Raw genomic sequence first — 51,278 nt, 5'->3', positions numbered from 1 at the left:
CAGGCAACATCTTCTACCGCATGTGCAGGATGATCGGGCTGCTGCTGGCCGGGTCGGTGTGCCCACGCAGCTTGCCCACTGCCTGTGCATCCACCGCGCCGCCCGCATTGCCCCAGGTGCTGCGCACGAAGCTCAATACATCGGCAATCTCCTGATCCGACAGCTGCTCGCGAAACGCCGGCATGCGGTAGGCATCCGGCACCCCGGCGGCAACGATGCGTTGCGAGCCATTGAGGGTGATGTTGATCGCCGAGGCGTTTTCCCGGGCCAATGCCGAGGTGGCGCCGGCCAACGGTGGCATCCACTCGACCTGGCCCTTGCCGTCCAGGCCGTGGCAACTGGCACAGCGGGTGACAAAGGTGTGGGCGCCCGGGGTGTCCAGGCGCGTGGCCGCGGAAACGGCCTGGTACTGCCAGGGCGTACCATCACGCTGTGGGTCACCGGGCAGCGACTTGAGGTAGTGGGCGATGGCGCCCAGGTCTTCATCGTTCATGAATTGCGTGGAGTTGTTGAACGCTTCGGTCATCGACCCATACACCACCGCATGCCGGTTGCGCCCGGTCTTGAGGAACTGGACGATCTCGGCCTCGCTCCAGCGGCCGAGCCCGGTGTTGTGGTCGCTGCGCAAACTGGGTGCGTACCAGCCATCGAGCAGGGCACCGGCGAGGAACGGCGTACCGGCTTCATCCAGGGCCTTCTCATTGAAGGCCAGGCCCCGTGGCGTGTGGCAGCTGCCGCAGTGGCCAGGCCCCTGGACGATATAGGCGCCGCGGTTCCACAGCGCGTCCTGCCCAGGCTTGGCCGCGTAAGGCGTGTCGGCGGCGAACACGCCGTTCCACAAGGCGATGGGCCAGCGCAGGTTCAGCGGCCAGGGGATATCGCTGGGGATGTTCGCCTGTTGAGCCGGCTGCACACCTTTCATGAAGAAGGCGTACAGCGCCTTTACATCGTCGTCGCTGAGCTTGGCGTACGAAGGGTAGGGCATGGCCGGGTACAATCGCCGGCCACCCGGCGCGACGCCATGGCGCACGGCTCGGTCGAAGTCGGCCAGGCTGTACTGGCCGATACCGGTTTCGCGGTCAGGGGTCACGTTGGTGGCGTGGATCGTCCCCAGCGGCGTGGCCATTGCCAGGCCGCCGGCAAACGGTTTGCCGTCGGGCAGGCTGTGGCAGGCCACGCAGTCGCTGAGCCGGGCGACATATTCGCCGCGGCTGACCAGCGCGGGGTCAACACGTTCGGTGGTGAAAGGCGAGGCGGGCTCGCGGGTGACGTACCAGGCCAGCAGGCCGGCCGCGACCAGGCACGGCACGGCCAGCCAGCCCGCGGTTCGGGCGAAACGGCTGTGGGTCATGGGGCAGTCCTTGTCCGGTCAGCTGAAGGTGTGGCGGCTCAGCGGCAGGCTGCGCACCCGCTGGCCGGTGAGCTGCGCCACGGCGTTGGCCACGGCAGGCGCCACCGCCGGCAACGGCGGCTCGCCGATACCGCCCATCTTCGCCCCGCTCTCGACAATGCGCACATGCACCCGGGCCATGCGCGAGGGCGGCAGGATCGGGTACAGGTCGTAGTTACGCGCGCGGGGTTTGCCGTCGATGAACACCGCTTCTTCCACCAGCGTCTGCGACAGGCCCAGGGCCACCGCACCGTTGACCTGATGCTCGATGATCGCCGGGTTGACGATGCTGCCGGGGTCGATCGCCTGCCAGATGTCATGCACCTTGACCTGGCCGTTCTCGATCGACACCTCGGCGATTGCTGCGGCTTCGGAGCCGAATGGCGAGGCCATGGCAATGCCGCGGGCGCGCTTGCTGCCGTCTTCTGCCGTGAACGGCCCGCGCTTCCAGCCGCCGGACAGCTCGGCCACCGCGTGCAGCAGGTTGGTCAGGCGCTGATTGCCACGCAGCAGGTGCAGGCGCAGTTCGTAAGGGTCCTTGCCGCCTTTGTCGGCCAGCTCGTCAAGGAACGATTCATAGAAGAAGTCGTTCAGCGAATTGCCTACCGAGCGCCAGTAGCCAAGCATGGCCGGGCCCTTGACGTAGATCTGCGCGATGCGTTTGTTGGCAATGGCGTAGGACTTGCCCGACAGCCCTTCGAGGGCCGTGGGGTCGATCTTGTCGCCTTGCTTGCCGGCGAGGGCCTCGGTCGGGCCTTCGGTGGCGCTCACGGCTTCGATGGCCACCGGCAGGCCGTCGGCATCCAGCCCGGCGCGGAACTTGACCACGGCGACCGGGCGCAGCACGTCGCGCAGGAACTCTTCCTCGCGGCTCCAGATCAGCTTGACCGGCCGGCCGACGGCCTTGGCCAGGGCGATGGCCTGCGGGTACGGGTTGGCCGAGTCATACAGGAAATGGCGGCCAAAGAAGCCGCCCAGCAGGGGCGAGTGCAGGGTGATCTGCGCCGCATCCAGGCCGGTGCGCTTGGCGATGTCGTCGCGGAACATGTCTGGCGCCTGGTTGGGCAGCCAGACATCCAGGGTGCCGTCCGGGTTGAAGCGGGCGAGGGCAGACGGCGGCTCCAGCTGGGCATGGTTGAGGTACTGGTTGTGGTAGCTGGCCTCGACCTGGGTCTTGGCATTGGCCAGGGCGCTGGCAATGTCGCCTTCGTTTTCCTCGTCGCGGGCCGGCCCTTCAACGCTGGCCAGGTGCTCGCGCCAGCCGTCACTGGAAAAGTCTGCCGGCATCGGCCGCACCTTGCTGTCGGCGCCTGGCTCTTTCCAGTCCACCTGGATGGCCTCCACTGCACGCTTGGCGTGCCACCAGCGTTCGGCGACCGCGGCCACGGCGCCCGGCAACTGATGCACCGAGTGCACGCCTTTCATGGCCTTGACCTGTTCCTCGTTGCGCAGGCTGCCCACGGTCATGCCCAGGCGTGGCGCGTGCTGCACGGCGGCGTGGAGCATGCCGTCGAGCTTGATGTCGATGCAGTACTGGGCCCTGCCGGTAGATTTGTCGTAGGCATCCAGGCGCCGCACCGGCTTGCCGATCCAGCGGAACTGGCTGGGGTCGCGCAGCTTGATGCTGGCCGGGTCCGGCACCGGCAGGTCCATGGCCCGGCTGGCCAGTTCGCCATAGGCCAGCGAGCGGCCGGAGGCGGCGTGAATGACCTTGCCAGGCTCGCTGGACAGCTCGCCGACCGGTACGCCCCACTGCTCGGCCGCAGCCTGCAGCAGCATGGCCCGGGCCAGGCCGCCGAGGCGACGCATGGTCGGGTAGCTCATGCGCACCGACATGCTGCCACCGGTGATGCGCAGGCCGTTTTCCATCACCACGTAGGCTTCCCCGGGTGGTGCGCTTTCTACCAGGAAGTTGGCCGGGTCGACGTCGAGTTCTTCACCGACGATCTGGGCCATGGCCGTGAAGGGGCCTTGGCCACCCTCCATGAACGGGCTGAGCAGGCGCACCTTGCCATCCGGGCGGATTTCCAGGAACGCCGGCACCTGGGTGCCGCGCTCCGGGGTGGCTGCCGCCGCTGCCTGCACGCGGCTCGCGCCCATCGGCAAGCCGAAACCCAGCACCAGGGCACCGACCGCGGTGCCGGCCAGGAAGCGCCGGCGCGACAGGTTGACGGTTTCGCCCAGCTGCAGCCTGAGCAGTTCTGCGGGGGTATCGACGGGCGTGTTCATCAGGCCTGCTCCCCTCGGGCCAGTGCATGCACGGCGGCATGGATGGCGTTGTAGGTGCCGCAGCGGCAGAGGTTGACCATTGCCGCGCCGATCTGCTCATCGCTGGGCTTGGGGGTGTGCTTGAGCAGCGCCGTGGCCGCCATCACCTGGCCGGACTGGCAGTAGCCGCACTGCGCGACCTGGTGTTCGACCCAGGCCGCCACCACGCGCTTGCCTACCGGGTCGGCCTCCACCGCTTCGATGGTGGTCACCTCGCGCCCGACCACACCGGCCACGGGGGTGACACAGGCACGCACGACGTTGCCATCCACCAGCACCGAGCAGGCGCCGCACTGGGCCAGGCCACAGCCATACTTGGTGCCAGTCATGCCCAGGTCGTCACGCAATACCCACAGCAGCGGCGTGTCGGCATCGGCGTCGACCTGATAGGTCTTCTGGTTGATATGAAGTTCCATGGCTCACCTGCTGATCATCGGTTGATGGCGTTTACTGTCTGGTGGGGAATACGTTGTTCCCCAATCCAGAAACGCTAGCACAGTGGTACGACCACGGGTCTGGTGGCGGGCGCAGGTTCAGAGGATCAGGCAAGCAATTCGGTGGAATGCACAACATGTCATGCTGATGCCGACTCTGAGGGAACTACTGTCTTGCTCAAATGTTAAAAGCCGGCGCGGCTCCCACAAGTACAGCGCATGCCTGGACACTGGTGATAATCCTGTGGCCTTTCGCGACCCCACAGAAGACCCCGCACAGATGTGGAGAGGACTTCCAGGGCGAAAACCCGGATAATGCCGGCCAATTTCGTTTTGCACGCTTAAATCACGGTAATTCCCGCATGGAAATCAAGGTCAATTTTCTCGACAACCTTCGTCTTGAAGCCAAGTTCGACGACTTCACGGTGATCGCCGACCAGCCGATCCGCTACAAGGGCGATGGTTCGGCCCCTGGCCCGTTCGACTATTTCCTGGCCTCGTCGGCCCTGTGCGCGGCGTACTTCGTCAAGCTGTACTGCCAGACCCGCGATATCCCCACCGAGAATATCCGCCTGTCGCAGAACAACATCGTCGACCCGGAGAACCGTTACAACCAGATCTTCAAGATCCAGGTCGAGCTGCCCGAGGACATTTCCGAGAAGGACCGCCAGGGCATCCTGCGCTCCATCGACCGCTGCACCGTGAAGAAAGTGGTGCAGACCGGCCCCGAGTTCATCATCGAAGAAGTCGACAACCTCGACGCCGATGCCCAGGGCCTGCTGATGCCGGTGGCCGACACCACCACCTACATCCCCGGCAAGGACCTGCCGCTGGAGCAGACCATCGCCAACATGTCCGGCATCCTCGCTGGCCTGGGGATGAAGATCGAGATCGCCTCGTGGCGCAACATCGTGCCCAACGTCTGGTCGCTGCACGTGCGCGATGCGCAGTCGCCGATGTGCTTCACCAACGGCAAGGGTTCGACCAAGGAGGCCGCACTGGCCTCGGCGCTGGGCGAGTTCATCGAGCGGCTGAACTGCAACTTCTTCTACAACGACCAGTTCTGGGGCGAGGACATCGCCAACGCGCCGTTCGTGCATTACCCGAACGAGCAGTGGTTCAAGCCAGGGCCGAAGGACGCGCTGCCGGCAGAAATTCTCGACGAACACTGCCTGGAGATCTACAACGGCGACGGCGAACTGCGTGGTTCGCACCTGTACGACACCAACTCGGGCAACACCGAGCGCGGTATCTGCTCGTTGCCGTTCGTGCGCCAGTCCGACGAGCAGGTGGTGTACTTCCCGTCCAACCTGATCGAGAACCTGTTCCTCAGCAACGGCATGAGCGCCGGCAACACCCTGGCCGAAGCCCAGGTGCAGTGCCTGTCGGAAATTTTCGAGCGCGCCGTGAAGCGCGAAATCCTCGAGGGCGAGCTGGCCCTGCCGGACGTTCCCCAGGAAGTGCTGGCCAAGTACCCAGGCATCCTCGCCGGCATCCAGGGCCTGGAAGAGCAGGGCTTCCCGGTGCTGGTCAAGGACGCCTCGCTGGGCGGTGAGTTCCCGGTGATGTGCGTGACCTTGATGAACCCGCGCACCGGCGGCGTGTTCGCCTCGTTCGGCGCCCACCCGAGCTTTGAAGTGGCGCTGGAGCGCAGCCTCACCGAACTGCTGCAAGGCCGCAGCTTCGAGGGCCTGAACGACCTGCCGCAGCCGACCTTCGAAAGCCATGCGCTGACCGAGCCGAACAACTTCGTCGAGCACTTCATCGACTCCAGCGGTGTGGTGTCGTGGCGCTTCTTCAGTGCCAAGGCCGATTTCGAGTTCGTCGAGTGGGACTTCTCCGGCCATGGCGAGGACTCCAACATTCAGGAAGCCGCGACCCTGTTCGGCATCCTCGAAGACCTTGGCAAAGAGGTGTACATGGCGGTGTACGACAACCTCGGCGCCACCGCCTGCCGCATCCTGGTGCCGGGTTATTCCGAGATCTACCCGGTCGAGGACCTGATCTGGGACAACACCAACCGCGCCCTGGGCTTCCGTGCCGACATTCTCAACCTGCACAGCCTCGACGACCGCGCGCTGCGCGCGCTGCGCCGGCGTCTGGACAAATGCGAGGTGGATGACTACACCACCATCACCACCTTGATCGGCGTCGAGTTCGACGAGAACACGGTGTGGGGCCAGTTGACCATTCTTGAGTTGAAGCTGTTGATCTGCCTGGCGCTCAAGCGCTTCGAGGAGGCCAAGGAGCTGGTCGAGGCGTTCCTGCAGTTCAACGACAACACCGTCGAGCGTGGCCTGTTCTACCAGGCGCTGAACGTGGTGCTGGAAGTGCAGCTGGATGAAGAGCTGGAAATGGCCGACTACGAGGCCAACTTCCGCCGCATGTTCGGCAACCCGCGGATGGACGCGGTGCTGGGTTCGGTCGACGGTAGCGTGCGCTTCCATGGGCTGACCCCGACCAGCATGAAGCTGGAAGGGCTGGACCGTCACCTGCGCCTGATCGAGAGCTACAAGAAACTGCACGCTGCGCGGGCCAAGTTCGCCTGACCGATGTTTGGGGCTGCCATGCAGCCCCAAATAGCTTGACGTTCTTGCCGCTATCGCCAATTGATATTGCCCTGCGCTTGCCGCTCCCCCTCATCAGCGCTTAGCTGAATCCCGCTCAAACCTATTCCATTCCAAGGCGCGTAGACCGCCAGAAGGACCTCGGCCGCGCACAACAAGAAGGCGCAGACCATGAGCACTCCTCTGGATACCAATGCACTGAAGGCCCGCCAGCAAGCGGCATGGGCCAGCGGCGACTACGCGGTGATCGGCACCACCTTGCAACTGGTCGGTGAACGCCTGGCCGAAGCCTGCGATTTGCGCTGGGACGAGCAGGTGCTGGATGTCGCGGCCGGCAATGGCAACGCCACCTTGGCTGCTGCCCGGCGCGGCTGCCGGGTCACGTCCACCGACTACGTGGCCGAACTGCTCAAGCGCGGTGAAGAGCGTGCCCGTGCGGAGCACTTCAAGGTCGATTTCGAAGTGGCCGATGCCGAGGCGCTGCCCTACAAGGACGGTATCTTCGACGTGGTGTTGTCGACGTTTGGCGTGATGTTCGCCCCCGACCAGCCCCAGGCTGCGCGGGAGATGGCCCGCGTGTGCCGGTCGGGCGGGCGTATAGGCCTGGCCAACTGGACGCCGCAGGGTTTCGTCGGGCAGATGTTCAAGACCCTCGGCCGGCATGTGCCACCCCCTCCCGGCGCCTTGCCGCCATCGCGCTGGGGCGATGAAGCGCAGTTGCGCGAGATGTTCACCGGCAAGATTGGCGCGATGGACGTCAGCCGCCAGCAGTTCAACTTCCGCTATCGCTCGGCGGCGCATTTCATCGACGTGTTCCGCACCTGGTACGGGCCGGTGCACAAAGCCTTCGCGGCACTGCCGGCGGATGCGGCGGCGGCACTGGAGAGCGACCTTACTGCATTGCTGGAAGAGCACAACCAGGCTGGCGCCTCGTCCCTGGTGGTGCCCAGTGAATATCTGGAAGTGGTGATCATCCGGTACTGAAGGAGACGGTTCATGGGGTAGCATGGCGGGCGTCCGCACCCTCACAAGGAAGTCACTGGTGATCAACCTTTTCCACCTGCCGCGCAACAGAAGGGCGCCCGAACCACTTGACCTGCCGCCGCCGCAGTGCCCGGCGCTTGGCCTGGCCGGCCAATCACTGCAACAGCGTTATGCGGCCTTTATCGCGCAGGCCGCAGAAACCCTGCCGCCGGTGCAGGCTGCTGCACTGCGTGAGGTTGGCCAGCAACTGGCCAGGGAGCTGCTGTCAAAGGCGATCGACCTGGGCAGCAGCAAAGCCCACGAACTGTCGGATGAAATCTACTGGCTGGTGCAGAGTTCGGCCATTGTCTCGTTGTATACCGACGGCCCGCAGTCTGCGGCGTTCGCCGGGTACAGGAAGCATGTCGACTATTACCAGGGCATGGGGCGCTTTGCTGCCCAGGTCGAGGCGTTCCAGCGCTACGTGGCCGCCAATGGCCAGCCCGCAGACGAGGTGGAGATTCAATCGCACTCGGAAGATGACCGCTACCGGCTGCTGGTTACCCCATGGGAGGCGGGGAACTCGCACTGGGTCTACCGGCCGAGGATCATCGATACACGGCAGGGGACCTGCCTGCTGGCGTTCGAAGACCGTCGCTGGTCGGCGGACATCAGCACCTGGCTCAATGCCTGGCAGGTCGAGCTGACGTTGCGCAAATACCCGGGGAACCAAGCACGCCGGAGCGTGCAGGTAGTCATCGACTGTGACCAGCGCCTCGCGCAAGCAGGGACGCTGGTGGAAATCGAGCTATCGGAGCTCGAACGCGTGCTTGAAGCGTTGCTCAACGGCGCAGACCCGACCTAGGTTCAGTTCTTGCACTTGGCCAGCACCACCTGGCAGGTGTCTGGCGTACCGCCTGAGCGGCCGGCATAGCGGATGCAGTTGTTCAGCGACTTCTGCTTGGCAATGCCCAGTGTGTTGCCCCAGGCCAGGCCGCCTTCGCCGGTGCTCGGAAGCGCCTTGGCGTAACAGTTGGAGCCTGGAGCGGCGGCGTAGTAGCGCGCCTTGCTGTTTTTGCTCGAACAGCCAGCATTGAGTGCCAGGCTGATGGCCAGCAAGGCATGCGCGGTCCAGTACGCGTAAGGTCGTGTGTTGCAAGTTCTCATGGTATCCCTCATTCCGACGCGCAGAGTCTTTCAGGATATTGATATCAAGCCAAGCGGTGAACTATCCGAACGTCAAGGTGAACCCGACCTGCCGCCCGAGAGCAACTTTCAAGCGTTTTGCGGGATATCGCGCGTTGCCGTTGATGCAAAGGGGTTGAAATGTGCCGCAGCCCGGCCTTTTACCTGCAGAGTGGCAGGCAATGGCTATGCTTGTTTGCGCGTAAACACTTCACGCACAACCCGGTCTTGAACACATGGAAGCAGGCCTATGAATCCTATTTGCACACTCGCTCGCGCTGTTGCCCTCGCCACGCTGATGTCCGCTGCTACCTTCACGGTGCAGGCTGCCGAAATTCCGATTGGCAGTCAGGCGTTGGAAAGCCACGTCAAAACCCAGGTCACGGCCATCGACCTGGCCAACCGCCAAGTCACGGTAAAAGGGCCGAACGACAAGGATGTCACCCTGCAACTGACGGAAAAGGCCAAAGCGCTGCCCAACCTGAAAGTGGGTGACAATGTCGATATCTACGTCACCCGGGCAGTTGCCTATGTGCTCAACAGCGACGTTGGCGGTGCGCCGAAGGCTACTGAAGAGTCCGGGGAAATCCGTGCCACCAAGGACAACCCCAACCCCGGCGGCGAAGCGTTCCGCCAGGTCCGGGTAACCTCGCAGATCAAGAAGATCGACTTGAAGAAACATGAAGTCAGCCTGCTGCCGCCCGAAGGCAAGCTGCAGGTGGTCAAGGTCGAGAACCCGGACCTGCAGAAGCGCATGAAAAACCTCAAGGTCGGCCAGACCGTCGATGCGATCTACACCGAAGTGCTGCGGGTCGATACCTGGCGTTGAGGTCGGGCTGCGGGCACGCTTCGGCAGGCCCGCATTCGGCAGCATGCGCGTGACGAATACAGCAAGTGCACCTTTTCGATTTCCATAAACGCTGTCGATTTACCGATCATGGTCTCATCCTGACTTCAGATGAGACCCATCATGTCCTACAAGACCCTGCTGCTTGCATTCCTTCCCGTGATGATGGCCCTGCTTGCAGGCTTCGTGCTGCCTTATCAGGCCGCCAGCAACGCCGCCGTCGGCCGTGCCCTGGGGCACTGGTTGTGGGGCGCCTTTACCTCGCTGACGGTCAGTTCGGTGGTGATCATCGCGGCGTTGCTGATCCTGCGGGTGCCCATGCCTGACGTGAGCAAAGCGCTGCAAGGCCCGTGGTGGCTCTGGATTGGAGGCGTGCTGGGCGCCCTCTACGTGGCCGGCGCTGCTGCATTGACACCGAAGCTGGGCACGGCGGGTTTCCTGGTGCTGGTGGTGGCAGGGCAGATCCTGACCTCGGTGATCGTCGACCACTTCGGGCTGATGGGGGTTGCCAGCAAGCCGGTGAACCTGGCCAGGGTTGCCGGCGTACTGCTGATCCTCGGTGGCGTGTTGCTGGTGCAGGGCGGCTGGACCTCGACCCCGTCGTCCGGCCAGGCCGTGGTCGGGCGCTGATCAACGCCCGGGTTGGCTGCAGGCCCAGACTGCCTCGCGCAGCCAGCGATGGCCGGGGTCGCTGTCCTTCCTGGCGTGCCAGGCCTGTTGATAGGCGAGGGCGGGGATTGCTAGCGGCGGCGTGAACTGGCGCAGTGACGGGTGCTGGCGCATCGGGCCTACCGCTCGCTTGGCCACGGTGAGGACCAGGTCGGTGCCCGTGAGCACTTCGACCGCTGCGCTCCAATGGGGCAGTGCCAGCGCGATATGCCGGCGCAGGCCTTGTTCGGCCAAGGTGCGCTCGATCTCGTCATGGGCATCCGGGTGCATGGCCATGAGCACGTGCGGGCGTGCCAGCCAGTCATTCAGCGCAAGCCCGCCCTTGGCTGGTAGCACCTGGCGATCGGCGACGCTGATGAAGCGGTCTTCGAACAAGGTCTGGGCAGCGATGTCGGCCGGCAATTCCGGGAAGATGCCCAGGGCCAGGTCGAGTTCGCCATCGAGCAACTGCGCGAGCATGGTTTCGCGGCTGGCCTGGCTGATCGCCAGGTCGATGCCGGGAGCGACCTGGCGCAGGTGGCGAACCAGCGGCGGCAAGATGATGCGCGAGGAGTAGTCGGACAGCGACAGCCTGAAGCGGCGCCGGGCTTGGGCTGGGTCGAACTGGGGCGCGGCCAGCAGGCCGTTCAGGCTGCCGAGGGCATCCTGCAGCGGTTTGGCCAGGGATTGGGCGCGTGCGGTCAGGGCCATCTGGCCGTGCTGGCGGATCAGCAACGGGTCGTCGAAGTGTGCACGTAGCTGCGCCAGGGCATGACTGACGGCGGGTTGGCTGCGGTGCAGGCGCAAGGCGGCACGGGTCACGTGCTTTTCGCTGAGCAGGGCATGCAGGGTGAGCAGCAGGTTGAGGTCGATCTTGCGCAGTTCATCCATGGGGCGAATGCTTCGGTTGGTTTTGACAGGTGATTATCAGCCTAACAGATGTACTGGCCCCTTCGCGGGCTTGCCCGCTCCCACAGGATGACCTAGTGCTTCAAGGTCCATGCAGTACTTGTGGGAGCGGGCAAGCCCGCGAAGGGGCCGGTACAGACCACACAAAGCATCTGACGGGGTTATACTCGCCCCCCCGTTTCACTGTAATCCGAGTATTTCAATGGGTCTTTCCGCAACCGCCACACCCGAACCGCGCCGCCTCGGTGCGCCCTTGATCGCCTTGGCCCTGCTGCTGGCTGGCGCCTGGTTCCTCAACCTCAACGCCGGCTTCAAGCAGGTGCTGCTGCTGATGGTCGGTGCCGCCCTGGGCCTGACGCTCTATCACGCCGCTTTTGGCTTTACCTCGGCCTGGCGCGTGTTCATCAATGAACGCCGCGGCGCCGGCCTGCGCGCGCAGATGGTCATGCTGACCCTGGCCGTGCTGCTGTTCTTCCCGGCGTTGTCGGCCGGCAGCCTGTTCGGTACCCCGGTCACCGGCCTGGTTGCGCCGGCTGGCGTGTCGGTGGTGTTCGGTGCGTTCATCTTCGGCATCGGCATGCAACTGGGTGGCGGCTGTGCCTCGGGCACGCTGTTCACGGTGGGCGGCGGCAATGCGCGGATGCTGGTGACCCTGCTGTTCTTCATCATCGGCTCGGTCAGCGCCACCCACCATGCCGACTGGTGGTTCGCGCTGCCGTCGTTCCCGGCCACTTCGATTGTCCAGGCCTGGGGCGTGGCGCCAGCGCTGTTGGTCAGCGTGGCTGTGTTCGCGCTGATCGCCTGGGCCACGGTGGTGCTGGAAAAGCGTCGTCATGGTGCCCTGGAAGCGCCACTGAGCAGCGAGCATCAGGGCCTGCGCCGCTTCCTGCGCGGCCCCTGGCCGCTGCTGTGGGGCGCGATTGCCCTGGCCTTGCTCAACTACGCCACGCTGGCCCTGGCCGGGCGCCCGTGGGGTATCACTTCGGCCTTTGCCCTGTGGGGCGCCAAGACCCTTTCCAGCTTCGGCGTGGACGTCGGCAGCTGGGTGTTCTGGCAGGCACCGGCCAATGCCAAGGCGCTGGCTGCACCGCTGTGGCAGGACATCACCACGGTGATGGACATCGGCATCGTGCTCGGTGCACTGATGGCGGCAGGCCTGGCAGGGCGCTTCGCACCCAGCCTGAAGATCCCGCTGCCATCGCTGATCGCCGCGGTAATCGGTGGCCTGCTGCTGGGCTATGGTTCGCGCCTGGCCTATGGCTGTAACATCGGCGCCTACTTCAGCGGTATCGCGTCGGGTAGCGTGCACGGCTGGTTGTGGCTGATCGCGGCTTACGCCGGCAACCTGATCGGCGTGCGCCTGCGCCCGATGTTCTTTGCCGGCGAACGCCGCCCGGTGGCGCTCAGCGGCTGCTGAAACGATGTGATCAATTGGACAAGGAGGTTCGAATGGCGCAATACACCGCTCACGTGGCCTGGGCTCGCGACGGCCAGGATTTTCTCGGTAACCAGTACAGCCGCCGGCACCTGTGGCGCTTCGACGGCGGCGTCGAGGTGCCGGGGTCGTCGTCGCCCCATGTGGTGCCGTTGCCCATGTCCGATGCCTCGGCCGTGGACCCGGAAGAGGCCTTCATCGCCGCGCTGTCCAGCTGCCACATGCTGTGGTTCCTGTCGCTGGCGGCCAAGCAGCGCTTTTGCGTCGAGCACTATGCCGACGACGCCGAAGGGGTGATGGCGCGCAATGAGGCAGGGCGCATGGCAATGACCGTGGTCACCCTGCGACCGCGGGTCGAGTTCTCCGGGGAGCTCCAGCCGACGGCGGAGCAGCTCGATCAGCTGCATCATCTGGCCCACGAAGCCTGCTTCATCGCCAATTCGGTGAAGACCGAAGTGCGCTGCGAACCGGTCTATCCCGGCTGAGCATTGCTTCACCAGGTGCAGCAATCATCTGCACCTGGCCCGATTGTTCGAGTTCCGCCTGCCAATTAGCCTGATCCGGTCTTTCACTCCCGCAAGGAACCGAACATGGCTAGCCGAATTGCCCTGAGCGCCACTGGCGCTGCCGACGTCATGCACCTGGAACACCTGCAGCCCCAGCAGCCCGGCCCCGGGCAGGTATGGCTGGAGCAGACTGCAATGGGCGTCAACCCCCTGGATGTGCTGCAGCGCAAAGGCGGCGCAGCGCTGGCTCTGCCTTCGGGCCTGGGGCTGGAGGGTGCCGGGCGAGTGACTGCGGTGGGTGCCGGGGTGAGCAACGTCCAGGTCGGTGACCGCGTTGCGTATGCCACCGGCCCTGTGGGCGCCTATGCCAGCGGCCGGCTGTATCCGGCGGAGCGCCTGGTGAAGCTGCCGCCGAGCCTGGACGATGAAGCGGCCGCTGCCGTGCTGTTCAAGGGCATCACCGCGCAGTACCTGCTCAAGGCCACCTACCCGGTGGGGCCGGGTACGCAGATTTTGCTGTATGGCGCCGCCGGTGCCCTTGGCCAGCTCATGGCGCCCTGGGCGCGCCACCTGGGGGCTCGGGTGATTGGCGTGGTGTCGAAGCCACAGAGCGTGGCGCGGGCCCAGGCTGCAGGTTGTGACGCTGTGCTGGTCTTCGATGCGGTGAGCCTCGCCAGCCAGGTGCGTGCGCTGACCCAGGGGCAAGGCGTCGACGTGGTGTATGACAGCGTGGGCAAGCTGTCGCTGCAGGCATCGCTGGACAGCTTGCGTCCCCGTGGCCTGCTGGTGTCGTGCGGGGCGATCTCGGGGTTACCGGCCCCCATCGAAGTGGCCACCCTGAATACCAAGGGGTCGCTGTACCTGACCCGGCCGTCCCTGGCCGCCCACACCGCCACGGCTGAGGAATACCAACAGCGCGCAGCCGATGTGCTGGCAGCGATTGACGCAGGTATCATTCAGCCTCGCGTGTGGCGCCGCTACCCGTTGGCCGAGGCGGCCAGGGCCCATGGGGACCTGGAACAAGGGCTGTCGGAAGGGGCGCTGATTCTCACCGCCTGATCCCGAATTCACCACCGAGCCTTGCCATGGATGCCTTTGACAGCCGCCGCGCTGATGAACTCGCCACCTTGCTGGCCTTGCACGAGCAACGCTCGTTTGCCGCCGCCGGCCGCCAGCTGGCGCGCCATCCCACGGTGCTGTCGAAGCGCCTGAATGCCTTGGAGCAACGCCTGGGCATACGCCTGGTGGAGCGCACCACTCGGCAACTGCGCTTCACCGACGAAGGCGAGCGGCTGGTGGCCCGCGTGCGCGAGGCCAGCCGCCTGATTGCCGAGGCCGAGCAGGAGGCCGCCGAGGGCGCCGCAGCGGTGCGTGGCCGCTTGCGCCTGGCCTTGCCTGCCGCCATGGGCCGTCGCTGGCTGAGCGGCCTGCTGGCGGATTTTGTGCTGGCTTACCCCCAGGTGACCATCGACGCCGAGTATGCCGACCGCTTCGTTGACCTGGTCGGCGAAGGTTTCGACGCAGCCATCCGCGTTGGCGAGCTGGCAGACAATCGCCTGGTGGCGCGCAAGCTGGGTGATCACCTGCGCATCCTGTGCGCTTCGCCGGCCTACCTCGCGCGTCAGGGCGAACCGCTCGATCCGCAGCAGCTTTCTGAGCATAACTGTTTGGGTTTCAGTGGTTTACGTTCATTTCCTGAATGGCGACTTAACAGTGGAAAGCAGCAAATCAGTGTCCGGGTCAGCGGCTCGTTACGTGGCAACGACAACGAGGCACTGCTTGAAGCCGCGCGGCGTGGCGTGGGCATTCTGGCAGGTGGCGACTGGTTGATGGGCGAGGACCTCGCGGCCGGGCGCCTGGTGCGGGTGCTGCCACAATGGCAGCTGGACGTGGCAGCAGGTATCTACCTGGTGCGCCCCTCGGCGCGGCTGAGCAGCGCGGCCATGGGGGCGTTCAAGGCCTGGATCGAGGAACGCTTCAAGGACGGCCCGCCCTGGCGAAGTTAGGACTGACTGATTCTCGAAGATACATTAGTAAGACATTTCAACTATTTGAAATATATAGATTTATCGTTTAGCCACTGCGTGCTGAACGCATTGCTCGTAATACGTCTGCTTGATGGCTGACGGCTGCAGCTTCGAACGGCTGTTGTAGGTCTGTTCGGTGATGCCGAAGGCGGTCATGCGCATCCATGGCTTGTCGAAACGGCGCACCTGCAGCTTCTTGCGCGTGGCATACAGGGTGACCCCGGAGAGCTTGGCTTGCTGGGCCTCGGCGGCGATCTGCGAGCCCCAGCCACAGACGTTGCGATCGTTCTGGCTCAGCGCCTTGGCCTGGGCGCCGAAGCCGACAGTGGCCAGCAGGCAGCCGGCCATCGTTGCTAGAATTGTTCGCATGTTGCTGTCCTAAGCATATGAAGATGAACGGAGTTTGCCTTCACTGGCAAGGCCTGGGGGCCAGCATTTTCCAATCAGGTAGTGGCGATGCGAAAGCGATTTGCCAGTGCGGGGCGCAGGCTGCTCAGCGCCAGCCCAGCGATCCACATGACCGACACGCCGTAGTTCAGCCGTTGGTACAGGCCGAACAGCTGGCCGCTTTGTGCGGCCTGGGCCATGAGGACGACGCTGACCACCGCAGCAATCAGGCACACCAGCGAAAACCAGCCCAAGGCCGGCGAACCGGCCAGGCGCTTGCCGAGCCAGACCCATAGCGCGCTGGCCATGGTCAACGAGACAAACATCAGCAAACCGCTGAGGTTATGCAGTTGCTGCGAGCTGGACGGCTCGGCGGGCGCACAGCCCTGGTCGCAGGGAAACAGGCCAGTGCCGAGGCTGCCCAGACCATGCAGCAATACCAGCGCAGCGCTCAGCAGCGCCAGTTTCGAGGAGCGCCAGCGCCGTGCGAGGCCCAGGGCGAACAAGGCGAAGAGCAAGGCGAGCGGGAAGTTGTTGAGCAGCGGTGACCAGCGTTGGGTCGGGGCACCTGTGGCGCCGAGTTGGCTCATGGCGTGTTGCAGGTGGTCATAGCCGGGGTAGGCCTGGGCGGTGAACCAGACACCCAGCAACAGCCAGAAAGGGATCAGCAGGCCACAGGCGAGCAAGGCACGGTCGAGCGGTTTCATGCGGGGGCTTTCCTTCCATGGAAAAGCCTCACTGTATCTCAATTCACGGCAGCCGGCCCTGGCAAGAAATACCGCGGCGGGTGTATGTGATCGTACAACTGCTTGCGTTATGATGACGGCTGTCTTTCAAGGTGAAATACAGGGCATGACAGAGCAGCAGGTACAGGCAAGGACCCGGCGCAAGCCGCGTAGTCTGGCCCAGGAACTGGTCACGGTGCTGACCGAGCGCATTCGCAGCGGCCAGCTCAAGCGCGGCGACAAGCTGCCGACCGAATCGCAGATCATGGCCGAGGAGGGCGTCAGCCGTACCGTGGTGCGTGAGGCGATCTCTCGGCTGCAGGCGTCCGGGCAGGTTGAGACGCGCCATGGCATCGGCACCTTCGTGCTGGATGCGCCAGCAACCGGGGGCTTCCGTATCGACCCGGCGACCGTGGTGACCTTGCGCGAAGTGCTGGCGGTGCTGGAACTGCGCATCGCCCTGGAGATCGAATCGGCGGGCCTGGCGGCGCAACGGCGCAGCGATGAAGAACTGGCCGGCATGCGCGCGGCGCTCGATGAGTTGAACGAGGGGGCTGCGCATGCCACCGATGCAGTGTCGGCGGACTTCCAGTTCCACCTGCGTATTGCCCAGGCCAGCGGCAACCACTATTTCGCCGACATCATCAACCACCTGGGTACCAGCATCATTCCGCGCACCCGGTTGAATTCGGCGCGGTTGGCCCATGACGACCAGGCGCATTACATGAGCCGGCTGATGCATGAGCATGAAGCGATCTACGAAGCCATTGCCCGTCGCGACAGCGAAGGGGCGAAGATGGCCATGCGCATGCACCTGAGCAACAGCCGCGAGCGCTTGCGCCAGGCCCATGAAGAAGCCGAGGCACAAGGGGCCTGAGCCCTTCATAACTTGTTCTGGCCTCTTCGCGGGCAAGCCCGCTCCCACAGGATCATCAAAGGTCTGAGGCTTGCGGGATCTCTGTGGGAGCGGGCTTGCCCGCGAAGAGGCCGGTACAGGCGATAATGAAAAGCCCCGCAGATGCGGGGCTTTCTTGTTTCAAGGCTCTCAGATCGCGCCTTCACTCCACTGCCCGTTGACCAGGCGACGCAGCCCCAGCGGGTTGCCGTCACGCAGTGCTTCCGGCAGCAGCGCCTGCGGGTAGTTCTGGTAGCACACCGGGCGCAGGAAGCGGTCGATGGCGAGGGTGCCGACCGAGGTGCCTCGGGCATCGGAGGTGGCTGGATACGGCCCGCCGTGGACCATCGCGTCACACACTTCCACACCCGTCGGGTAACCGTTGACCAGAATGCGGCCGACTTTCTCTTCCAGCAGCGGCACCAGCCAGGCGAAGGCCTCGAAGTCCTCCGGCTCGCCGATCAGCGTCGCGGTCAGCTGGCCGCGCAGGCCGAGCAGGGCGTCACGCAGTTGCGCATTGTCCTTGACCTCGACCGCCACGGTGGTCGGGCCGAACACTTCTTCCTGCAGCAGCGGGTCGGCCTCCACCAGCAGGCGGGCATCGGCCTTGAACAGCTGGGCACGGGCCTGGCTGCCTGCCTGAGCCTGGCCGGCCAGGTGCTCGATACCAGCGTGGGCGTGCAGGTGCTCCAGGCCGCCGACATAGCTGCGCAGGCCGCCAGCATTGAGCATGGTCTGCCCGGCCTGCTGGTCCAGGTGCTGGCCGAGGTCGGCGAGCAGCTGGCTGTACTGCGCCGATTGCAGGCCGATCACCAGGCCTGGGTTGGTGCAGAACTGCCCGGCACCCATGCACACGGAGCCGGCCAGCTCGCGGGCGATGGCCTCGCCACGCTTGGCCAGGGCACCCGGCAGGATGATCACCGGGTTGATGCTGGACATCTCGGCGAACACCGGGATCGGTTGTGGGCGCTCGGCGGCCATGCGGCACAGGGCGTCGCCGCCCTTGAGCGAACCGGTAAAGCCGACTGCCTGGATGGCCGGGTGCTTGACCAGCGGCTCGCCGACGCCAGTGCCGAACACCATGTTGAACACACCCTTGGGCATGCCGGTGCGCTCGGCGGCGCGTTGGATGGCGCAGCCGACCAGGTCGGCGGTGGCCATGTGGCCGCTGTGCGCCTTGAACACCACCGGGCAGCCGGCGGCCAGGGCTGCGGCGGTGTCACCACCGGCAGTCGAGAAGGCCAGCGGGAAGTTGCTGGCACCGAACACGGCGACCGGGCCGACGCCGATGCGCATCTGGCGCAGGTCTACCCGCGGCAGCGGTTGACGCTCGGGCAGGGCCAGGTCGATGCGCGCACCGAGGAAGTCGCCACGGCGCAGCACCTGGGCGAACAGGCGCATCTGGCCGCTGGTGCGGCCACGCTCACCCTGGATGCGGGCGGCAGGCAGGGCGGTTTCACGGCAGACGATGGCGACGAAGGCGTCATCCAGCTCGTCCAGTTCGGCTGCGATGGCGTCGAGGAACTCGGCGCGGCGGGCCGGTTTCAGGTTGCGGAATTCGACAAAGGCGGCGGCGGCGGCCTTGGCTGCCTGGTCCACTTCGGCCTCGGTGGCTTGGGCGAAACTGTAGGGCAGGGCCTCGCCGCTGGTGGCGTCCAGGCTCTGCAGGCGTTGCGCGCCAGCGGCACTGCGCTGGCCGGCGATGAAGTTGTGGCCGAGGATCTCTGGCATGTGGGGCTCCTAGGGTTGAATGTTCAGGTAATCGGTGCCGGATTGAACAGGGTGATGTCGTTGTGCAGGCGGTGCTGTTCGGCCCAGGTCTGTTTGCGGCCGCTGGCCACGTCCAGGTAGTAGTGGAACAGCTCCCAGCCCAGTTCTTCGATGGTCGAGCGGCCACTGGCGATGCGCCCGGCGTCGATGTCGATCAGGTCCGGCCAGCGCTGGGCCAGCTCGGTACGGGTGCAGACCTTGACCACGGGGGCCATGGCCAGGCCATACGGCGTGCCGCGGCCGGTGGTGAACACATGCAGGTTCATGCCGGCGGCCAGCTGCAGGGTGCCGCAGACGAAGTCGCTGGCCGGGGTGGCGCAGAAGATCAGGCCCTTGCGGTTGACCCGCTCGCCCGGGCCGAGCACGCCCTGGATGGCGCCGCTGCCGGACTTGACGATCGAGCCGAGGGACTTCTCGACGATGTTCGACAGGCCGCCTTTCTTGTTGCCCGGCGTGGTGTTGGCGCTGCGGTCCGCCGCGCCTTGCTGCAGATAACGGTCGTACCAGTCCATCTCGCGCACCAGGGCATCGGCGACTGCCTGGTTTTCGGCGCGCGAGGTGAGCATGTAGATGGCATCGCGTACTTCGGTCACTTCTGAGAACAGCACCGTGGCGCCGGCGCGCACCAGCAGGTCGGCGGCGTAGCCCAGTGCCGGGTTGGCGGTGATGCCGGAGAAGGCGTCACTGCCGCCGCACTGCATGCCGAGGATCAGCTCGCTGGCCGGTACGGTCTCGCGGCGGCGCTGGTCGAGCTTCTTCAGGCGGGTTTCAGCCAGGCCCATGATCTGCTCGATCATCTCGACAAAGCCCAGGCTGGCGTCCTGCAGGCGATACAGCCAAGGCTCGCTGAGGTCCACCGACGGGTCGTTGTCGTGCATTACCTGGCCGGCCTGGAGCTTTTCGCAACCCAGGCTGATCACCAGTGCCTCGCCACCGAGGTTGGGGTTGCGCGCCAGGTTGCGCACGGTGCGGATCGGGATATAGGCGTCGCGGGCATTGATCGCCACGCCGCAGCCATAGCTGTGGGTGAGCGCGACGACGTCATCGACGTTGGGGTATCTGGGCAGCAATTCGGCGCGGATGCGTTTGACTGCGTGTTCCAGCACGCCGGTCACGCACTGCACGGTGGTGGTGATGCCGAGGATGTTGCGGGTGCCGACGGTGCCGTCGGCGTTGCGGTAGCCTTCGAAGGTGAAGCCGTCCAAGGGTGGCAGGGCATCCGGTACCGCGTCGCAGCGCGGCAGGCTGTCCAGCTCGGGGGCAGCCGGCATGGCCAGCTGGCTTTCCTGCACCCAGCTGCCCTGGCGCAGGTCTTCCAGCGCATACCCGATGATCTGCCCGTAGCGGCGCACCGGCTCGCCCTTGGCGATCAGCACGGTGGCAACCTTGTGGCTCTGGGGCACGCCTTCAACCAGGGTCAGGCCATCGGCGAAGCGGGCGCCTTCGCCCAGGCCGCCGTCGTTGACCACCACCACGACGTTGTCGTCATCGTGCAGGCGGACGTAGCGGGGCGAGTCGGAATGTTCGATCAACTGCATGTTTGGGCCCTACTTGTCAGGTTCTCAGGCTTTTTGTACATCCTCCCGCGCAGGCTTCGGCCGGCGCGGGCGTGTTCACTCAGTGCCGCGAGCTGGCCAGTTCGCCGTCGGCGACCGGCTCAGGCTGTGGCTTTGGGGCATCGTCATGCAACTCGATACGCTTGATCGGGCCGACGATCACCAGGTAGCTGAACACCGCCACCAGGGCGTTGGCACCCACGTACACCAGGGCCCACTTGAATGAGCCGGTGGCGCTGATGATGTAGCCGATCACGATCGGCGTGGTGATCGAGGCGATGTTGCCGAAGGTGTTGAACAGGCCACCGGACAGCCCGGCGATCTGCTTGGGCGAGGTGTCTGCCACCACCGCCCAGCCCAGTGCGCCGATGCCTTTGCCGAAGAAGGCCAGGGTCATGAAACCGACCACCATCCACTCAGCGTCGACATAGTTGCAGAAGACCATGGTGGTCGACAGCATCAGGCCGCAGACGATCGGCAGCTTGCGCGAGAAGGTCAGCGAGTTGCCGCGACGCAGCAGCCAGTCCGAGATCACGCCGCCCAGCACGCCGCCAATGAAGCCGCACACTGCCGGCAGCGAGGCGATGAAGCCGGCCTTGAGGATGGTCATGCCACGTTCCTGCACCAGGTACACCGGGAACCAGGTTAGGAAGAAGTAGGTGATGGCGTTGATGCAGTACTGGCCCAGGTACACGCCGAGCAGCATGCGGCTGGTCAGCAGTTGCTTGATGTAGCCCCATTTCGGGCCGTCGTTGCCGCGCTTCTGGTCCATGTCGACCAGGCCGCCGTTCTGCTCGATGTGCTCAAGTTCGCTCTGGCTGATGCGTGGGTGCTGGCGTGGGTTGTAGATGGTCTTGAGCCACACCATGGAGAACACGATGCCCAATGCGCCCATGACCACGAACACGTGCTCCCAGCCGAAGCTGAACACGATCCAGCCCATGATCGGGGCGAACAGTGCGGTGGCGAAGTACTGCGCCGAGTTGAAGATCGCCGAGGCGGTACCGCGTTCCTGGGTCGGGAACCAGGCCGCGACGACACGGGCGTTGCCTGGGAACGACGGCGCCTCGGCGAAGCCGACGAGGAAGCGCAGGGTGAACAGGGTCACCACCGCCCAGGCCACCGGCAGGCCGCCGACAAAGCCCTGCATCAGGGTGAACAGCGACCAGGTGAAGATGCTGAAGGCATAGACATTTTTCGAACCGAAGCGGTCCAGCAGCCAGCCACCGGGGATCTGCCCGGCCACGTAAGCCCACCCGAAGGCGGAGAAAATATAACCAAGGGTGACGGCGTCGATGCCGAGGTCTTTCTGCAGGCTGGAGCCTGCGATGGCGATGGTGGCTCGGTCTGCGTAGTTGATCGTGGTCACCAGGAACAGCATGAACAGGATCAGGTAGCGCACATGCGTCTTTTTAGTCGCTTGCATGCTGGTAATACTCCCACTAGTTATTTTTGTGCGGGCTCACGAGTTGTAGCCGGAGTGGGGCAGGCCCACTCCGGATGCGGCAATGGCAGGCCGCAGGGCGCGCTTATTGCGGGCCCATCTTGTCCATCAGTGCTGCGAGCATTTCGTACTCTTCGGCGGTCAGGTCGGTCAGTGGGGTGCGCACTGGGCCTGCGTCGTAACCGGCGATCTTGGCGCCGGCCTTGACGATGCTCACGGCGTAGCCGGCCTTGCGGTTACGGATGTCCAGGTACGGCAGGAAGAAATCGTCGATCAGCTTGGCCACGGTGGCGTGATCGTCGCGGGCGATGGCGTGGTAGAAGTCCATCGCGGTCTTCGGAATGAAGTTGAACACGGCCGACGAGTACACCGGCACACCCAGTGCCTTGTAGGCCGCAGCATACACCTCGGCGGTCGGCAGGCCACCCAGGTAGCTGAAACGATCACCCAGGCGGCGACGGATCGACACCATCAGTTCGATGTCGCCCAGGCCGTCCTTGTAGCCGATCAGGTTCGGGCAGCGCTCGGCCAGTTGTTCCAGCAGGTTGGCGTTCAGGCGGCAAACGTTGCGGTTGTACACCACAACACCGATGTTGACCGATTTGCACACCGCTTCGACGTGGGCGGCAACGCCGTCCTGGCTGGCTTCGGTGAGGTAGTGCGGCAGCAGCAGCAGGCCCTTGGCGCCCAGGCGCTCGGCTTCTTGCGCGTATTCGATGGCCTGGCGGGTGGAGCCACCGACGCCCGCGAGGATAGGTACCGACGTGGCGCAGGTGTCGACCGCAGTCTTGATCACCTGGCTGTATTCGCTGGCAGCCAGGGAGAAGAACTCACCGGTGCCACCGGCGGCGAACAGGGCGCTGGCGCCGTAGGGGGCGAGCCACTCCAGGCGCTTGATGTATCCAGCCTGGTTGAAGTCGCCCTGGGCATTGAAGTCGGTGACCGGGAAAGACAGCAGGCCGTGAGAGAGGATGGATTTCAGTTCTTGTGGAGTCATTGTTGTAGGCATCCTGTGGCGCTTGGGTGAAGGGTGTTGTTCTGCGTTGGAGGTAAGTTATCGTACAACCTGTACGATGACTAGTCCCCTTTGCAGAAATTTTTACCGGGCAGACAGAGGTAGGCCTGTTAGAAGGGTGTTGGGTTTTCGCGGGCATGCCCGCTCCCACAGGATAAATGGAGGGCTGGAAGGGAGTGGAGGCCTTTGTGGGAGCGGGCGTGCCCGCGAATAGGCCGGAGCAGGCAACAAATGACTTGAAGGACAACCTGAGGCTCAGGCTGATCGCAAAAAGTCATCGTATCTCTTGGAAGGAGGGGAAAAAACGATCGCGGAGACAGGCACAAGCCCGCCGTCCGCTTCCACGGGAAGTGTTCTGGGACCAGCAGAGGGTGACCGGGGAAGCGGGGGCGACCTTGCGCCGCCCCGCGATCAAAGCTAACGAAGCTGAAACCGGGTATCAGGCGGCCTGTTGGCGCTTGATCTGGCTTTTGCGCACCTGGGCGCGGCAGGCATCGCCGAAGGCCTGGAAGATCTTGATCGAATCAGGGTTCTTCGCCGCTTGCCATTCCGGGTGCCACTGCACGGCAAACAGGAACGGCGAGATGCTCGGGGCGTGAATCGCTTCGACCAGGCCGTCTTCGGCGTGGGCGATCGGCTCGATACCGGCGCCGAGGTTGCGCAGGCCCTGGCCGTGCAGCGAGTTCACGCGGATCTCGTCGGTGCCCAGGGTTTCGCGCAGCCAGCTGCCTGGCTTGATCTTCACGCCATGCACCTGGGCGTACTGCACATCAACCGGATCTTCCGGGTTTTCCCGGTGGTCGTTGAAGCCTGGCTCGGCGTAGACCTTCTGGTAGATGTCGCCGCCCAGGGCAACGTTGATTTCCTGCATGCCACGGCAGATGCCGAAAATCGGCAGGCCGCGCTTGAGCGCTGCCTTGACCAGCGGGATGTCGAACAGGTCGCGGTTCTTGTCCTGGCCCTTGCCTGGCGTTTCGTTCTCCTGACCGTACAGGGTCGGGTCGATGTTGCTGCCGGCACCGGTCAGGTACACGCCGTCGGCCATGTCCAGATAGGTCTCGAGGTCTTCGATGCCACAGCAGGTGGGCACCAGGACCGGGACGCAATCGGCGAAGTCGACCAGCGGGGTGATGTATTTGTGGGTCATGACCTGGTAGTCATGGCCTTTGCGCTCTTGGCTGCCCATGGTCATCAGGACGACGGGTTTGCGCAGGGAGGGTTGCTTGTTGCCAATGTTGCTGTTGGACATATGTCACCTTATGACAGGGCTCTGCCTGTCGTTGTTGTGCAGGTGCACGGCCCTTGGCCTTGTTGTGCTACCTGAAGTCCCGAGCACTGCCGGCTCGTCACTGGACGATTCCGGTCGGGGCTTGTAGATAGCTTGCCAGAGCCGTTCGATATGTCAAACGAGCAAAAAGCGGTTAAGGCGCCGAAATACGGGGGCTGAACCCTTGCGAGCCTGAGCCGGCAAGGGTTTGGCAGGGGGTAAGGTCAATTATATTTAACGACGCAGTTGGATCATTGCAGCGCTGCAATGATCGACGGTTCAGTGCAGTATCTGCGCCAGGAACGCCTTGGCTCGCGCTGTGCGCGGCTGGTTGAAGAACACCTGGGGCGGGCTGTCTTCGATGATCTGCCCGCCTTCGAGGAACAGCACCCGCTCGGCCACCTGCCGGGCAAAGCCCATTTCATGGGTGACGCAGAGCATCGTCATGCCCGTGCCGGCCAGTTGTACCAGCACGTCCAGCACTTCGGCGACCATTTCCGGGTCGAGCGCCGAGGTCGGCTCGTCGAACAGCATGATGCGTGGCTTCATGCACAGCGCCCGGGCGATGGCCACGCGCTGCTGCTGGCCGCCGGACAACTGGCTGGGGTACTTGTGCGCCTGGCTCTCGATACCCACCTTGCTCAGGTACATGCGCGCCCGTTCCTCGGCGTCCTTGCGCGACAGGCCGCGCACGCTGGTGGGGGCGAGCAGGCAGTTGTCGAGCACGCTCATGTGCGGGAACAGGTTGAAGTGCTGGAACACCATGCCGATCTCGCTGCGCACCTGGGCCGCCTGGCGGGTGTTGGCGGCCAGGTCGGTGCCGGCCACCTGGATGCTGCCCTGCTGGGCGATTTCCAGGCGATTGATGCAGCGGATCAGCGTCGATTTGCCTGAGCCGGACGGGCCGCACAGGACAATGCGCTCGCCTTCGCGCACCTGCAGGTCGATGTCGCGCAGCACATGGAAGGCGCCATAGTGCTTGTTCAGGCCCTCGATGCGGATCAGTTCCGGGCGTGGGTCAGGTTCGGAGGCAAGGCTGGCAACGCTCATGGGGGCGGTCATGTTGTTGTTCTCCCGCTGGGTGTCAGTCGAAACGTGCCGCGCTGTAGGGCGCAGGGTCGGTGAAAGGGCGTTCGCCGGTGAGCAGCTCGGCCACCAGCCGGCCGCTGACCGGGCCGAGGGTGAGGCCGTGGTGGGCGTGGCCGAAGTTGAACCACAGGCCTTTGTGCCGGGGCGCCGGGCCGATCACCGGGCGCATGTCGGGCAGGCAGGGCCGGCGGCCGAGCCAGGGCTTGTCATCGAGGCGCTCACCCAGGGCCGGGAACAGCTTGCGGGCCAGGGCTTCGCAGCGCTTGAGCTGGATTTCGTTGCCCGGGGCGTCACTGGCGGCGAACTCGATGCCGGTGGTCAGGCGCACGCCACGGGCCATGGGGGCCAGTACGTAGCCGCCCTGGGTGTCGCAGATCGAATGCTGCAGCTGCGCGCCGTCACGGGTGCCGTAATGCATGTGGTAGCCACGCTTGATGCCCAGCGGAATGCGGTAGCCCAGGCGCTCGAACAGGTCGCCCGACTGCGGGCCCAGGCAGGCCACCACCTCGTCGGCAGTAATCGGCCCCCGTTGGCTGTCGACCTGCCAGTGGCCATCGGCCTGGCGCAAGCTGCACGCATCGCCATGCAGGAACTGCCCGCCGCGCTGCACGAACAGCGCCGCGTAGCCACGGGTGAGGGCGCCGGGGTTGTTGACGGTCTTCGGGTCGAGCCAGTGGATGCCACCAACCACCGTGCTGTCGAGCTGGTGTTCGCGCGCCTGCAGCTGGCTGCGTTCGAGGATTTCGTACTGCAGACCGTAACGGGCCAGGCCCTTGAGCTCGGCCTTGGCCTGCTCGAACAGCGCCGGTTCGCGATAGACCTCGATCCAGCCTTTGGCCTGGATCAGCCCTTCAAGGCCGGCGGCGTGGATCAGCGCATCGTGTTCCTCGACGCTGCGCTGCACCAGCGGCAGCATGTCGGCCGCCGCGCCGGCCAGCCGCCCGGGCGCCGACTGTTGCCAGTAGCGCAGCAGCCACGGCGCCGCCTTGGGCAGGTGCAGCAGGCTGTAGCGCACATCGGGCTGGCGGTTCAGGCCATAGCGCAACAACGCGCCGAACTGCCGAGGAAAGGCATAGGGGATCACGCTGGAGCGCTCGATCAGCCCGGCGTTGCCATGGCTGGTGCCGCTGCCGGGGTCATCGCGGTCGATCAGGATCACCTGGCGCCCGCGGGCCTGCAGGTGCAGTGCGGTGCTGACGCCGACGATGCCGGCGCCGAGAACAAGGGTCTGGCAATGCATGGATGTATCCTTCGGTCAGTTCAGGTGGCGGCCCAGGCGGGCTTCCAGGTGTTTGAGCAAGCGCCGGACCAGTTCGACGATCACCAGGTAGAGCACCGCGGCCCACAGGTAGATCTGGAAGTCGAAACTGCGCGAGAACGCCAGTTTGGTCACGCCCATCAGGTCGTAGATGGTCACCAGCGAGGCGATGGCGCTGGCCTTGATCATCAGGATCAGCTCGTTGCCCAGCGGGCCGATGGCCACCAGCAGCGATTGCGGCAGGATCACCTTGAAGAAGGTGGTCGAGCGTTTCAGATTCAGCGCCCGTGCCGCTTCGTACTGGCCCGGCGCCACGGCCATCAGGCTGCCGCGGAAGATCTCGGCCTGGTAGGCGGCGGTGTTCAGGGTGAACGCCAGCAAGGTGCAGAACCAGGCTTCACGGAAGAACCACCAGAGGCCGACGTCCTGCCAGAAGCCTTTGAGCGAGCCCAGGCCGTAATACAGCAGGAACAGCTGTGCCAGCAGTGGCGAGCCGCGGAAGAAGTAGATGTAGCCGGCCGCCATGCGCTGCAGCAGCAGGTGGCGCGACATGCGCGCCAGGGCCAGCAGCAGGCCGAGCGCGGCGCCCAGGCTGAAGGAGATCGCTACCAGCTTGGCGGTGACTAGCAGGCCATCGACGAAGCGCGGGCCGTAGCGTTCCAGCAGGTCGGGGTCCAGCACCAGGCCCAGCAGTTGTTCGGCACTCATGCGCGTGCTCCTTGCAGGTGGCGGTTGCTGCGGCGCTCGATATAGGCGAACACCCGTCCCGAGGCGGCGGAGAACAGCAGGTAACCCAGGCAGGCGACGCCATAGAAGAACATCGGCTCCTTGGTCACGCTGACCGCCAGGTTGGTCTGGCGCATCAGGTCGACCAGCGAGATGGTCGACACCAGCGAGGTGTCCTTGAGTAGCGACAGCCAGTTGTTCGACAGACCCGGCAGGGCGATGCGGGTCAGTTGCGGCAGCACCACCTTGAAGAACCCGGTGCGCTTGCTCAGGCCCAGCGCCGAGCAGGCCTCCAGTTGCCCTTTGGGCAGGGTCTTGAACGCCGCCAGCCAGATTTCGCTGGAGAACGCTGCGAATACCAGGCTGAAGGCGATCATCGCGGCCAGGAAGGTGTTGATCAGGAATTCGCCTTCATAGCCCATGGCCGCCAGCAGCTTTTGCGCGGCGATCTGGCAGCCGTAATAGATGATCAGCAAGGTCAGCAGCTCGGGCAGGCCGCGGAACACGGTGGAAAAGGTGGTGGCCCAGGCACGTGGCAGGCGCTTGCGCGAACGCGCCGCCAGGGCTATGGCCAGGCCCAGCGGCAGGCCGACGGGCAGGCAGGCGAGGGCCAGGGAGACGGTGACCAGGGCGCCGGCCAGCAGCGCCTGGCCCCAGCCACCACTGGCGAAGGACAGCAAGGACAATTGATCGAGCATGACAAACCCCTTGGGCGGGTAATGCGATTACAGTGTGGGAGCGGCCTTGTGTCGCGAAAGGGCCGCATAGCGGCCCCGGCAATCTGTGCTGTTGCATAAATCCTGGGGCCGCTTCGCAGCCCTTTCGCGACACAAGGCCGCTCCCACAGGGATTTCGCAAAGACTTTCTACAGATCAGTTGTAGATATCGAAGGCAAAGTACTTGCTGGCGATCTTCTGGTAGGTGCCGTTGGCGACGATCTCGGCCAGCGCGGTGTTCAGCCGCTGGCGCAGGGCGTCGTCGTCCTTGCGCACGGCAATCGCGGCATTGGCCTTGGTGTCGGCAACGTCGCCGAGGATCTTGCAGCAATCGCCGCCGTTCTTGTTCATCCACTCGTGCAGCGGGAACTTGTCGGCAATCACCCCGTCCAGGCGGCCGGCGGCGAGGTCGGCGTTGGCCTCGTCCATGGTCGGGTACAGCTTCACGTCGGCGCCGGCCTTGGCGTACACGTCTTCGGCATAGATGGCCTGGGTCGAGGACGACTGGGCGCCGACGGTATAACCATCGAACTTGGTCTGGGCGTCGCTGATCTTGCTGTCCTTGGCCACGGCGACGGTCAGCGGGGTGCGGTAGTAGTGCTCGGTGAAGGCGATTTTCTTGCGCCGTTCCTCGGTGTCGATCATCGACGCCACCACGGCATCGTACTTGCGCGCCATCAAGGCCGGGATGATGCCTTCCCAGTCCTGGGCGACCAGGGTGCACTCGACCTTCATCTGTTCGCACAGGGCGTGGGTGATGTCGATGTCGAAGCCGTGCAGCTTGTTATCGGCATCGACATAGTTGAAGGGCGGGTAGGCACCTTCGGTGGCGAAGCGCAGGGTCTCGGCGCTGGCGTTACCCGCCAGCAGCAGGGCACACGCACCCAGCATAGCCATGGTCTTGTTCATCTCGCACCTCTTGCACTCTTGCTATTGTTGTTTGCCCGCCGGCCACGAGGTGTAGCCGACGAAATCGTTATGTAGAGCGGCAGTTGCTTCCAAGCGTTTTTCAACATCAGGCCCGAGCTTCTTGCAGACCTCGTTGACCATCAGGTGCACCCACGACAGCATGGTCGCGGTGGACTCCCAGAACAGGTTGAATTCGGTGGGGATGCGGAACACTTCGTCGGCATGGGCATCTGCCCAGTCGCAGAAGGTGTCGGTCACCAGGGTGACCGGGATACCGGCGGCGCGTGCCTTCTGGCACAGCTGCAGGGCATGGCGTGAATAGCGGCGGGCCTCGAACACCACCAGCGCGGTGTCTTCGCTGCGGCCAAGCAGCACGTCGCCGAAGTGCCCGGCGCTGCCATCGACCAGCAGCACGCCGTCGCGCAGGTATTGCAGCAGGTGGCTCATGCACATGGCGATGCCGCGCTCGGTCTGGAAGCCGGCGATGCACACCCGTGGCTTGACTGCCAGGCGCTGCGCCACGGCGTGCCAGGCGTCGCTCTGGCGGTATTCGTGAACGCGCACCAGGGCTGCGATTTCCCGCTCCAGGCTGCCGGCGTTGTCGCTGACATCCTGGTTCTGGCGATACTCTTGCAGGCGATCACCCATCAGCCATGGCCCGTCGCCAAGGTCGCTCTGCAGGTCTTGCTTGAGCGCCTTGAGGTGGGCATAACCAAGGGAGCGGCAGAAACGGCCGACGCTGGACTCGCTGACACCCAGCTTCTCGGCAATGCTGGCCGAGGTCTGGAACGGCAGTTCGTGCAGGTTGGCGAGCATGTAGCTGGCGATCTTGCGGCCCGAGGCAGCGGCCCCTTGCAGGCTGTTTTCCAGGCGTTGCTTGATCGGTTGGCTCATGCTGCTGCTCCAGGTGAGGCGTGGGATAGAAAATGGCTGTTTTCTGTCATGCCGTCAACATTTGACAGATAGCTGTCACTTATCGGAAAGTTTTTGTCGTTGCATACGCTGTTGCCATTCCAATTCCAAAAAAGGAGCTACAGATGTCCGCACCTTCCACCAGCCCGCTCGTGCGCGTGCCCTTCGCCGAGCTGCAGGGGCTGTTGCAAGCGATTTTCCAGCAACACGGCTGCAGCGAGACGGTGGCCACCGTGCTTGCCCACAACTGCACCAGTGCCCAGCGCGATGGCGCTCACAGCCATGGCGTGTTTCGTATTCCCGGTTACGTTTCGACCCTGGCCAGTGGCTGGGTTGATGGGCGGGCCATACCGCAGGTGACCGACCTGGCGCCAGGCTACGTGCGCGTGGATGCCGCCGGCGGCTTCGCCCAGCCCGCCCTGGCAGCGGCCCGTGGGTTGCTGGTGGAAAAGGCCCGCAGCGCCGGCATCGCCGTGCTGGCGATCCACAATTCGCACCATTTCGCCGCGCTGTGGCCGGATGTCGAGCCCTTTGCCGATGAGGGCCTGGTGGCGCTGAGCGTGGTCAACAGCATGACCTGCGTGGTGCCGCACGGTGCGCGCAAACCGCTGTTCGGCACCAACCCGATCGCCTTTGCCGCGCCGTGTGCCGGGCATGACCCGATCGTCTTCGACATGGCCACCAGCGCCATGGCCCATGGCGACGTGCAGATTGCCGCACGCGCCGGCCAGACGTTGCCCGAGGGTATGGGCGTGGATGCCCAAGGCCTGCCGACCACCGACCCCAAGGCCATTCTCGAAGGCGGCGCACTGTTGCCGTTTGGCGGGCACAAGGGGTCGGCGCTGTCGATGATGGTCGAGTTGCTGGCCGCAGCGCTGACCGGCGGGCATTTCTCCTGGGAGTTCGACTGGTCGGGGCACCCGGGCGCGAAAACGCCGTGGACCGGGCAACTGATCATCGTCATCGACCCGAGCAAGGCCGAGGGTAGCCGGTTTGCCCAGCGCAGCCGCGAACTGGTCGAGCACATGCAGGCTGCGGGGTTGTCGCGCATGCCGGGCGAGCGCCGCTACCGCGAGCGGGAACAGGCCGAGCGGGAAGGGGTGGCGGTGACTGAACAAGAGTTGCAAGTTCTGAAAGAACTGCTTGGCTGATCCGGCCTCTTCGCGGGCAAGCCCGCTCCCACAGGTACCGCACAGATCTCAAGGGCTGTGATATCCCTGTGGGAGCGGGCATGCCCGCGAAGAATCCAGCACAAATCCCCAGCTGTGCAAAGTTGCATAGACAACCTTGCACTTATGTGATGTTCCTTGGGCCCGACTCCGGGTATCCTCAGGGCAGTCTTTCCGAACTGTCCTGATCCAAGGAGCTGCACGCTGTGTTCAAACATGTCGATGCCTATGCCGGCGACCCGATCCTCTCGTTGATGGAAACCTTCAAGGCCGACCCGCGCGCCGACAAGGTCAACCTGAGCATCGGCCTGTATTACGATGAGGCCGGTGTGGTGCCGCAGCTGGAAGCGGTGGATGCGGTGGAAAAGCGCATTGCCGGCCAGGCCCATGAAGCCTCGCTGTACCTGCCGATGGAAGGCCTGGCCAGCTACCGCCAGGCGATCCAGGCGCTGCTGTTCGGTGCCGACCACCCGGCCGTGACCGGCAAGCGCGTGGCCACCGTGCAGACCGTGGGCGGCTCCGGCGCGCTGAAAGTCGGTGCCGACTTCCTCAAGCGCTACTTCCCGCAGTCGGAAGTCTGGGTCAGCAACCCGACCTGGGACAACCACCGCGCGATCTTCGAAGGTGCCGGGTTCAAGGTGCACACCTACCCGTACTTCGACCAGGCCAGCCGTGGCGTCGATTTCGACGGCATGCTGCAAGCCCTGCAGGGCCTTCCGGCCAACAGCATCGTGCTGCTGCACCCATGCTGCCACAACCCGACCGGTGCCGACCTCGAGCCGGCCCAGTGGCAGCAGGTGGTGGAAGTGGTCAAGGCGCGCCAGCTGATCCCGTTCCTCGACATCGCCTACCAGGGCTTCGGCGAAGGCCTGGTGGAAGACGCCTACGCCATCCGCGAAATGGCCCGTGCCGGCGTGCCGTGCCTGGTCAGCAACTCGTTCTCCAAGATCTTCTCGCTGTACGGCGAGCGGGTAGGGGGCCTGTCGGTGGTCTGCGACGACGAAGCCACCACCCAGAGCGTGCTCGGCCAGCTCAAGGCCACCGTGCGCCGCAACTACTCCAGCCCGCCCAACTTCGGTGCCCAGTTGGTGGCAGGCGTGCTCGGCGATGCCGCACTCAACGCCCAGTGGGCCGCAGAAGTGGAAGTGATGCGCAAGCGTATCCTCGACATGCGCCAGGCGCTGGTCGATGCCCTGGCGGTGCTGCTGCCAGGCCAGGACTTCCAGTTCTTCCTGCGCCAGCGCGGCATGTTCAGCTACACCGGCTTCAGCGTCGAGCAGGTGCGTCGCCTGCGTGACGAGTTCGGCGTGTACCTGATCGACAGCGGCCGGGTGTGCATGTCCGGCCTGCGTCCGGCCAACCTGCAACGGGTTGCCGAAGCCTTCGCTGCCGTCCAGAAGTAACTGCGCAACGGGCTGTTACAGAGCGCTGTTCGCGACAAAAGGCCGCTCTCACAGGCTTGTGGGGGCGGCCTTTTGCATTGAACGCGCCGCGAAGTGGCACTCTCGGCACAACCTGCTTGTAAAGACAAGTGCAACCGTCCCTCGGACGGGGCTTCGCAAGTGCAACCTTTCCGTGCACAATCGCGCCCCTCTTCCCCGGTTGAGTTGGGCGAATCGTCTAGTTCGCCATTCTCAGCCTGTTGCAGTCTTGCGAGTGGAGCTTCACCCGGAATGAATGAGCAGGCCCCAAGCGTTGAACAACGCTTTGTAGAATCGACCCCCGCCACCCTCGGCGCCTGGTCGCGTAACGACACCACCTGGATGCTGGGCCTGTTCGGCACAGCCATTGGCGCGGGGACCTTGTTCCTGCCAATCAACGCCGGCCTCGGCGGCTTCTGGCCGCTGCTGATCCTGGCCGCGCTGGCCTTCCCGATGACCTATTTCTCCCACCGTGCGCTGACCCGTTTCGTGCTGTCCGGGCGTAACGGCGGTGACATCACCGAAGTGGTCGAAGAGCATTTCGGCATCAAGGCCGGTGCATTGATCACCGTGCTGTACTTCTTCGCGATCTTCCCGATCCTGCTTATCTATAGCGTGGCGCTGACCAACACCGTCAGCAGCTTCATCGAGCACCAGCTGCACATGGCGCCGCCACCGCGGGTCATCCTGTCGTTCGTGCTGATCCTCGGCCTGCTGGCCATCGTGCGCTGCGGCGAGCAGGCCACGGTCAAGGTCATGAGCCTGCTGGTGTATCCGTTCATCGTGGCCCTGGGGCTGCTTGGCCTGTACCTGATCCCGCACTGGACCGGTGGCATCCTCGACAGCGCCGCCCAGGTGCCGTCGGGCCCGGCCTTCCTGCACACGCTGTGGCTGGCCATTCCGGTGATGGTGTTCTCGTTCAACCATTCGCCGATCATCTCGGCCTTCGCCGTTGACCAGAAGCGCAGCTACGGCGAGCACGCCGACCAGCGCAGCGGCCAGATCCTGCGCCGTGCCCACCTGCTGATGGTGGTGATGGTGCTGTTCTTCGTGTTCAGCTGCGTGCTCACCCTGAGCAGTGCCCAGTTGGCCGAAGCCAAGGCGCAGAACCTGTCGATCCTGTCGTACCTGGCCAACCACTTCAGCAACCCGACCATTGCCTTTGCCGCGCCGCTGATCGCCTTCGTGGCGATTGCCAAGTCGTTCCTGGGCCACTACATCGGTGCCAGTGAAGGCCTCAAGGGCATCATCGCCAAGACCGGCGCTCGCCCGGGTGCCAAGACCCTGGACCGTGTGGTCGCCGCGTTGATGCTGGTGGTCTGCTGGATCGTCGCCACCCTCAACCCGAGCATTCTCGGCATGATCGAATCGCTCGGCGGCCCGATCCTCGCCGTGCTGCTGTTCCTGATGCCGATGTACGCCATCCGTCGCGTGCCGTCGATGCGCAAGTACAGCGGTGCGCTGTCGAACGTGTTCGTGGTGGTGATCGGCGTGGTGGCGCTGACCTCGGTGGTGTACGGCCTGATCGGCTGATTCACTGCCTGAAACAGAAAAGGCCCGGAGCGTTTGTCGCCATCCGGGCTTTTTTTTGTCCACAGAAATTGTCTGGCAATAGAACAATTTCAATGTACCCATAGGCACCCGGCCGCCTTCATGATTAACTCAGTGTCCTTTTCAAACCCCGCATAAGGATTTCGTCATGGCTCAAGTGACCCTCAAAGGCAACCCGGTTCAGGTCAAAGGCAACCTGCCACAGGCCGGCGCCCAGGCTCCGGCTTTCTCCCTGGTGGGTGAAGGCCTGGCTGACAAGTCGCTGAAGGACTACGCCGGCAAGCGCAAGGTGCTGAACATCTTCCCGAGCGTCGACACCCCGACCTGCGCCACCTCCGTGCGCAAGTTCAACGCCCAGGCCAACGACGTGGCCAACACCGTGGTGCTGTGCATCTCGGCCGACCTGCCATTCGCCCAGGCGCGTTTCTGCGGTGCCGAAGGCCTGGAGAACGTGAAGAACCTGTCCACCCTGCGCGGTGCTGAGTTCCTGCAGAACTACGGCGTTGCCATCGCCGACGGCCCGCTGGCGGGCCTGGCTGCCCGTGCCGTGGTGGTACTGGACGAGAACGACAAGGTGCTGCACAGCGAGCTGGTTGGCGAGATCGCCGACGAGCCGAACTATGAGGCAGCCCTGGCTGTACTGAAGTAAGGATTGCCCGGGGGAGGGTAAAGGAACTCTTCTGCCTGGCCCCTCTCCAAGCAACACCCTGTAACGGCCCGGAACGCTTTCCGGGCCGTTTTCATTTAAAGTTCAACCTTTTGACAACGTCAGGCAAAGGTAAACCTCTGGTAAAGAGCCTTTGCTATAACGATGCCAGTGCTTATCGTTCAACCTCCCAAGCCGCCATTTCCGAACAAGGTTCGTTCAACCCATGCAAGTGTCCAATTCCCGATCCCCTCGTCGCTGGCTCGTCGGCCTGCTGATCCTGCTGCTGGTGGCCTTGCTGGCCTGGTGGCTGTGGCCTGCGGCAACGCCTGCCCACAAAGCGGCCGGAGGCGGGCGCGGCGGCAAAGGCATGGGGATGGGCATGGGCCGGCCGGGCTTCGGCGGCTCTACCGACCCGGTGCCGGTGCGCGTCGAACCGGTGCGGGTGGGCGACTTCCCGCTCTACTACAAGGCCCTGGGCACGGTCACTGCGACCAACACGGTGAATGTGCGCAGCCGTGTGGCCGGTGAACTGGTCAAGATCCTCTTCAAGGAGGGCCAGCAGGTCAAGGCCGGCGACCTGCTCGCTGAAATCGACCCGCGCCCTTACCGCATCGCCCTGCAGCAGGCCGAAGGCACCCTGGCACAGAACCAGGCGCAGCTGAAGAACGCCCAGGTCGACCTGGCGCGTTACAAAGGCCTGTACGCCCAGGACAGTATCGCCAAGCAGACCCTCGACACCGCCGAAGCCCAGGTCGCGCAGTTCCAGGGGCTGGTCAAGACCAACCAGGCCCAGGTCAACGATGCCCGCCTGAACCTCGATTTCACCCAGATCCGCGCGCCAATCAACGGCCGCGTGGGCCTGCGCCAGCTCGACCTGGGCAACCTGGTGGCGGCCAACGACACCACCGCCCTGGTGGTGATCACCCAGACCGAGCCGATCAGTGTCGCCTTCACCCTGCCCGAAACCGAGCTGAACACCGTGCTCGACCGTTACCGCAGCGGCGCCAGCCTGCCGGTCGAGGCCTGGGACCGCACCGACAGCAAACTGCAGTCGACCGGGGTGCTGGGTAGCATCGACAACCAGATCGACACCACCACCGGTACCCTGAAGTTCAAGGGGCGTTTCGAGAACAAGGACCTGGCCCTGTTCCCCAACCAGTTCGTCAACGTGCGCCTGCTGGCCGACACCCTCAAGCAGGTGGTGATGGCGCCGGCAGCGGCCGTGCAGTTCGGCAACGACGGCACCTTCGCCTATGTGGTCAACGACCAGAGCACGGTCAACATCCGCAAGCTCAAGGTCGGCGCCAGCGATGGCCAGAACAGTGTCATCCTTGACGGCCTCAAGGCCGGTGACCGCCTGGTGCTGGAAGGCACCGACCGCCTGCGTGAAGGCACCAAGGTCGAAGTGGTCGAAGACAGCTCGCAAGTGCCGACCACCCCCGGCCAGCACCTACAGGGCCAGGACGCCAAGGGCTCGGCGCAGACCGATGAAGCACCTTCCGGCAAAGCGGCAGGCAAGGCGGGCGCATGAACCTGTCACGCCTGTTCATCCTACGCCCGGTCGCCACCACGCTGACCATGCTGGCCATCGTCCTGGCCGGCCTGATCGCCTACAAGCTGCTGCCGGTGTCGGCCTTGCCCCAGGTCGACTACCCGACCATCCGGGTCATGACCCTTTACCCGGGCGCCAGCCCGCAGGTCATGACCAGTGCGGTCACCGCCCCGCTGGAGCGCCAGTTTGGCCAGATGCCGGGCCTCGAGCAGATGGCGTCGACCAGTTCCGGTGGTGCCTCGGTGCTGACCCTGCGCTTCAGCCTGGACATGAACATGGATGTCGCCGAGCAACAGGTGCAGGCCGCGATCAACGCCGCCAGCAACCTGCTGCCCAGCGACCTGCCGGCGCCGCCGGTGTACAACAAGGTCAACCCGGCCGACACTCCGGTGCTGACCCTGGCCATTACCAGCAAGACCATGCCGCTGCCCAAGCTCAACGACCTGGTCGACACCCGCGTGGCGCAGAAGCTCGCGCAGATCAGTGGCGTGGGCATGGTCAGCATCGCCGGCGGCCAGCGCCAGGCGGTGCGGATCAAGGTCAACGTCGATGCGCTGGCGGCCAACGGCCTCAACCTCGATGACGTGCGCACCCTGATCGGCGCGTCCAACGTCAACCAGCCCAAGGGCAACTTCGACGGCCCGACCCGGGTGTCGATGCTCGACGCCAACGACCAACTGCGCTCGCCCGAGGAATACGCCAATCTCATCCTCGCCTACAACAATGGCGCGCCGCTGCGCCTGAAGGATGTCGCCGAGATCGTCGACGGCGCCGAGAACGAACGCCTGGCCGCCTGGGCCAACCAGAACCAGGCCGTGCTGCTGAACATCCAGCGCCAGCCGGGCGCCAACGTCATCGAGGTGGTCGACCGCATCAAGGAACTGCTGCCATCGATCACCGACAACCTGCCGGCCGGCCTCGATGTCTCGGTGCTCACCGACCGCACCCAGACCATCCGTGCAGCGGTCAAGGACGTGCAGCATGAGCTGCTGCTCGCCATCGTGCTGGTGGTGATGGTCACCTTCGTGTTCCTGCGCCGCTTCAGCGCTACGATCATTCCCTCGATTGCCGTACCGCTGTCGCTGATCGGCACCTTCGGCGTGATGTACCTGGCCGGCTTCTCGGTCAACAACCTGACGCTTATGGCCCTGACCATCGCCACCGGTTTCGTGGTCGATGATGCCATCGTCATGCTCGAGAACATCTCGCGCCACATCGAGGAAGGTGAAACGCCGCTGCAGGCAGCGCTGAAGGGCGCCAAGCAGATCGGCTTCACCCTGATCTCGCTGACCTTCTCGCTGATCGCCGTGCTGATCCCGCTGCTGTTCATGGCCGACGTGGTCGGCCGCCTGTTCCGCGAATTCGCCATCACCCTGGCGGTGGCCATCCTGATTTCCCTGGTGGTGTCGCTGACCCTGACGCCGATGATGTGCGCGCGCCTGCTCAAGCGCGAGCCCAAGGAGCAAGAGCAGAGCCGCTTCTACCGCGCCAGCGGTGCCTGGATCGACTGGATGATCGAACACTACGGTCGTGGCCTGCAGTGGGTACTCAAGCACCAGCCGCTGACCCTGCTGGTGGCTGTGGCCACCCTGGGGCTGACCGTGCTGCTGTACATGGTCGTGCCCAAGGGCTTCTTCCCCCAGCAGGACACCGGGGTGATCCAGGGGATTTCCGAAGCGCCGCAGTCGACTTCGTTCGCCGCCATGAGCGAGCGCCAGCAGGCCCTGAGCAAGGTCATCCTGCAGGACCCGGCGGTGCAGAGCCTGTCGTCCTACATCGGTGTCGACGGCGACAACGCCACGCTCAACAGCGGCCGCCTGCTGATCAACCTCAAGCCCCACGGCGAGCGTGACGTCACCGCCGGTGAAGTGATCAGCCGCCTGCAACCGCAACTCGACAAGCTGGTCGGTATCCGCCTGTTCATGCAGCCGGTGCAAGACTTGAGCATCGAGGACCGGGTCAGCCGTACCCAGTACCAGTTCAGCCTGTCGTCGCCCGATGCCGAGCTGCTGGCGCAGTGGAGCGGCAAGCTGGTGCAGGCCCTGCAGGAGCGCCCGGAACTGCAGGACGTGGCCAGTGACCTGCAGGACAAGGGCCTGCAGGTGTACCTGGTGATCGACCGTGACATGGCCAGCCGCCTGGGCATCACCGTGTCACAGATCACCAACGCCCTTTACGATGCCTTCGGCCAGCGGCAGATTTCCACCATCTACACCCAGGCCAGCCAGTACCGCGTGGTGCTGCAATCGCAGGACGCGGCGGTCATCGGCCCGCAGGCGCTGGAGTCGATCCACGTCAAGGCCACCGATGGCGGCCAGGTGCGGCTGTCGGCGCTGGCGCGCATCGAGCAGCGCCAGGCGCAGCTGGCCATTTCGCACATCGGCCAGTTCCCGGCGGTGACCCTGTCGTTCAACCTGGCCCATGGCGCGTCGCTGGGCGAGGCGGTCAAGGCCATCGAACAGGTGCAGCAGGACATCGGCATGCCGCTCGGCGTGCAGACCCGCTTCCAGGGCGCCGCCGAAGCCTTCCAGGCCTCGCTGTCGAGCACCTTGCTGCTGATCCTGGCGGCGGTGGTGACCATGTACATCGTGCTCGGCGTGCTCTACGAGAGCTACATCCACCCGGTGACCATCCTCTCGACCTTGCCGTCGGCGGCGGTCGGTGCCTTGCTGGCGTTGATCCTCAGCGGCAACGACCTGGGCATGATCGCCATTATCGGCATCATCCTGCTGATCGGCATCGTCAAGAAGAACGCGATCATGATGATCGACTTCGCCCTCGAAGCCGAGCGCAACCAGGGCATGAGCCCGCGTGATGCAATCTACCAGGCGGCGTTGCTGCGCTTCCGGCCGATCCTGATGACCACCCTGGCCGCGCTGTTCGGCGCCGTGCCGCTGATGCTGGCCACCGGTTCCGGTGCCGAGCTGCGCCAGCCGCTGGGCCTGGTGATGGTCGGCGGCCTGCTGGTCAGCCAGGTGCTGACGCTGTTCACCACCCCGGTCATCTACCTGTACTTCGACCGCCTGGCCCGCCGCTGGCGCCCGGCCGCTGACGCACAGCAGGCCGAGGCATGAACCTGTCCGGACCGTTCATTCGCCGGCCAGTGGCAACCATGCTGCTGAGCCTGGCGATCATGCTGCTCGGCGGTGTCAGCTTCGGCCTGCTGCCGGTGGCGCCGTTGCCGCAGATGGACTTCCCGGTGATCGTGGTGTCGGCCAACCTGTCCGGGGCCAGCCCCGAGGTCATGGCCGCCACCGTGGCCACGCCGCTGGAGCGCAAGCTCGGCAGCATCGCCGGCGTCACCACCCTGACCAGCAGCTCGAACCAGGGCTCGACGCGGGTGATCATCGGCTTCGAGATGGGCCGTGACATCGACGGTGCCGCCCGTGAGGTGCAGGCGGCGATCAATGCCACACGCAACCTGCTGCCCAGCGGCATGCGCAGCATGCCCACCTACAAGAAGATCAACCCGTCGCAGGCGCCGATCATGGTGCTCTCGCTGACCTCCAGCGTGTTGCAGAAGGGCCAGCTGTACGACCTGGCCGACACCATCCTGTCGCAGAGCCTGGCCCAGGTCAGCGGGGTAGGGGAAGTGCAGATCGGCGGCAGCTCGCTGCCGGCGGTGCGCATTGCCGTGGAGCCGCAGCTGCTCAACCAGTACAGCCTGTCGCTGGACGAGGTGCGCACGGCGGTGTCGAACGCCAACCAGCGCCGGCCCATGGGCTTTGTCGAGGATGCTGAGCGCAACTGGCAGGTGCGCGCCAACGACCAGCTGGAAACCGCCAAGGACTACGAGCCGATCGTGATCCGCCAGTCGAACGGCACCATCTTGCGCCTGTCTGACGTGGCCACCGTCACCGATGGCGTCGAGAACCGCTACAACAGCGGCTTCTTCAACGACCAGAGCGCCGTATTGCTGGTGGTCAACCGCCAGACCGGCGCCAACATCATCGAAACCGTCGACCAGATCAAGGCACAGCTGCCGGCCCTGCAGTCGTTGCTGCCGGCCAGCGTCCAGCTCAACGTGGCCATGGACCGCTCGCCAGTGATCAAGGCCACCCTCAAGGAAGCCGAGCACACCCTGCTGATCGCCGTGGTGCTGGTGATCCTGGTGGTCTACCTGTTCCTCGGCAGCCTGCGCGCCTCGCTGATCCCCAGCCTGGCGGTGCCGGTGTCGCTGGTGGGCACTTTCGCGGTGATGTACCTGTGCGGTTTTTCGCTGAACAACCTGTCGCTGATGGCGTTGATCCTGGCCACCGGCCTGGTGGTGGACGATGCCATCGTGGTGCTGGAGAACATCTCCCGGCACATCGAGGACGGCCAGCCGCCGATGCGTGCGGCGTTCCTCGGCGCCAGGGAGGTCGGCTTCACCTTGCTGTCGATGAACGTCTCGCTGGTGGCCGTGTTCGTCTCGATCCTGTTCATGGGCGGCATCGTGCGCAACCTGTTCCAGGAGTTCTCGATCACCCTGGCGGCGGCGATCATCGTCTCGCTGGTGGTGTCGCTGACCCTCACGCCGATGCTCTGCGCCCGTTGGCTCAAGCCTCACCGCGCCGAACCGACACGCCTGCAACGCTGGAGCGACAAGGCGCACCAGCGCATGGTCGATGTCTATGACCGCAGCCTCGGCTGGGCCCTGCGCCACAAGCGCCTGACCCTGATCAGCCTGCTGGCGACCATCGGCCTGAACATCGCCCTGTACGTGGTGGTGCCCAAGACCCTGATGCCGCAACAGGACACCGGCCAGCTGATGGGCTTTATCCGCGGTGATGACGGCCTGTCGTTCAGCGTGATGCAGCCGAAGATGGAGATCTACCGCCGTGCCTTGCTCGCCGACCCGGCGGTGGAAAGCGTGGCCGGCTTCATCGGTGGCAACAGCGGCACCAACAACGCCATGGTGCTGGTGCGGCTGAAACCGATCAACGAGCGCAAGCTAGATGCGCAGAAGGTCATCGAGCGCCTGCGCAAGGAAATGCCCAAGGTGCCGGGTGGGCGGCTGTTCCTGATGGCCGACCAGGATTTGCAACTGGGCGGCGGTGGCCGTGACCAGACCTCCTCGCAGTACCTGTATACCTTGCAGAGCGGCGACCTGGCGGCCCTGCGCCAGTGGTTCCCCAGGGTGGTCGCGGCCCTGCGCGCATTGCCCGAACTGACCGCCATCGACGCCCGTGACGGCTCCGGTACCCAGCAGGTGACCCTGGTGGTCGACCGTGACCAGGCCAAGCGCCTGGGCATCGACATGGACATGGTTACCGCCGTGCTGAACAACGCCTACAGCCAGCGGCAGATCTCGACCATCTACGACAGCCTCAACCAGTACCAGGTGGTGCTGGAGATCAACCCGAAATACGCCTGGGACCCGAGCACGCTAGAACAGGTACAGGTGATCACCAGTGACGGCGCGCGGGTACCGCTGTCGACCATTGCCCATTATGAGAACAGCCTGGCCAATGACCGGGTCAGCCACGAAGGCCAGTTCGCCTCCGAAGACATCGCCTTCGACGTTGCCGAAGGCTACAGCCCCGACCAGGCCATGGCCGCGGTGGAGCGTGAAGTGGCCAAGCTCGGCCTGCCCGAGGAAGTGATCGCCAAGCTCGGCGGTACGGCCAGTGCGTTCGCCAAGACCCAGGAAGGGCAGCCGTTCATGATCCTTGGCGCCCTGGTGCTGGTGTACCTGGTGCTGGGCATCCTCTATGAAAGCTACATCCACCCGCTGACCATCCTCTCGACCTTGCCCTCGGCCGGCGTCGGTGCGTTGCTCGCGCTGTACGCCACGGGCGGCGAATTCAGCCTGATCTCGTTGCTGGGCCTGTTCCTGCTGATTGGTGTGGTGAAGAAGAACGCCATCCTGATGATCGACCTGGCGCTGCAGCTTGAGCGCCATCAGGGCCTGAGCCCGGAAGAGTCGATCCGCCGCGCCTGCTTGCTGCGCCTGCGGCCGATCCTGATGACCACCCTGGCGGCCATCCTGGGTGCCTTGCCGCTGCTGATCAGCCGCGCCGAAGGTGCTGAGATGCGCCAGCCACTGGGCCTGACCATCATTGGCGGGCTGGTCGTCAGCCAGCTGCTGACCCTTTACACGACGCCGGTGGTGTACCTGTACCTGGACCGCCTGCGCCACCGATTCAACCATTGGCGCGGTGTCCGCACCGACGCTGCCCTGGACACACCGCTATGAACTTCGCCCAGACCCGACTTCACCGTGCCTTGCAGCTGCTGACCCGTGGGCGGGGCTCTCGCCTGGCCGGCGCCGGGCTGTGCGTGGCCATGCTCAGCGCCTGTACCCTGAGCCCGGACTACCACCGCCCGGAACTGAGCACCCCGGCGCAGTACAAGCAGGCCGAAGGCTGGACCCAGGCCAACCCCTCCGATGCCATCGCCCGTGGCGCCTGGTGGGAGATCTACGGTGATGCCGGGCTGAATGCGCTGGTCGAGGAGCTCAACCGCAGCAACCAGACCGTCGCGCAATCGGAAGCCCAGTACCGCCAGGCCCAGGCCCTGGTGCGCAGCAGCCGGGCGTCGCTGTTCCCCAGCCTGGACCTGAGCGCCAGCAAGAACCGCTCGGCACAAGGCACCGGCAGCTCCAGTTCGAGCCTGTCCAACAACAGCAGCGGTATTCGCAACACCTACAACGCGCAGCTCGGCGTCAGCTGGGAAATCGACCTGTGGGGCAAGCTGCGCGAAACCATGAACGCCAACGAGGCCAGCGCCGAAGCCAGCTTCGCCGACCTGGCCGCGATCCGCCTCAGCCAGCAGTCCGAGCTGGTGCAGAACTACCTGCAGCTGCGGGTGATCGACGAGCAGAAGCGCTTGCTGGAGGCTACCGTCGCGACCTATGCGCGCTCGCTGCAGATGAACGAAAACCAGTACCGCGCCGGCGTCGCCGGCCCGGATGCGGTGGCCCAGGCGCGTACCCAGCTGAAGTCCACCCAGGCCGACCTGATCGACCTGATCTGGCAACGCGCGCAGTTCGAGAACGCCATCGCCGTGTTGCTCGGCAAGGCCCCGGCGGAGTTCTCCCTGGCCGACAGCAAGCGCATTCCGGCGCTGCCGCAGATCCCGGTGGCGCTGCCGTCGCAACTGCTTGAACGCCGCCCCGACATCGCCTCGGCCGAGCGCAACGTGATGGCTGCCAACGCCAACATCGGCGTGGCCCGTGCCGCCTACTTCCCGGACTTGAGCCTGAGCATGAGCGGCGGTTATTCCAGCAGCAGCTTCAGCAACTGGATCGAACTGCCCAACCGCTACTGGTCGGTGGGGCCGCAACTGGCGATGACCTTGTTCGACGCCGGCAAGCGCAGTGCCGAAGTCGACCGCACCCGAGCGGTGTATGACCAGACCGTAGCGCAGTATCGCCAGACCGTGCTCGACGGCTTCAAGGAAGTGGAGAACTTCCTGGTGCAATTGAAGGTGTACGCCGATGAAGCCGTGGTACGCCAGGAAGCGCTGGAAGCGGCACGCGAATCGTTGCGCCTGACCGAGAACCAGTACCGGGCGGGCCTGATCGGTTACCTCGATGTGGTCAACGTGCAGACCACCGCGTTGAGTAACGAGCGCAGCGCGCTGACCCTGCTGGAAGGGCGGCTGGTGGCCAGCGTGCAGCTGATTGCTGCGCTAGGCGGCGGCTGGGATGCCGAACAGGCGTTTGCCCAGCAGGAGTAGGTACTACCGTGCTAAGGGCTGGCACAAAAAAGCGCGGCGGCCCGACAAATGGCAATTTGCCTCCATCGCGCTAGAAATGGCTCTGCGTCAGGGGATTCAGCAGGTTTTATTTCTCGTCGCATCCATTCCCATTCGCATAAACCCCGTGCGTTTCGCCAAAGCTTGAGTACAATCGTCAGTTTTTCCGGGCCCCCTGTCCCGAGCTGGATTTTCCGATGCTGACCGGTAGTTATTCCTCCGCGCTGGTGCTGATCTCACTTTGCGTAGCCATCCTGGCTTCTTACACCGCCCTTGACCTGACCGGGCGTATCGCCACGGCCAAGGGCCGTGCCGTGTATGTGTGGATGGGCGGGGGTGCGCTGGCCATGGGCATCGGCGTCTGGTCGATGCATTTCATCGGCATGCTCGCCTTCAGCCTGCCCATCGCCCTGGGCTACGACATCGGCCTGACCGCGTTCTCGCTGGTGATCGCCGTCCTGTCTTCCGGCTTCGCCCTGTGGCTGGTCAGCCAGCCAAGCCTGCCCCGGCTGCAGCTGGCCTTCGGCGCCCTGATCATGGGCACTGGCATCGCCTGCATGCACTACACCGGCATGGCCGCACTGCGGATGCTGCCCGGCATCGATTATGACCCGACCTTGTTTGGCGCTTCGCTGGCCATAGCGGTAGGCGCTTCGGCGGCCGCGTTGTGGATTGCCTTCCGCCTGCGTCAGCACACCCCCTACGTGCGCCAGATCCGCGGCCTGGCGGCCATGGTGATGGGCGTTGCCATCGTCGGCATGCACTACACCGGCATGGCCGCGGCGAATTTCCCCGAGGGCAGCTACTGCGGCGCGCTGATGAGCGGCCTGCAGGGCGATGGCCTGGTCTATCTGGTGTTGATCACCACCTTGGCAGTGCTGGCCGTGGCGTTGCTCACCTCGGTGCTGGACGCGCGCCTTGAAGCACGCACGGCAGCACTGGCCCACTCGTTGACCCTGGCCAACCAGGAACTGACCCAACTGGCTTTGCACGACACCTTGACCGGGCTGCCCAACCGCACGCTGCTGTCCGACCGCATCGACCAGGCGATTGGCAAGGTGGCGGAGCAGGGCGGCTGCTTCGCGCTGATGTTCATTGACCTGGATGGTTTCAAACCGGTCAACGACGCCTTTGGCCACCATGTCGGCGACCTGCTGCTCAAGGCCGTGGCGGCCCGCCTGCGTGGCCATCTGCACAGCCAGGACACCTTGGCGCGGATCGGCGGTGACGAGTTCGTGCTGCTGGTGGAGCTGCAGGAGCCGGAAGACGCCATGGATGTCGCGGTCAAGCAGGTCAACCTGGTGTCGCGCGCCTTCCGCGTCGCCGAGCATGACCTGCAACTGACAGCCAGCCTGGGCATCGTGCTGTACCCCGGCAACGGCCAGGACCAGCTCGAACTGCTGCGCAACGCCGACGCAGCCATGTACCACGCCAAGAGCGCCGGCAAGAACGGTTACAGCTTCTTCGACGTGTCGATGAACAGCAACGCCCGGCAACAGTTGCAGCTGTTGCAGGACCTGCGGGCGGCCCTCGAACAGGGCCAGTTCCGCCTGCACTACCAGCCCAAGTTCGACGCCCAGGCCTGTACACCGATCGGTGCCGAAGCATTGCTGCGCTGGGAGCATCCACAGCACGGCCTGATGCTGCCTGACCGTTTCATCGGCCTGGCGGAAAAGACCGGCCTGATCATCCCGATCGGCGAATGGGTGCTGGATGAAGCCTGCCGGCAGATGCGCCAGTGGCTCGAGCAAGGGCATAGCGATTGGCGCATGGCGGTCAACCTGTCGGCCATCCAGTTCTGCCATGCCGGCCTGGTCGACAGTGTTGCCCGCGCCCTGAAGGATAACGGCCTGCCGGCCAACTGCCTGACCCTGGAGATCACCGAAACCACTGCCATGCACGACGCCGATGCCAGCCTGACCGTGCTGCAGCGGCTTTCCGACATGGGCGTGGACCTGTCGATCGACGACTTCGGCACCGGTTATTCGAGCCTGATGTACCTCAAGCGCCTGCCGGCCAACGAGCTGAAGATCGACCGCGGTTTCGTGCGTGACCTGGAGCAGGACAGCGATGACGCGGCGATTGTCTCGGCAATCGTCGCCCTGGGCCAGGCGCTGGGCTTGCGCATCGTTGCCGAAGGGGTGGAAACCAACCGCCAGCAGGACTTCCTGACCCGCCTGGGCTGTGATTCGCTGCAAGGCTACCTGCTCGGTCAGCCGGTGCCGGCCGAGCAGTTCATGGGCAGGTTGCAGGCATTGCGCGAAGAAAGCGAAGCGGCGGTCTAGCCCGCATCCAGCAGGGTGAAGGGTGGGGCGAAAGCCTCCATCTCGGCCTCCACGGCCTCGATGATGCGTTCGACATCGGCTGCGGCCATGATCGCCGTGCAGGGGATACCGGCGATGGCCAGCAGGGTCTCGCCCGTGGCCCGGTCGAACAGCCGTGCAACCATGCTGCGTGGTGCATCCATGCTGGCTTCGAAGCCCAGCGGATGGAAGTGCCAGCGCATCACCTGGCAGGCGTTGGGGAACGTCATCTTGTTCAAGCCAGCCTCCTTGTCCTTGCCTGGACGCGGTGATCGGCCGCCGCTCGCTCGGCCGCCGGGAACCTAACCATAGCACCTGCCACAGCCCATGTTCGGCCCAGGACAAGACAAATGTATGAATGCATGACAGCGTTCACACAGCTGTCACGCACGCCGTTTGGCGGCAAATGGCCACGCAAACGTTTTCCCCGCACGATGCCAGCATGGTTGCCGATTTGCTCTGCTATTTTTATCCACATTCGGCGCACAGCGTTTTCGGACGAGCGGTGCGAGCTGGGCAGACAGGGAGACAGTCATGCGCTATTCCACGCTCACCCAACGCATCGCCGGCGAAGCCGTTGCGGCATGGGACATTCACTACCAGGCCCAGGCACTGCGCCGTGAAGGGCGCGAGATCTTCCTGCTGTCGATGGGCGATCCGGATTTCGACACGCCAGCGCCGGTGGTCGACGCGGCGATCGCCAGCCTGCAGCGTGGCGATACCCATTACAGCGACGTGCACGGCAGCCTGGCGCTGCGCGAGGCAATTGCCCGGCGTACGGGCGCGCAGGTCACGGCCGATCAAGTGATGGTCCTCGCCGGTGCCCAATGTGCGCTATACGCGGTTTGCCAATGCCTGTTCGAACGCGGGGATGAGGTGATCGTCGCCGAGCCCATGTATGTCACCTATCAGGGCGTGCTCGCTGCCTGCGGGGCGCAGCCCGTCCAATTGGCTGTCAGCCCGGAGCAGGGCTTTCGCCTTGATCCGCTGGCGGTGGCGCGGGCGATTACCCCGCGGACCCGTGGCCTGCTGCTGAACACCCCGCACAACCCGACCGGCGCTGCCATCTCGCCGCAGGACATGGCACTGCTGGCACAGCTTTGCCGTGAACATGACCTGTGGCTGGTGTGCGATCAGGTGTATAGCGGTTTGCTGTTCGACGGCGAGCCGGCAGACCCGCTCGGTTTGCCGGGCATGGCCGAGCGCTGCGTGCTGATCGACAGCGTGTCCAAGTCCCACGCCATGAGCGGATGGCGGGTGGGCTGGGTGGTGGGCCCGCAACCGTTGATTGCGCACCTGGCCACCTTGGCCATGGCGATGCTGTTCGGCCTGCCGGAGTTTGTCATGGCTGCTGTCTGCGTGGCGCTGGAGCAGGACCTGCCGGCCGTGCACGCGATGCGCGAGGCCTATCGGCAGCGGCGCGACCGGGTCTGTGCAGCCCTGGCGGACTGCCCGGGGCTGCATGCCCATCGGCCGGCGGGCGGCATGTTCGTCATGCTCGATATCCGTGCTACCGGGCTCAGCGCCCAGGACTTTGCCCAGCGCCTGTTGTGGGAGGAGGGGGTATCACTCTTGCCCGGCGATGCCTTTGGCCCCAGCGCGGCGGGCCATGTGCGCATGGGGCTGGTGCTCGATGCCGAGCGCCTGGAACACGCCTGCCAGCGCATCGCCGTCTGTTCCGGGCGCGTACTAGCCGAGCAGGCCTGCCGCAATATTGATGGTGAAACCCAGAATCGCCGTATTGAACACAAAGCCTACCAGTGAATGTGCTTGCATTACTTGGTGCATAACGATGCCAAAATGCGTGAAACGACTTCAGCTGAAAAAAGGAAATACACGCGATGCTTAAAGGTCCAACATCAGATCAAGTGCTCGCTGGGGATATTGCCTGATGAGCTGCAAGGTCTGAGCAGGTCGGCGGATGAATTCAGTACCTAGAGGCGTCATCAAGATAACAGTGCTCATGCTTCCCGTGATGGCCACTAAACCTGCTGGCAGTACCCCGATGGCCGGTGCCAAGGCTTGTGCGCCTCGTAGTGAACTTTCCAGATACAGCGCAGGTCCGACCTGGCTCATAGGCCAGATGTGTGAAGTGGAAGCACTTATTTCATTTGGTACTTGCCGTCCAATCTGACTAAGGCGATCCAATGTCCGAGGGGAAGTCAGCTCGTTGAAAATTACCGAAGGCTGAGAACTTCGTGGCTGGGGACTAACTCTCTGAAAACTATCTTGTTCTCTTGATATCTCAATGATTGTATGGTTTCTGTGACGAACCCTAGCGAACTCGGTACCCGTTGGCGTCTGCTGGCTTATCTGCTCAACGAGTACGGGAGGGCGCCCGGTCCGGGCGCGTGGGAAACCATCATCAAGCATGTTCATGAGCCATTCGCCAAAACGGCCAGTTGGATCGATACGGTTGATGGGGTCGCCCTGACAGTACATATATGCATTTACCCCTCCCCGACCGAAGGGCGACGCTTCATCTGGCTGGTTAAACCGCATCCGCTGAGGGCTGTAAGCACGATGTCCGCGCCCCAGTAAGTAGCAGCCCGATTTTATGTCCAGAAACTGGCCTGCGAAAGCGAGGCCTGTAGAAAGTGCGGAGTGTCCATAAAAACCATAAGCCGAATAGCAATGATTTGAATGCGAGGTATTTTGTAATTTTTCCTGATCGCGTTGAAAGGTTTCGGATGATTCAAGTGCGCTGGGCATCGTGGCAATCTCTGTCTCTCGTCATGCCATGATTCTAGCGAGTACAGTTTATTGAACAACTGGTAGAATTATCAGTTCGCCATTTACATGTGGCCCGTTTTATCCGAGCAGGCCTGCCGCAATATTGATGGTGAAGCCCAGAATCGCCGTATTGAACACAAAGCCTACCAGTGAGTGCGCCAGCACCACCCGGCGCATGCCACGCCCGCCGACGCCGACGTCGGAGGTCTGCACGGCAACGCTGATGGTGAACGAGAAGTAGTGAAAGTCCCAGTAATCCGGGTTGCACTCACCGTCGGGGAAGCGCAGCGCCGGTGCGTTGCGCTCGCCGGTGTAGAACAGGCGGGCGTAGTGCAGGCTGAAGATGCAGCCGATCAGCAGCCAGGAACCGGCCACCGTCAGCCCGGTGTACAGGTAGTGCAGGGCCAGCGCGCTGCCTTGCAGGCCGCGGCTGGAAACCAGCTGCAGGGTCACGGCGGCCAGGCTGGCGATGGCGGCGATGCACACGGTTAACAACACCAGGCCGGCGTTTTCGTCCTCGACCCGGGCGATCTTGCGCACCTTGTCGGGGCCAGCTCGCCAGGTCAGCCACAGAACCAGCAGCAGATAGAGCCAGACGCCCAGGTTCCAGCCAGCGAGGATTCGCTGCACGGTATCGTCGGCAGGGATCAGCCAGGCGCCAAGGATGCCGACCAGTGCGGCGATGCTCAGGCGCGGGTGAGTACGGGTCAGGCGATGGAAAACCATAAGGGCTCGCTGCAGTCTGCTTGGCCTGAACTCTAGACCACAGATCGCCCCGGCCGCCTTGCGTTCGGTCAATCGGCGCGGTTTACGGTACCATTGCGCGCCGTCGCTTCGTTTCGCTCCAGGATTCAAGTTTTGTCCGACCTCTCGCAAAATCCACTGCTGCAGTACCTCGCCCGGCTGGCACCCTCCAGCCAGCAGACCATGCGCTACATCCTCCAGGATGCCGCCGACCGGCTCGGCTTCGTCGACTGCAACCTTGTCGATGTGCCATGGCACCGGCTTGAGCCCGGCCATGTGATTGCGCTGGTGGCGGCATTGCGCACCGATGGCTATGCGCCGAACAGCTCGTCGCTGTATGTCAACGCAGTGCGTGGGGTCATGAACGAGGCCTGGCGCCAAGGGTTGATCGACCACGAGCAGTTGCTGCGCATCCGCGAGGTCAAGCCGGCGTCCGGCAGCCGCCTGCCGCCCGGGCGCAACCTGCGGCGCAGCCTGATCCGCGAACTGATGGATTTGTGCGAGGCCGACCCACGGCCCCAGGGCGTGCGCGATGCGGCGATCATTGCCTTGCTCTACGGTACCGGCATGCGCAAGTCGGAGTCGGTGGACATCGACCTCAGCCAGGTCGACTTCGAGGCGCGCAGCCTGCAGGTCACGGGCAAGGGTAACCGGCAGCTGATCAAGTACGCCCCGGCCTGGGCGTTCGAGAAGCTGCAGGCCTGGCTGGACTTGCGGCGGGACGCGTTGCCCGAAGGGGCGTCCGACGACCCGTTCCTGTTCAACCGCATTCGCCGTGGCAACCACATCACCCGTGCACGCATCACCAAGCATGCGATCTACTACATCGCCCGCCAGCGCGGTGCGCAGGTGGGGGTGAAGATCATGCCCCACGACTTTCGCCGGGCGTTCATCACCCGGGTGATCGAGGAGCATGACCTGTCGATTGCGCAGAAGCTGGCACACCATGCCAACATCCAGACCACCGCCAGTTATGACCGGCGCGATGACAACGAGCGGCGGCGTGCGGTGGATCGCTTCGACTACTGATACGCCTGCACCGGCCTCTTCGCGGGCACGCCCGCTCCCACAGGAATACCTCAGGCCTGAAGTCTGTGGTGATTCTGTGGGAGCGGGCGTGCCCGCGAAGAGGCTGCTACAGACTAGTGAATACTCGAAGCCAGGTCGAAGATCGGCATGTACATCAGGATCACGATCACCCCGATCAGCAGCCCGATGAAGGTCATCAGCAGCGGCTCGAACAGTTTCACGAACCACTCCACCCAGCGGCCGATTTCCTGATCATGGAAATCCGCGCAGCGTTCGAGCATTTCCCCCAGGTTCCCGGATTGTTCCCCCGCCCGCAGCAGCCGCAGCGACACAGGCGTGACCAGCTGCCCGGCTTCCAGTGCGTCCGACAACGGCAGCCCTTCACCGACGCGCCGGCTGGCCTGTTCCAGGCCTTGCGCCGAAGCGCTGCCGAGCAGTCCGTGGGCCATGCCCATGGCGGTAAGAATTGGGATGCCGCCCTGCAGCAGGATGCCCAGCGAGCGGTAGAAGCGCGCCAGTTCATACATCACCAGGCGCTGGTGCAGGGCCGGCAATCGCCGCAGTTGCCGTGATGCACAGCGCCTTACCAGCGGGTTGCG

At 64.5% G+C, this 51,278-nt stretch carries 42 protein-coding genes and 2 pseudogenes (1 of these 44 running past the window's edge); 21 read left to right on the top strand and 23 right to left on the bottom strand.

From position 1 onward, the window contains the following. Window positions 1–13: 13 nt before the first annotated feature. From J7573_RS12040 to J7573_RS12030, 3 genes are read right to left on the bottom strand one after another with little or no spacing between them, the layout of a single operon-like run. Window positions 14–1,351 (bottom strand): cytochrome c, encoded by a 1,338-nt coding sequence (locus J7573_RS12040; protein ID WP_294334950.1) that lies wholly within the window; start codon window positions 1,349–1,351, stop codon window positions 14–16. Between the two features lie 18 nt (window positions 1,352–1,369). Then, window positions 1,370–3,619 carry a molybdopterin cofactor-binding domain-containing protein gene (locus tag J7573_RS12035; protein ID WP_294334948.1) on the bottom strand — a complete coding sequence of 750 codons (2,250 nt, stop codon included), beginning with the start codon at window positions 3,617–3,619 and terminating at the stop codon, window positions 1,370–1,372. Continuing rightward, entirely contained in the window at window positions 3,619–4,074 is a 456-nt protein-coding gene (locus tag J7573_RS12030; protein ID WP_294334946.1) for a (2Fe-2S)-binding protein, read from the bottom strand. Before J7573_RS12030 ends, J7573_RS12035 begins: the two co-directional genes overlap by 1 nt. 380 nt (window positions 4,075–4,454) lie before the next feature. On the opposite strand from J7573_RS12030, the gene J7573_RS12025 reads away from it, so the two are divergent. The 3 genes from J7573_RS12025 to J7573_RS12015 all read left to right on the top strand — a co-directional run bounded on the left by J7573_RS12025 (window position 4,455) and on the right by J7573_RS12015 (window position 8,487). Then, window positions 4,455–6,641, top strand: coding sequence for an OsmC domain/YcaO domain-containing protein (locus J7573_RS12025; protein ID WP_294334944.1), 2,187 nt, complete (start codon window positions 4,455–4,457; stop codon window positions 6,639–6,641). Between the two features lie 189 nt (window positions 6,642–6,830). After that, the gene (locus tag J7573_RS12020) at window positions 6,831–7,643 is read left to right on the top strand and encodes a class I SAM-dependent methyltransferase (RefSeq protein ID WP_294334943.1); all 813 of its coding nucleotides are present in this window, start codon (window positions 6,831–6,833) and stop codon (window positions 7,641–7,643) included. A gap of 58 nt (window positions 7,644–7,701) precedes the next feature. Next, complete coding sequence (locus J7573_RS12015; protein ID WP_294334940.1) at window positions 7,702–8,487, top strand: hypothetical protein; 786 nt, start codon at window positions 7,702–7,704, stop codon at window positions 8,485–8,487. Between the two features lie 2 nt (window positions 8,488–8,489). Here J7573_RS12015 and J7573_RS12010 read toward each other — a convergent pair whose 3' ends face one another. Continuing rightward, the gene (locus J7573_RS12010; protein WP_294334938.1) at window positions 8,490–8,789 is read right to left on the bottom strand and encodes a hypothetical protein; all 300 of its coding nucleotides are present in this window, start codon (window positions 8,787–8,789) and stop codon (window positions 8,490–8,492) included. A 268-nt stretch (window positions 8,790–9,057) separates the two neighbouring features. Here J7573_RS12010 and J7573_RS12005 point away from each other — a divergent pair, with 268 nt between their 5' ends. Both J7573_RS12005 and J7573_RS12000 read left to right on the top strand, forming a co-directional pair. Further along, window positions 9,058–9,636 carry a hypothetical protein gene (locus J7573_RS12005; RefSeq protein ID WP_294334937.1) on the top strand — a complete coding sequence of 193 codons (579 nt, stop codon included), beginning with the start codon at window positions 9,058–9,060 and terminating at the stop codon, window positions 9,634–9,636. A 141-nt stretch (window positions 9,637–9,777) separates the two neighbouring features. Beyond that, window positions 9,778–10,284 (top strand): DMT family transporter, encoded by a 507-nt coding sequence (locus J7573_RS12000; protein ID WP_294334935.1) that lies wholly within the window; start codon window positions 9,778–9,780, stop codon window positions 10,282–10,284. Here J7573_RS12000 and J7573_RS11995 read toward each other — a convergent pair whose 3' ends face one another. After that, window positions 10,285–11,193 carry a LysR family transcriptional regulator gene (locus J7573_RS11995; protein ID WP_294334933.1) on the bottom strand — a complete coding sequence of 303 codons (909 nt, stop codon included), beginning with the start codon at window positions 11,191–11,193 and terminating at the stop codon, window positions 10,285–10,287. It lies immediately after the preceding gene. A 220-nt stretch (window positions 11,194–11,413) separates the two neighbouring features. Between J7573_RS11995 and J7573_RS11990 the strand changes: the two genes are divergently transcribed. The 4 genes from J7573_RS11990 to J7573_RS11975 all read left to right on the top strand — a co-directional run bounded on the left by J7573_RS11990 (window position 11,414) and on the right by J7573_RS11975 (window position 15,158). Then, window positions 11,414–12,628, top strand: a complete 1,215-nt coding sequence (locus J7573_RS11990; protein ID WP_294334932.1) for a YeeE/YedE family protein — start codon at window positions 11,414–11,416, stop codon at window positions 12,626–12,628. Between the two features lie 32 nt (window positions 12,629–12,660). After that, entirely contained in the window at window positions 12,661–13,131 is a 471-nt protein-coding gene (locus tag J7573_RS11985) for an OsmC family protein (RefSeq protein WP_294334930.1), read from the top strand. A gap of 105 nt (window positions 13,132–13,236) precedes the next feature. After that, complete coding sequence (locus tag J7573_RS11980; protein ID WP_294334928.1) at window positions 13,237–14,211, top strand: quinone oxidoreductase; 975 nt, start codon at window positions 13,237–13,239, stop codon at window positions 14,209–14,211. A gap of 26 nt (window positions 14,212–14,237) precedes the next feature. Further along, window positions 14,238–15,158, top strand: a complete 921-nt coding sequence (locus J7573_RS11975) for a LysR family transcriptional regulator (RefSeq protein WP_294334927.1) — start codon at window positions 14,238–14,240, stop codon at window positions 15,156–15,158. A gap of 60 nt (window positions 15,159–15,218) precedes the next feature. Here J7573_RS11975 and J7573_RS11970 read toward each other — a convergent pair whose 3' ends face one another. Both J7573_RS11970 and J7573_RS11965 read right to left on the bottom strand, forming a co-directional pair. After that, window positions 15,219–15,548: a hypothetical protein gene (locus tag J7573_RS11970; RefSeq protein WP_294334925.1), complete on the bottom strand. Its 330-nt coding sequence runs from the start codon at window positions 15,546–15,548 to the stop codon at window positions 15,219–15,221. 74 nt (window positions 15,549–15,622) lie between these two features. Continuing rightward, window positions 15,623–16,273 carry a DUF998 domain-containing protein gene (locus tag J7573_RS11965; RefSeq protein WP_294334924.1) on the bottom strand — a complete coding sequence of 217 codons (651 nt, stop codon included), beginning with the start codon at window positions 16,271–16,273 and terminating at the stop codon, window positions 15,623–15,625. Window positions 16,274–16,418: 145 nt separating this feature from the next. On the opposite strand from J7573_RS11965, the gene J7573_RS11960 reads away from it, so the two are divergent. Then, window positions 16,419–17,168, top strand: a complete 750-nt coding sequence (locus tag J7573_RS11960; protein ID WP_294334922.1) for a FadR/GntR family transcriptional regulator — start codon at window positions 16,419–16,421, stop codon at window positions 17,166–17,168. A 168-nt stretch (window positions 17,169–17,336) separates the two neighbouring features. Here the strand turns inward: J7573_RS11960 and J7573_RS11955 are convergent, their stop codons facing one another. The 11 genes from J7573_RS11955 to J7573_RS11905 form a co-directional block, all read right to left on the bottom strand. After that, window positions 17,337–18,917, bottom strand: a complete 1,581-nt coding sequence (locus J7573_RS11955) for an aldehyde dehydrogenase (NADP(+)) (protein WP_294334921.1) — start codon at window positions 18,915–18,917, stop codon at window positions 17,337–17,339. 23 nt (window positions 18,918–18,940) lie between these two features. Then, window positions 18,941–20,494 carry a galactarate dehydratase gene (gene garD, locus J7573_RS11950; RefSeq protein WP_294334919.1) on the bottom strand — a complete coding sequence of 518 codons (1,554 nt, stop codon included), beginning with the start codon at window positions 20,492–20,494 and terminating at the stop codon, window positions 18,941–18,943. Between the two features lie 79 nt (window positions 20,495–20,573). Further along, on the bottom strand, window positions 20,574–21,938 hold the full coding sequence (locus J7573_RS11945) for an MFS transporter (RefSeq protein ID WP_294334918.1): 1,365 nt from the start codon (window positions 21,936–21,938) through the stop codon (window positions 20,574–20,576). A gap of 103 nt (window positions 21,939–22,041) precedes the next feature. Beyond that, window positions 22,042–22,953, bottom strand: a complete 912-nt coding sequence (gene kdgD / locus J7573_RS11940) for a 5-dehydro-4-deoxyglucarate dehydratase (protein ID WP_294334917.1) — start codon at window positions 22,951–22,953, stop codon at window positions 22,042–22,044. 457 nt (window positions 22,954–23,410) lie between these two features. After that, the gene (locus tag J7573_RS11935; protein WP_110638090.1) at window positions 23,411–24,220 is read right to left on the bottom strand and encodes a type 1 glutamine amidotransferase; all 810 of its coding nucleotides are present in this window, start codon (window positions 24,218–24,220) and stop codon (window positions 23,411–23,413) included. Window positions 24,221–24,517: 297 nt separating this feature from the next. After that, the gene (locus J7573_RS11930) at window positions 24,518–25,300 is read right to left on the bottom strand and encodes an amino acid ABC transporter ATP-binding protein (RefSeq protein WP_294334915.1); all 783 of its coding nucleotides are present in this window, start codon (window positions 25,298–25,300) and stop codon (window positions 24,518–24,520) included. A gap of 22 nt (window positions 25,301–25,322) precedes the next feature. Next, a complete protein-coding gene (locus J7573_RS11925; RefSeq protein WP_294334914.1) occupies window positions 25,323–26,567 on the bottom strand; it encodes an FAD-binding oxidoreductase in 1,245 nt (414 codons plus the stop codon). Between the two features lie 15 nt (window positions 26,568–26,582). Further along, entirely contained in the window at window positions 26,583–27,293 is a 711-nt protein-coding gene (locus tag J7573_RS11920) for an ABC transporter permease subunit (RefSeq protein ID WP_294334912.1), read from the bottom strand. After that, a complete protein-coding gene (locus J7573_RS11915; protein WP_294334909.1) occupies window positions 27,290–28,009 on the bottom strand; it encodes an ABC transporter permease subunit in 720 nt (239 codons plus the stop codon). The genes J7573_RS11920 and J7573_RS11915 overlap by 4 nt, the downstream gene beginning before the upstream one ends. Window positions 28,010–28,183: 174 nt before the next feature. Then, window positions 28,184–28,936: a transporter substrate-binding domain-containing protein gene (locus J7573_RS11910; RefSeq protein WP_294334907.1), complete on the bottom strand. Its 753-nt coding sequence runs from the start codon at window positions 28,934–28,936 to the stop codon at window positions 28,184–28,186. A gap of 21 nt (window positions 28,937–28,957) precedes the next feature. After that, complete coding sequence (locus J7573_RS11905) at window positions 28,958–29,830, bottom strand: MurR/RpiR family transcriptional regulator (protein ID WP_294334905.1); 873 nt, start codon at window positions 29,828–29,830, stop codon at window positions 28,958–28,960. A 143-nt stretch (window positions 29,831–29,973) separates the two neighbouring features. On the opposite strand from J7573_RS11905, the gene J7573_RS11900 reads away from it, so the two are divergent. The 9 genes from J7573_RS11900 to J7573_RS11860 all read left to right on the top strand — a co-directional run bounded on the left by J7573_RS11900 (window position 29,974) and on the right by J7573_RS11860 (window position 46,155). Beyond that, entirely contained in the window at window positions 29,974–30,999 is a 1,026-nt protein-coding gene (locus J7573_RS11900) for an Ldh family oxidoreductase (RefSeq protein WP_294334904.1), read from the top strand. Window positions 31,000–31,223: 224 nt separating this feature from the next. Then, entirely contained in the window at window positions 31,224–32,420 is a 1,197-nt protein-coding gene (locus tag J7573_RS11895; RefSeq protein WP_110638081.1) for an amino acid aminotransferase, read from the top strand. 270 nt (window positions 32,421–32,690) lie between these two features. Continuing rightward, window positions 32,691–33,971: a serine/threonine transporter gene (locus tag J7573_RS11890; protein WP_294334902.1), complete on the top strand. Its 1,281-nt coding sequence runs from the start codon at window positions 32,691–32,693 to the stop codon at window positions 33,969–33,971. 166 nt (window positions 33,972–34,137) lie between these two features. Beyond that, window positions 34,138–34,638 carry a thiol peroxidase gene (gene tpx / locus J7573_RS11885; RefSeq protein ID WP_294334901.1) on the top strand — a complete coding sequence of 167 codons (501 nt, stop codon included), beginning with the start codon at window positions 34,138–34,140 and terminating at the stop codon, window positions 34,636–34,638. A gap of 223 nt (window positions 34,639–34,861) precedes the next feature. Beyond that, window positions 34,862–36,169 (top strand): MdtA/MuxA family multidrug efflux RND transporter periplasmic adaptor subunit, encoded by a 1,308-nt coding sequence (locus J7573_RS11880; RefSeq protein WP_294334899.1) that lies wholly within the window; start codon window positions 34,862–34,864, stop codon window positions 36,167–36,169. After that, window positions 36,166–39,264, top strand: a complete 3,099-nt coding sequence (locus J7573_RS11875; protein WP_294334897.1) for an MdtB/MuxB family multidrug efflux RND transporter permease subunit — start codon at window positions 36,166–36,168, stop codon at window positions 39,262–39,264. Before J7573_RS11880 ends, J7573_RS11875 begins: the two co-directional genes overlap by 4 nt. Beyond that, entirely contained in the window at window positions 39,261–42,368 is a 3,108-nt protein-coding gene (locus tag J7573_RS11870) for an efflux RND transporter permease subunit (protein WP_294334895.1), read from the top strand. The genes J7573_RS11875 and J7573_RS11870 overlap by 4 nt, the downstream gene beginning before the upstream one ends. Then, window positions 42,365–43,852, top strand: coding sequence for an efflux transporter outer membrane subunit (locus J7573_RS11865; protein ID WP_294334894.1), 1,488 nt, complete (start codon window positions 42,365–42,367; stop codon window positions 43,850–43,852). The genes J7573_RS11870 and J7573_RS11865 overlap by 4 nt, the downstream gene beginning before the upstream one ends. Before the next feature lie 215 nt (window positions 43,853–44,067). Then, window positions 44,068–46,155, top strand: a complete 2,088-nt coding sequence (locus J7573_RS11860; RefSeq protein WP_294334892.1) for an EAL domain-containing protein — start codon at window positions 44,068–44,070, stop codon at window positions 46,153–46,155. Here J7573_RS11860 and J7573_RS11855 read toward each other — a convergent pair. Continuing rightward, window positions 46,152–46,412, bottom strand: a complete 261-nt coding sequence (locus J7573_RS11855; RefSeq protein ID WP_085678880.1) for a DUF1652 domain-containing protein — start codon at window positions 46,410–46,412, stop codon at window positions 46,152–46,154. The two genes, J7573_RS11860 and J7573_RS11855, sit on opposite strands and share 4 nt — an antisense overlap. Window positions 46,413–46,707: 295 nt before the next feature. Here J7573_RS11855 and J7573_RS11850 point away from each other — a divergent pair. Continuing rightward, window positions 46,708–47,874, top strand: a pseudogene (locus J7573_RS11850) (aminotransferase class I/II-fold pyridoxal phosphate-dependent enzyme); the annotation flags it as partial. Here the strand turns inward: J7573_RS11850 and J7573_RS26320 are convergent. From J7573_RS26320 to J7573_RS11840, 3 genes and pseudogenes are all read right to left on the bottom strand, one after another. Beyond that, window positions 47,863–47,961: pseudogene (locus J7573_RS26320) on the bottom strand (DUF1345 domain-containing protein); the annotation flags it as partial. The pseudogenes J7573_RS11850 and J7573_RS26320 overlap by 12 nt on opposite strands. Window positions 47,962–48,018: 57 nt before the next feature. Beyond that, on the bottom strand, window positions 48,019–48,885 hold the full coding sequence (locus tag J7573_RS11845; RefSeq protein WP_294334885.1) for an RHS repeat-associated core domain-containing protein: 867 nt from the start codon (window positions 48,883–48,885) through the stop codon (window positions 48,019–48,021). A 99-nt stretch (window positions 48,886–48,984) separates the two neighbouring features. Further along, on the bottom strand, window positions 48,985–49,632 hold the full coding sequence (locus tag J7573_RS11840; protein ID WP_294334883.1) for a DUF1345 domain-containing protein: 648 nt from the start codon (window positions 49,630–49,632) through the stop codon (window positions 48,985–48,987). 132 nt (window positions 49,633–49,764) lie between these two features. Between J7573_RS11840 and J7573_RS11835 the strand changes: the two genes are divergently transcribed. Continuing rightward, entirely contained in the window at window positions 49,765–50,679 is a 915-nt protein-coding gene (locus tag J7573_RS11835) for a tyrosine-type recombinase/integrase (protein WP_294334881.1), read from the top strand. 113 nt (window positions 50,680–50,792) lie between these two features. On the opposite strand, the gene J7573_RS11830 is transcribed toward J7573_RS11835, so the two are convergent. Then, window positions 50,793–51,278: the 3' portion of a type II secretion system F family protein gene (locus tag J7573_RS11830; protein WP_294334880.1), read on the bottom strand. Its footprint extends 705 nt past the window's final position; 486 of the gene's 1,191 nt are visible here — the last part of the coding sequence; its start codon lies off the right edge, out of view — the gene reads right to left on this strand; the stop codon is at window positions 50,793–50,795.

Origin of the sequence: Pseudomonas sp., from assembly GCF_017744435.1 — a bacterium.
Classification (GTDB): domain Bacteria; phylum Pseudomonadota; class Gammaproteobacteria; order Pseudomonadales; family Pseudomonadaceae; genus Aquipseudomonas.
This window is presented reverse-complemented; position numbering and strand designations above follow the sequence as displayed.

Excerpts from the sequence above, each read along its gene's own strand:
- J7573_RS12040 (WP_294334950.1), bottom strand. The coding sequence starts at position 1,351 with ATGACCCACAGCCGTTTCGCCCGAACCGCGGGCTGGCTGGCCGTGCCG.
- J7573_RS12035 (WP_294334948.1), bottom strand. The coding sequence starts at position 3,619 with ATGAACACGCCCGTCGATACCCCCGCAGAACTGCTCAGGCTGCAGCTG.
- J7573_RS12030 (WP_294334946.1), bottom strand. The coding sequence starts at position 4,074 with ATGGAACTTCATATCAACCAGAAGACCTATCAGGTCGACGCCGATGCC.
- J7573_RS12025 (WP_294334944.1), top strand. The coding sequence starts at position 4,455 with ATGGAAATCAAGGTCAATTTTCTCGACAACCTTCGTCTTGAAGCCAAG.
- J7573_RS12020 (WP_294334943.1), top strand. The coding sequence starts at position 6,831 with ATGAGCACTCCTCTGGATACCAATGCACTGAAGGCCCGCCAGCAAGCG.
- J7573_RS12010 (WP_294334938.1), bottom strand. The coding sequence starts at position 8,789 with ATGAGAACTTGCAACACACGACCTTACGCGTACTGGACCGCGCATGCC.
- J7573_RS12005 (WP_294334937.1), top strand. The coding sequence starts at position 9,058 with ATGAATCCTATTTGCACACTCGCTCGCGCTGTTGCCCTCGCCACGCTG.
- J7573_RS12000 (WP_294334935.1), top strand. The coding sequence starts at position 9,778 with ATGTCCTACAAGACCCTGCTGCTTGCATTCCTTCCCGTGATGATGGCC.
- J7573_RS11995 (WP_294334933.1), bottom strand. The coding sequence starts at position 11,193 with ATGGATGAACTGCGCAAGATCGACCTCAACCTGCTGCTCACCCTGCAT.
- J7573_RS11990 (WP_294334932.1), top strand. The coding sequence starts at position 11,414 with ATGGGTCTTTCCGCAACCGCCACACCCGAACCGCGCCGCCTCGGTGCG.
- J7573_RS11985 (WP_294334930.1), top strand. The coding sequence starts at position 12,661 with ATGGCGCAATACACCGCTCACGTGGCCTGGGCTCGCGACGGCCAGGAT.
- J7573_RS11980 (WP_294334928.1), top strand. The coding sequence starts at position 13,237 with ATGGCTAGCCGAATTGCCCTGAGCGCCACTGGCGCTGCCGACGTCATG.
- J7573_RS11975 (WP_294334927.1), top strand. The coding sequence starts at position 14,238 with ATGGATGCCTTTGACAGCCGCCGCGCTGATGAACTCGCCACCTTGCTG.
- J7573_RS11970 (WP_294334925.1), bottom strand. The coding sequence starts at position 15,548 with ATGCGAACAATTCTAGCAACGATGGCCGGCTGCCTGCTGGCCACTGTC.
- J7573_RS11965 (WP_294334924.1), bottom strand. The coding sequence starts at position 16,273 with ATGAAACCGCTCGACCGTGCCTTGCTCGCCTGTGGCCTGCTGATCCCT.
- J7573_RS11960 (WP_294334922.1), top strand. The coding sequence starts at position 16,419 with ATGACAGAGCAGCAGGTACAGGCAAGGACCCGGCGCAAGCCGCGTAGT.
- J7573_RS11955 (WP_294334921.1), bottom strand. The coding sequence starts at position 18,917 with ATGCCAGAGATCCTCGGCCACAACTTCATCGCCGGCCAGCGCAGTGCC.
- garD (WP_294334919.1), bottom strand. The coding sequence starts at position 20,494 with ATGCAGTTGATCGAACATTCCGACTCGCCCCGCTACGTCCGCCTGCAC.
- J7573_RS11945 (WP_294334918.1), bottom strand. The coding sequence starts at position 21,938 with ATGCAAGCGACTAAAAAGACGCATGTGCGCTACCTGATCCTGTTCATG.
- kdgD (WP_294334917.1), bottom strand. The coding sequence starts at position 22,953 with ATGACTCCACAAGAACTGAAATCCATCCTCTCTCACGGCCTGCTGTCT.
- J7573_RS11935 (WP_110638090.1), bottom strand. The coding sequence starts at position 24,220 with ATGTCCAACAGCAACATTGGCAACAAGCAACCCTCCCTGCGCAAACCC.
- J7573_RS11930 (WP_294334915.1), bottom strand. The coding sequence starts at position 25,300 with ATGACCGCCCCCATGAGCGTTGCCAGCCTTGCCTCCGAACCTGACCCA.
- J7573_RS11925 (WP_294334914.1), bottom strand. The coding sequence starts at position 26,567 with ATGCATTGCCAGACCCTTGTTCTCGGCGCCGGCATCGTCGGCGTCAGC.
- J7573_RS11920 (WP_294334912.1), bottom strand. The coding sequence starts at position 27,293 with ATGAGTGCCGAACAACTGCTGGGCCTGGTGCTGGACCCCGACCTGCTG.
- J7573_RS11915 (WP_294334909.1), bottom strand. The coding sequence starts at position 28,009 with ATGCTCGATCAATTGTCCTTGCTGTCCTTCGCCAGTGGTGGCTGGGGC.
- J7573_RS11910 (WP_294334907.1), bottom strand. The coding sequence starts at position 28,936 with ATGAACAAGACCATGGCTATGCTGGGTGCGTGTGCCCTGCTGCTGGCG.
- J7573_RS11905 (WP_294334905.1), bottom strand. The coding sequence starts at position 29,830 with ATGAGCCAACCGATCAAGCAACGCCTGGAAAACAGCCTGCAAGGGGCC.
- J7573_RS11900 (WP_294334904.1), top strand. The coding sequence starts at position 29,974 with ATGTCCGCACCTTCCACCAGCCCGCTCGTGCGCGTGCCCTTCGCCGAG.
- J7573_RS11890 (WP_294334902.1), top strand. The coding sequence starts at position 32,691 with ATGAATGAGCAGGCCCCAAGCGTTGAACAACGCTTTGTAGAATCGACC.
- tpx (WP_294334901.1), top strand. The coding sequence starts at position 34,138 with ATGGCTCAAGTGACCCTCAAAGGCAACCCGGTTCAGGTCAAAGGCAAC.
- J7573_RS11880 (WP_294334899.1), top strand. The coding sequence starts at position 34,862 with ATGCAAGTGTCCAATTCCCGATCCCCTCGTCGCTGGCTCGTCGGCCTG.
- J7573_RS11875 (WP_294334897.1), top strand. The coding sequence starts at position 36,166 with ATGAACCTGTCACGCCTGTTCATCCTACGCCCGGTCGCCACCACGCTG.
- J7573_RS11870 (WP_294334895.1), top strand. The coding sequence starts at position 39,261 with ATGAACCTGTCCGGACCGTTCATTCGCCGGCCAGTGGCAACCATGCTG.
- J7573_RS11865 (WP_294334894.1), top strand. The coding sequence starts at position 42,365 with ATGAACTTCGCCCAGACCCGACTTCACCGTGCCTTGCAGCTGCTGACC.
- J7573_RS11860 (WP_294334892.1), top strand. The coding sequence starts at position 44,068 with ATGCTGACCGGTAGTTATTCCTCCGCGCTGGTGCTGATCTCACTTTGC.
- J7573_RS11845 (WP_294334885.1), bottom strand. The coding sequence starts at position 48,885 with ATGCCCAGCGCACTTGAATCATCCGAAACCTTTCAACGCGATCAGGAA.
- J7573_RS11840 (WP_294334883.1), bottom strand. The coding sequence starts at position 49,632 with ATGGTTTTCCATCGCCTGACCCGTACTCACCCGCGCCTGAGCATCGCC.